Genomic DNA, 57,146 nt, shown 5'->3' on the forward strand with positions numbered 1-57,146 from the left:
CAGTGGGATCTGGAATCGGGACGCTGCAAGACGTCCAAGGGGCACGAATTGCGGTCGAAGAAACTGGAAGCGCCGACCGCGAGCTGACACGAACTCCGGCCGGTGCGGCGCACCGGCCGGAGTTCGCGAGTTCGGTGGACTAGGCCGTCAACTCCCTGGTCAGCTTGGACGACCAGGGACACCAGAAGCAGCCGGGCAGGAACGCGCCGCACGCCTCATCGAGGTGATCCTCCAGATAGGTGATGCTGGAATCGCACACCTCGATGGCCATCGTGAAGAAGGTGACGGTGTCCGGATCCAAATGGAAACTCCAGCCCGGATTGTAGTCCGCGCGGGACTTTCGAATCCGGCCCATCACATGGATCGACATCGTCTCCTCGCCGGAGAGGATGCGGCGCGCCTCCTGAATGCGTTGCTCGTTCTCGAGCCGGATAACGAATTCCTTGCCGGAGTAATCGGTGAATGCGAAGTCCGCCATGATCTTCCCTCACTAACCGTTCGGGTGAAAAAGAACCTGCCTCTCGATGGTAAGTCCGAGGGCGGTAGGTTTTCTCCGGATTCGTTGTGCCACAAGAGATTTTGAGGACCGGACCGTTTGCTTCCGGGGAAACGGCGGGATGGAGATCAGTTAGCGGTCAATCGGTACCCGATGTCCGTTACTACGCGATATCGGCTGTGCCTCAGCTCTTTCGGCCTGCGAAATGAGATCCCGGACGGCCATCGCGCCCCGGGCGACCGGCGCGGCAATCCGACCGTCCGCTCCGATCAGCACGCCGGACGGGGTACCGCGCACGCGATAGCGCAGCGCGGCCTCGTTGCCCTGCTGCACCAGGACCGCGATATCGCCCAATTCCTGTTCCCGGCGCCACTTCTCGTGCTCGGCGAGATCGCCGTTGCCGACCATCGCGATGGTCAGGACCGCGCCGGTGCGCGCGTGCCAGCGCGGGAGTTCGCGGGCGAGCGCGGCGCACATCTCGCAGCCGGGGTGCACGAACACGAGCAGCAGGTGCCGGCCGGGGGCGAGCAGGGTCGCCAGATCGGTGCGGCCGCCGGTGGTGTCGAGGAGTTCGAATTCCGGGGCGACCGCGCCCGTGGGCAGACCCTCCGCGCCCAGGGTGGACAGGGCCTGCTCGTCGAGACGGCGGCGCAGGACACGGTGCTCGGCGTGGAGCCGGAACACCGCGGCCAGCAGTAGCGCGGCGATCGCCGAACCGAGGATGTGGTCCAGCGGTAGGCCCGCGGGGAGCGCCGGGCGGGCGAGAGCGCCCGCGAGGGTGAGCAGGGTCAGGGTGATCAGAACGCCGTTGCGGACGAGGGTGGCCCGGCCGATCGGGGCGGTGCCCGCCGCGCCGAAACAGGAGCACGCGGGATGCTCACCCCGTCCGATCAGGCGGATCATCGCTCCGGTGAAGACGAGCAGCAGGGTCAGCGCGAGGAGCGCCGCACCGAGGGCCGTCCACGGGAACAGCAGGCCGAGCGCCGCCACCGCCTCCGCGCCGGGGAGCGCCCGGGCGACCGCCGGGACCTGCCGGAGCGGGATGCCGAACTCCCCCACCGCCTTCCGCGTGGCGGCCGGATCGGCCAGTTTCCCCACCGCTGCCAGGCCGAAGACCACGGCGAGCGCCAGCCGCAACACCCATATCCCGTATTCGATCAGCATGGTCGCACCATGACACAGGGGGTGGTGCGCTGAAATGGCTATGGGGAGAACCGTTTTCGATGCGATACGGGGCGTTCGCACAGACCGGAGGGTCTGCGAGGGCGCGGAGTCAGGCCGAACCGCGGGCGGCCACCGCCACGGCGGCGAACGTCAGCACGCAGGCGATGACCGCCGCCGGTGCGACACCGGCACCCGTGGGTACGACGACGTCCAGCAGCAGCGACATGGACAGCTGGCCGGCCACGGCGGTGAGGCCGAGCAGCAGGACGCCGATCCAGCGCACCACGACCGCCGCCAGCGCGATGCCCACCACACCGATCACCCCGCCCAGGTACAGCCACGGTTCGGTGGGAAGCCGCTCCGGCCAACCGGTTCGGGCGACCACGGTCGCGGCCACCAGCACCAGCCCGGCGGTGCCGGTCACGAAGTTCGCCAGCGTCGCCGACTGCGGGCCGCCCACGACGGCGACCCGGCCGTTCACCGCCTGCTGCCACGCCACCCCCACGCCGGCGAGCAGTGGCAGCACGATCAGCAGCACGTGCGCGCCGCCCCGGAACCCCTCCGGCACAGCCGGTCCCGACCCGTCACCACCGCCGCGCCCGAGCACCGACAGCCCCACCGCCGCCAGGGCCAGCAGCGCGCCCGCGCCGCGCACCCACGTCACCGGCGTGCGTCCCTTCGGCCCGATTCCCACCCGGTCCACCACCAGACTGCTCACCAACTGCCCCGCCACCACGGCCACCGTGAACGCCGTCACCCCAAGCGCCGCCACCGTGAGCCCCTGACACGCGACGAAGAACGCGCCGCACAATCCCCCGAGCAACTGCCACCGGCGCAAAGCCCCGTCGCGCAACGCCACCCGCACCCGGGTGAGCCCCGCGCGCGAACTCCGGCTCACCGCGAACACCGCGAGCACCAGCACCAGACCGGTCGCGAAACTGACCACGGCGGCCGCGATCCCATCGTGCAGGCGCTCCCCCAGGGCGCCGTTGATCCGCGCCTGGCCCGCCGCCACCGCGCCGATGCACACCCCGAAAACCAGACCGATCCGTCGCATCGTCACAGGTCGATTCTTCGCCATCGGCCTTATGCGCGTTGTTGGCGGCTGGTCCGGTCCTTTCGTGTCCGGAGGGCACTATGTCGCTGACTCCCATCGGGACCCTCATCGAGACGGCGACGAAGTTCGGGGCACCGCACCGAGACGGCCGCCGGTACCGCCGCGCTTCACGAGTACGCCGGGCGTCTTTCCCATGCCGCCGCGTACGACCGCTGCTTCGAGCCGGCCCAGAACCGGGACCTGGAGACGTCCGACAAACCGCACGTCTGCGCCACCGCGGCCTACCACGCCCCGGTGGTGCCGCACGATGACATCGACTTCGTGACCGCCGCTCGGCCGGCCACCGAGCTCCGGCAGCGGAACGTTCACGACGGGCCGCTGGACGCCGGCGAGAGCTGACGTTTCGGGAGCCAGCGGGGGACGAGGAGGGCCACCGCCAAGAGGGGGATGCCCAGCAGGGCCACGACGGTCGAGATGGCGAACAGGGTGGCGGCGAGGCCGACGAAGACGAAGACCAGGAGGGCGAAGACCTCGGTGGCCACGCCCGAGACCGAGGTGACCGTCGCCCGGGCGGGGCCCTCGATCGCGTCCTGCAGGCGGGCCTCGGCGATCACGTCGGCGTTGTAGTTCAGGCCGTAGGCGACGCCGATCAGGGTGAAGCCGGTCGCGGTGAGCAGGTGCAGGTGGTGGGGGTGGGTCGCCGCCAGACCGGACAGGAGGGCACCGGCTATGAAGAAGACGCCGCCCGCCGTGAGCGTGCAGGCCATGGTTCTCGGGCGCATCGACTCGGTGCGGCCGGACAGGAACGCGCCGGCCAGGGCGCCCGCCACCGTCACGCCGACCAGCAGGGACGCCACCGCAGGGGACACGCCGGCCTCGTCGGCCATCAGGGCGAAGTACTCGTCGTAGGCGGTGATGCCGCTCAGCAGGGCGGACAGCAGGACGCCGCGGCGAATCACGCGGACGCGCAACGCCTCTCGGACGCCGGTGCGGAGCATGTGGAGGTAGCGGGACATGCTCGCGGATTCCGGTGCGAAGGACGGTGATTCGGTTGTGGCAACCGGGCTCTCGTCGTCCTCGTCGTCCTCCAGCTCGTCCACCTCGCCGACCGACACGACCTTCGGAGCGCTCGGCATGGCCGTGGCGGCAAGGACGTGGAGGGCGGCGACGGCCACGCTGGACCAGCCGATCAGGGGATAGCCGCCCCAGGTGTAGAGGGGTGCGGCGGCGAGAATGCCCAGGAGGGCGGCGGACTCGGCCGCGGCCCGGGTGTAGCCCATGATCCGGGCGTAGGCGGGCGTCGCGGAGCGGGCGGCGAGATCGTCGTAGAGCAGGGCCTCGAAGGTGCCGGAGCTCAGGGCGCCGGAGGTGCCCCACAGGACGAAGCCCAGGGCGAAGCCGAGGTAGGAGGGGAACAGGGTCCACACGGCGAAACCCGCGGCGAGCAGCACCGCCGACAGGATCAGCAGGGCGCGGCGCGAGACCGTGTCGGCCCAGGCTCCGGAGGGAACCTCCAGCAGGAAGGAGGTGGCGGACCAGATGGCCAGCAGGGTGGAGATCTGGGCGACGCTCAGGCCGTGATCGGCGAAGATCAGGGCGTAGACCGCGTAGAGCGGGATCAGATCCTTGGTGAGCGCGAACAGCACCGAACGCGCGGTGAGGCCACGAACCGAATCGGCGCCGCGGCTACCGCGAAGAAGGCTGGAGAATCAACAGGCGTACACGAGGATGCGCATACCCCAGCTTCACTCGGGGCCGAGACCACCGTCAAGGGGATTATCGATCGGAATCCAGCCGTTGGTATCGACCTCGCGCTCGGTGCGGGCCGCGCCGACCAGGCCGGGACGTTCGTTCAGATCGCTGATCAGCTCGGACACCGGATGCGAATCGCCGTAGTGATAGCCCTGCGCCAGCGCGAAACCGAGTTCGGTCAGCACCGCCGCCTGATACTCGGTTTCCACGCCCTCGGCGATCACCTGCAGATCCAGCGATTTGCTCAACGCGGCGATCACGCCCAGCAGCGGCGGAGCCGGGGAATCGGAGCGGATCGCGGCGACGAACGACTGATCGACCTTCAGAATGTCGCTCGGCAGATTCGCCAACCGGCTCAGCGACGAATAGCCGGAACCGAAATCGTCGATGGCGATGCGCACACCGCGCTCGCGAAGCTTGTGCAGATTCGCCACGGCCGTCTCGGATTCGGCGGCGACATCGCTCTCGGTCACCTCGAGCACCAGCTGATCCGCCGGCCAGCCGGTATCGGCCAGAATCCCCGAAACCCGGTCGGCGTAATCGGATTCGGCCAGTTCCAGGCCGGACACATTCACGTTCAGAGTCAGATCGAGCTGCGCGAAGGTCTCCTGTAGTCGAGCCGCGTCGGCGCACGCGCGGCGCAGCACCAGCTCGTCCAGATCGGAGATGAGGTCGTACTCCTCGGCGACCCGGATCAGGCCCTCGGTGGTCACCTCCGGCTGCGCGTGCGAGGACCAGCGCAACTGCGCCTCCACCCCGACCGCGCGGGTATCGCCGTCCGAGAGCGAGACGATCGGCTGATACTGCACGTCCAGGGTGCCGCGATCGATCGCCTCGCGCAGCTCCACCGCCAGTGGCATCTGCCGCGAGGACTCCAGCACCGTGCGATTGCGCCCCGCCTGCTTGGCGCGGTACAGACCCACATCCGCGCGACTCACCAGCAGCGAACCGGACTCACCCGGCTGCCAAGAGGTGACACCGGCGGAACACCCCGTCGTCACCGCCGCGCGCAGCTGCTCGGTCAGCAGAATCGCGGCCTGCTCGGTCGAATTCGGCAGCAGCAGCGCGAAAGCGTCACCGCCGTAGCGGGCCAGGCGCTGCTCGGGAGCGAGCAGTTTCGCCCAGGTATCGGCCACCCGCTGCAGGACCGCGTCGCCGGCGCGATGACCGAGATGATCGTTGATCTTCTGGAAGCGGTCCAGGTCGACCAGGACCAGCGACAGATGCTGATCGGTGCGCTGGGCGTGCGAGATGGCATTGGCCAATGCGCGATCGAAACCGCGGCGATTGAGCAGACCCGTCAGCACATCGATATCGGCGTCGGACGCCATTCGCGTGAGAATGCCGACCACGATGCCGATTCCGACGGTGATACCCGCCGGAATAAGACCCGACCACCACGGCAGACCGCGCGAAGGCACCACCCACAGACAGCACACCACCGCGAACAGCACATGCGCGCCGAGCCATTTGTACGCGAAGAATATGGCCGCGTCGCACGCCACGAACACATAGAACGCGGCCAGACTGATCGCGCCCACCGTATTCGGAAACCAGTGCACCGCAACGGTCACCAGCACCGTCGCCATCGCGACATAGACGTGATGCACCGCGTGCGGCATACGCGGGCCCCAGATCAGCAGGCTCACGCCGAGCAGCAACGCCACCAGCGCCGCAGCGCCCACCAGCGGTCGATTACCCTCATCGCCCGGTGCCACGGCGGTGATCACCAGACCCAGTACGCCACCCATGACGTAGAACGCCCCGGTGGTCCGCGCCATGACCATTGCCGTTGCCAGCGCCGAAGCCGCCCGCACCCGCGTTCGGGTATCGCCGCGAGACCCGATTCCTCGCACGACGCCCAGCCTAAACGGTCCTTTGATTTTTGCCTCCGCTTCGCTTCGGCCGGTGACCGCTTTCAGCGAATCGGCTTCAAAACCTCGGTGCCGACGAACGGGACCAGGGCCGTGGGGACGCGGACCGAACCGTCGGCCTGCTGATGGTTTTCCAGCAGCGCGACAATCCAGCGGGTGGTCGCCAGTGTGCCGTTCAGGGTCGCGGCGGTCTGCGGTTTGTTGTTCTCGTCGCGATAGCGGACATTCAGGCGGCGGCCCTGGAACGTCGTGCAATTCGAGGTCGAGGTCAGCTCGCGGTAGGTCTGCTGGGTCGGCACCCACGCCTCGCAGTCGAACTTGCGCGCGGCCGAACTGCCCAGATCACCGGCCGCCACATCGATCACCCGGTAGGGCACCTCGATGGCGGCCAGCATCTCCTGCTCCCACGCCAGCAGGCGGCGATGCTCGGCATCGGCCTCGTCCGGGGTGGTGTAGACGAACATCTCGACCTTGTCGAACTGGTGTACGCGAATGATGCCGCGGGTGTCCTTGCCGTAGCTGCCCGCCTCGCGGCGGAAACACGACGACCAGCCCGCGTAGCGCTTGGCGCCACCGCTCAGATCCAGGATCTCGCCCGAGTGGTACCCGGCCAGCGGCACCTCCGAGGTGCCGACCAGGTACAGGTCGTCCTCCTCCAGGTGGTAGACCTCCGCGGCGTGCTGACCCAGGAAGCCCGTGCCCGCCATGACCTCCGGGCGCACCAGCACCGGCGGGATCATCATGGTGAAACCGTTGGCGGTCGCGCGCTGGGCGGCCAGCTGCAACAGGCCGAGCTGCAGCAGCGCGCCGTAACCGGTGAGGAAGTAGAAGCGCGCGCCCGACACCTTCGCGCCGCGTTCCATATCGATCAGGCCGAGCGACTCACCCAGCTCCAGGTGATCCTTGGGCTCGAAATCGAACTCCCGCGGGGTCCCGATGTGATCGAGCACGACGTAATCGTCCTCGCCGCCGGCCGGCGCACCCTCCTGCACCACGTTCGACAGCGCGCGCTGGGCGGCGTCGAGCACGACATCGGCGTCCTTCTCCGCCACCTCGGCGGCCTTGACCTGCGCCGACAGCTCCTGGCCGCGGGCGAGCAGGGCGGGCCGATCCTCCGGAGACGCCTTGCCGACCTTCTTGCCGTGCGCCTTGTGCTCGGCCCGCAGACCGTCGGCGTTCGCCACCGCCGCACGCCGCGCGGTATCGGCCGCGAGCAGGGCATCCACCAGGGCCGGGTCCTCACCACGAGCCCGCTGCGACGCGCGGACCACGTCCGGGTTCTCCCGCAGGAATCGAAGGTCGATCATGCGAAACAGCCTAGTGGGCGGGGGCCACCCCTTTTCCCGTAGGTCCGGCCCCCGCGCGCACGGCCGCCGGATCCCCCGCGCGGGTACGGATTCGGGTCACCGGCGCCCGGCGATCGCACCGGATTCGCGGTTTCGCTGGCCAGTACGCGCCCGTCCGCCCATAGTGGGGGCCATGGACACGCCCGGCAGCGCAGCAGCGCCCGCGATCGTGTCTCGAACACTCCACCCGCCTGTCCGGGCGCAGCCGCGCGCCGCGACCGGCCGTTCCACCCCCGTGCCGTGGCTCGCCGCCGCGCCCGGCGCCATCTCTGCGGTCTCTCCTGAGGAGTCTGAATGCCCCAATACATGCCGAGCTCAGTCGATTTCATCGTCGTCGGCGCCGGGTCGGCCGGAGCGGCCGTCGCCGCACGGCTCAGCGACCGGGCCGGAGTCAGTGTCGCCGTCCTCGAAGCCGGAAGCGAGGACAAGGACAAATTCATTCGGATCCCCGCGGGGTTCTCCAAGCTCTTCCAGGGCCCCAACGACTGGAACTACCGCACCGAACCGCAGCCCGACCTGAGCAACCGGCAGGTGTACTGGCCGCGCGGCAAGATGCTCGGCGGCTCCTCCTCCATGAACGCCATGATGTGGGTGCGCGGATTCGCCGCCGACTACGACGAATGGGCGAGCCACGCCGGACCCGAATGGTCCTTCCAGCAGGTACTTCCGTACTTCCAGCGCATGGAGACCCTGGACGGGGTCGCCGAACCGGGCGCCGAAGGGCCGCTGCACATTTCGGCCCAGCGCAGCCCGCGCGGACTCACCGGCGACTTCCTGCAGGCCGTGACGCAGGCCGGATACTCGGTGGAGGCGGCCAATCTCGATGAGCCGCAAGGCTTCACGCAGACCATGGTCAGCCAGAAGCGCGGCGCGCGCTGGAGCACCGCCGACGCGTACATCCGCCCGGCCCAGCAGCGGCGGCGCGACCTCACCGTCGTCACCGACGCGCACGTCACCCAGATCCTGTTCGAGGGCAACCGCGCGGTCGGCGTCGAATACCGGGTCGGGGACGAGGTCAAGCAGCTGCGCGCCAATCGCGAAGTGGTGCTGTCCGGCGGCGCGATCAATACCCCGCACCTCCTCATGCTCTCGGGCATCGGCGACGCCGATCAGCTGCAGAACCACGGCATCGAGGTGCGCAGGCACACCCCGGAGGTCGGGCAGGGACTCCGCGATCACCTGGCCGCGCCCATCGTCTACCGCACCCGCGGCGGCAGCCTGTTCGGCGCGGACAAGAGCATCCCCGAGCTGGCCAACTACCTGCTGCGCCGGCGCGGACAGCTCACCTCGAACGTCGGCGAGGCGTACGGATTCGTGCGCAGCCGTGACGAACTCCCGCTGCCGGACCTCGAACTGATCTTCGCGCCCGCGCCGTACATCGGCGAGGGCCTGGCCGAACCGGACGGGCACGCCATCACCTTCGCGGCCGTGCTGCTCAAGCCGACCTCGTTCGGCAGCATCACCCTGGCCTCGGCGGACCCGTTCACCGCGCCGCGCATCAACCCGCGCTACTGCACCGAGGCCGACGATCGCGCGGCGCTGCTCGCGGGGCTGCGGATCTGCGCGAACCTGGCGAGCCAGCCCGCGCTGAAGGAACACATCGGGGAGATCATGCAGCCGGGCGTGCCCGCGGACACCCCGATGGAGGAGGTGCTGCGGCGCTGCCTCGAGGATCACGCGCACACGCTGTACCACCCGGTCGGCACCTGCCGCATGAGCACCGGGCCGGACGGGGTGGTCGACCCGCAGCTGCGGGTGCGGGGGTTCGAGGGACTGCGCATCGCGGACACCTCGGTCATGCCGGTCATCACGCGCGGGCACACGCACGCGCCGGCGGTGCTGATCGGTGAGAAGGCCGCAGATCTGATCTACGCGTAGGCGGGTTGCCGCTCGCGGGCGGTTCCACGGGAAACATCGGGCCGGGGGCGACGTCCCCCGGCCCGAGTGGTGTTCGCGGTTTCGGCGGGTCGTGTTCGAGCCGTGCTCGCGTCTCCGGCCCGGCCGTGTTCGTGGCCCGCGAGCACGGCGCGCACGAGCGGCCCGCGGCCGGTGAGCGCGGATGCGGATGCCCGGACCGCACGGCGCCGCGGACCGGATCCGCTCGAATCGGGGGGTGCGAAGTCCGAACGGTAGCGGCGCCGGGCGGCGATCACTGCAATGATGGTTGGCGATGTCAGACGAACAGTTGCCTCCGCCGCCTAAGCGCGCACAGATGCCCCGGGCCAAGAGCTCGGGCACATCGGCGCTGCTCGGACCGCTGAACGCCGTGCGCCGCAGGTTCGACAACGACAGTCCGCTGTCGGCGCCGACCCTGCGCTACGGCCTGCTCGCCGTCGCGGTCGGCGCGGTGGCGGCGGCGCTCATCACCCTGTTCGTCTCCGGGTTCGACTCCAGCCGGGTCGAGGCGCACACCCCCGGCGGGGCACAGCCCACCGGCGCGGTGGCGGGCGCGGCGTTCGGCACCGCCACCCAGGGCGATTGCCTGAGCTGGACCAAACCCAACGCCAGCGACCTGGTGAAGGTCGAGTGCGACAGCAAGCACCTGTTCGAGGTCACGGCCGACGTCGACCTGAGCAAATACCCCGGCAAGGAATTCGGCGACGGGTCGCGCTTCCCCGACTCGCTGCGGTTCTCCGAACTGCGCGACGAGCACTGTGTCAGCGCCGCCCAGAGCTACCTCGGCGGAAAGTTCGATCCGCGCGGCAAATTCGTGGTCGGCCTGATCAACCCGGGCGAGGCCGGCTGGAAGGCGGGCGAGCGCACGCTGCGCTGCGGCCTGCAGGTCGCGGGCAGTTCCGGCACCGCCACCCATCCCATCAGCGGCAGCGTGCGCACCACCAGCCAGTCCAAGGTGTACGACGTGGGCACCTGCATCGGCATCGCCCGCAACCTGCCCACCGATCCCGTCGCCTGCGCGCAGCCGCACGCCTTCGAGATCGTCTCGACCGTGGATCTCGCCCCGCGCTTCACCGCGGGCCCGCCGTCCAAGGACGAGCAGGACAAGTTCATGGAAGAGCAGTGCGCGCGGGACTCCACCGACTACCTCGGCGCGCCCGACGCGTTGCGCAACAAGACGCTCACGCTGTTCTGGGATTTCCTCGACACCCGCAGCTGGCTCGCGGGCAGCCGCGGCCTGAACTGCATGATCGGCAAGGGCGCCGATCAGGAGGGCTTCGCGACCATCACCGGCTCCGCGCGCGGGGACATCCTCGTCGACGGGCAGGCACCGGTGCCGCCGCCGAACAACGGGCGCTCCACCCCGCAGCCGCTGCCCGGCGCCGCGCCGCCGGTCATTCCGCAGCCGCGATGATTCGCAGGCCACCCGCGCGGTGTGAATCCGCGCGCGGGTGGCCCGCGGTCGCCGGGAACCACGCCGAGCACGCGCAGAACGGATAGCAATGGCGGTCTCCATGTCCGACGAGCGCTTCGAGGAGCTCGTCGGCGACGCACTCGACCTGATTCCGGCCGAATTGGCGCAGGCCATCGACAACGTGGTGGTTCTCATAGAACCGCGCAGCGACGAGGACCCGCATCTGCTCGGGCTGTACCACGGCATCGCCCTCACCGAACGGGACTTCAGCCACTACGGGGGCGCATTACCAGACACCATCACCATCTACCGCGAAGCGCTCCTGGAGATGTGCGACAGCGAAGCGGAGGTGGTCGACGAGGTGGCCGTGACGGTGATACACGAGATCGCGCACTACTTCGGGATTGACGACGACCGCCTGCATCAGCTGGGATGGGGCTGACAGCTCCGGGGGAACCGATCAGCTAACCCGCGCGTCCAATCTCATATCCGGGAAGAGACTCGTGAAGGGGGCTCGATCATGGTTGGCCATGTCCTCGTACAACCCGAGGTCGTTCTCGCGGCTGCGCTGGAGCTGGATCTACTCGCGGAGCGACTCGCGGCGCTGTCCGCCACCACCGCGCCGGCCACCCACGTCCTGCCCTCCGGCACCGAGGAAGTGTCCTTCCTGGCGGCCGCGCACTTCAATCAGGCGGCCCTGAGCCACGATCGAGCAACCGCCCAGGCTGTTCTCGAACTACACCACGCCGCCGCCACGCTGCGCAGCCAGCTCGCCCAGTATCTGATCCAGGACGCGGTGCGCGCGGCCGGGATCGCCGCGATTCCGGTGTAGGGGGTTCCGACATGACACTGGGGATCACGGGCGTCTTCTGGCTGCCCCGGATGGCCGAACTCAATTCGCTGTCGCTGAACGCGGGGGCACACGCGGTTCCGATCGTCGCGGCCAGTACCGCGTGGGGCGCGCTGGCCGCCGGATGGGTCGACGCCACCACCACCGTGGCCCGGGTCATGGCCGAGGTCGGGGTCGGGCTGCAGGGTCTGAACGGCATCAACGTGCTGGGGCGGCTCACCGGGTTCACCGTGTGGGCGGAACAGCAGACGGTGATGGCGGGCGTCATGGCCGCCAAGACCGCCGCCAATGCCACCGCGTACACCGTGGCCTCGCTGGTCATGCCGAGCCTGCCCGAGATCGCGCTCGTGGAAGCGGCTCGGGTGGCGGCACATTCGACCGGCGGCGCGCTCAACGGCACCGCCGAGGCGGCCGAGGCGGCCAAGCTCGCCCTGGACATCCGGGCCGCGCTGGTCATGGAGACCTACGAGTTCGCCACGACCACGCTGGTCACGACGCCGGGCGAGTTCTTCGCACCGCCGCCGATCGCCACGGGCGCGGGGTCGGCCGAAGCCGGTGCGGCGGCGAACGCGTTCGGGGACGGGACGAGTCCGGTGCAGGCGGCGCTCGGCGCGGCGGCGGCGTTCGCGAACAATCCCGGTGTGCTGAGCGCGGTTTCGCAGGCCGCGCAGGTCGCGGGGACCGTGGTCACCGGGGTCGCGACCACCGCGGGCACTGTGGCGGAGACGGCGATCACCGCCGTCGGGAACGGGGTGGCGCAGGCCGTGCCCGGTGCGAATCCGGGGATCGCGGCCGGGCTGGGCGCGGCGGCGGTGGCGGCCGGCGGGGCGGCGAGCACCCGCGCGGCGGGGATCGCCGGTGGCGGTGGCGGGGTGAGCATCGGAAACGGCGGCGGCACACTGCGATTGCCCGAGGGCTGGGGTGCGGGCGTCGGTATCGGTGGTGGTGCGGGGCCGGTCGCGCCGGTGGCGCCGGTGGCCGAACCGGTGCCCGGCGCGGGAGCGGGGAACGCGACGGCCGCGCCGGTGCGCCAGGGCCCCGGAGCCCACCCGCTGCTCGGCAATCAGGCCGCGCGGGACGAGGACGAGGCGCACGGCGGCAAGGGATTCGGGCGGTCCGAGCGGCCGTTCTCCGACGGCGACGCGTTGGTGCCCGCGGTGATCGGCGGCGAGCCGGGCGACGCGAGGTGAGTGTGCTCGGCGCGGGGCGGGGGCCGTCGCTGCTGGGGGCGGTGACGCTCTCGCTCGACGACATGCAGTACCTGCTGGAGGCATTGGGGATCGACGAGTTGCCCGTGGTGCTCGACGCCGTGGGCCGCTACGACAACGCCGCCGATCACGACGCGGCCATGGCGGCCGCCGCGGTGTCGCTCGCCGAGCGAGAACTGCTGGACGGCACCGAGATTCATCCCGAGCTGGCCGAACGGCTGCGGGTGCTGCACCGTCCGCACTCGGTGGTTGCGCTGCGCTGGTACGTGGGCGAGCAGGTCAATCGACTGTGCCTGGCCAAGGGCGACGACATCGACGTGGTGGCGCTGCGCGGGCCGCACTCGTACGTCATCGACGCAGCGGGACACGACCTTCCGGGCACGATCATGGCGGCCCTCGGCCCCGCCGACCCGCTGGTGATCGAGGGCATGAACGCCCCCACCGCGGACCTGGCGCCCATCTTCGACGCCGCCGCCACCGATGTCACCGCCACCGCGACCCGGCTCGCCGCCGTCGGCAATCCGCCCCGCGACGCGAAAACCCTTGCCGCGGCCCTGATCCAGGTGCACTCCCACGCCGAGATAGTCGCCGTCGTCTACGCCGACGCCGCCCGCGAGGTCACCGACAACCACGTCGCCGTCTTCGACACCCGGCACGGCCGCCTGCTGGCGACCGCGACCCGCGCCGACGACGGCACGAAATGGACCGCCCTGACCGGCGCGACCCCCGCCCGCTTCCGCACCGCGCTGCAAGATCTGATCAACGCGCTCCCCCTGCGCGCGGATTTTCCGCTGCGCCGGCCCACGGCCTGACGCGTCCGGCCCGGCAGCCGCTCACCGGCATCGGCGCGCCACAGTCGACAGGCTCGACCGGCGCCATACTTCTTTCACTTCGCGGCCCGAGTGTGCACACCGAGCCGGCGCGGCCACGCATTCGCCGTTCTGCGGATTCACCGTCCTCGCGCGCCACGAGACATCGTCCAGAAATCGCGGGCGTCCAATCTCCTGTTGAGCACACGGCGTGAATATCGGTGCTCCACACACACTTTCCCGCACATGTCAGTGGGAGTGGCGTTTCTCGGCTCGAGAAGTCCCCGATCGCACCGGTGGAGAGGGTCCGATGAAACCGCCGATCGGTGTTTCGCTGCGCGGCGGGCGGCTCAGCCCATCGGGTCGTCGCCGGTGGGGGCGGTGTCGCCGGCGAAGGGTGGGAGGTAGCTGCCCCAGCGGGTGCAGTCCCAGCCGCCGGGGACGGGGAGGAGCTCGATCGTCTCGGTGTTGTCCAGGTGGTTGTTCGCGGCGAACTGGCGGGGGACGCCGGTCAGTTCGCGGGAGACCAGGCGCATCGCGGCGCCGTGGCTGACCACGATCAGGTCGGGGGCCTCGGGGTCGGTCAGGTAGGTCTCGCGGAGGCGTTCCAGGGTGGGCACGTACCGGTCCAGGACGTCGCGGCCGGACTCGCCGCCGGGGACCCGGACGCTCAGATCGCCGAAATGCCATGCGTGGTAGACGTCCTGGAACGCCTCGTGCGCCGCGCGGGTGTTCTGACCCTCCAGGTCGCCGAGCTGCACCTCCTGCAGATCCGCGAGCACCTCAAGGGACACGCCCGTGGCGGCCTCGATGTAGCCGCCGGTCTGGCGAGCGCGCAGGGCCTCGGAGGAGAACAACCGCTGCGGCGGGACCAGCAGGCCCGACCCGAACGTCTTCGCCTGTCCCGCACCGCGTTCGGTGAGAGGAAGGCCCGGTAGCCGGGTGTCGAGGATCTTGCCGACATTGCCCTCGGTCTCCCCGTGCCGGACCAGGATCAGTTTGCCGGTCACAGGTCGGCCACCCCCTTCTTCAGATCGGCCAGCCAGGCCGCCGCCGGTTCGTCGGCAGGCGGCGGGGTGCCGGTCGCCGAGGTCGCGGGCCAGGAACCGAGGTAGCGGATCCGAGCCGCGGTGCGGTGCAACGCCTTCAGGGCCTCGGCCACAGCCGCGTCGTCGACGTGCCCGACGCAGTCGAGGTAGAAGCGGTAGGTGCCCATGCCGGTGCGGGTCGGCCGCGATTCGATACGCGTCAGATCGATGCCGCGCGTGGCGAATTCGGCGAACGCGCGCATGAGCGAACCCGGCTCGTTGGCCAGCTCCAGCACGAGCGAGGTGCGATCGCGGCCGGTGCGCGCGGGCGCGGGCCGCGGCGGCGCGACCAGCACGAACCGGGTGACGGCCTGATCGTGGTCGGCGACGCCGGACGCCAGGGTGGCCAGGCCGAGGCGCTCACCCGCGAGCGCGGTCGAGACCGCGGCGTCGGCGTGCCCGGCCGCGACGTCCTCGGCGGCGGCCGCGTTGGAGGCGGAGGTGTAGAGCGTGGCGGCCGGCATCCGGTGCGCCAGCCAGATCCGCACCTGCGCCGCCGCGACGGGGTAGGCGGCGACGGTGCGAACCTCGCCCAGCGACAGGCCCGGCCTGCCGACGATCGTGAAGGCCACGTCCAGTTCGGTTTCGGCGATGATCTGCAGGCGCGGCCCCAGGGCCAGCGCGTCCAGGGTCGGGGCGATGGAACCCTCGACCGAGCTCTCGATGGGCACCACCGCGCCCTCGGCCTCGCCGGCGCGCACCAGTTCGATGGCCGCGCCCTGGCTCGGCGCGGGGACACGCTCGACCGGCCCGCCGAACGTTCCGGTGGACTCCAGTTTGGCGAGGGCCATCTCGGTGAAAGTTCCCGACGGCCCGAAGTAGGCGATGCGCGGCACGACTACGAGATTACTTGTGCCCGCGCGGGGCTCCCACGGTTTGCCTCGACCTGAACGCTTTGCCACGCCCGGGGCGGTTTTCGGCGGGCCGTGGGGGCGGTCGGGATCGGGGATTCTGTGCGCTCAGTCGGCGAGGATCGCGAGGGCGGCGCGCACGCTCTCGGGGTCGGTGGTCTCGACGGCGAGCAGGATGTCGCGCAGCGCCTCGACGGCCGGGCCCTTCAGACCCCGCAGGAACGCGACGTCCGGACGCCGCAGCGCACGGCGGATGTCGTCGCCGCACAGGGCCGCGACGGTGGCGGCGACGATGGCCAGGGCGCGCTCGCCGGAGTCGGTGCGGGCGACGAAACCGCTGTCGCCGTGCGCGATCCGCACCAGGAACTCCGAGACGGCTTCGTCGTCGGCGGCCAGGTCGAGCACCGGCGTGGCGCCGGGAGCGGCGGTGACCGCCCGGACCAGGCCGTCGGTCAGGCCCTGTCCGCCGGGCTTGGCCGGAAAGCTCAATTGCAGGGGGACCGGCTCGGGCGCGGGATGCGAATCGTGGGGCACGGTTTCACGGTAGGCGAGGGCAAGGGTTGCGGAAGATCACACTCTGACTTAGCTTAGGTTTACCTAATTCCATTCCGGAGGTGTTGTATGCCCCGAACGGCCCCGGTCGTCGCCCCCACTACCGCTGAGCGTGTGCACAGCGCCTGCGCGCACGCCGACAGCGCGGTACTGGCGCTGCCCGGCCTCGACCCGGTACCCACCTCCGTCCACCTGCTGCGCCAGTGCGGCGACATCGTGATCGCGGTCCCTACCTACTCGGTCGCCGCCCAGCTCGTCGTCGGCAGCGGCACCACCGGCTCCCCCGCCGTCCTCGAACTCACCGACCACGCCCCGCTGCCGCTGCGCGAACCCGTGCGCGCCCTGGTCTGGCTGCGCGGCTGGGTGCACACCGTCCCCGCCAACGCCCAGCGCGCCCTGGCCTCCGCCGTCGCCGAGGACCACCCGCACCCGTCCCTGCTCGACGTCGGCCACACCGCCAGCCTGCTGCGCCTGGTCGTGGACTCCGCCGTCGTCGCCGACACCACCGGCGCGGATTCGGTTGGCCGCGAAGAACTCCGGCACACCCGGCCCGACCCGTTCGTCGGCATGGAAGCGGCCTGGCTGCAGCACCTGCACGCCGACCACGCCGACGTCATCGACCGGCTCGCCCGGCACCTGCCGCCCGGCCTGCGCCGCGGCGCGCTCGTGCACCCGCTGGCCATCGACCGCTACGGGGTCACCCTGCGCGTGGAGGGCACCGAGTCCGACCACGACATCCGGCTGCCCTTCGCCGCACCCGCCGACGACGTCGAATCGCTCAGCCGCGCGGTGCAGGCCCTGGCCGCCAACCCGTTTCGAGGCGGGCTGCATCGCATCTGAGCGCATAGATTGACCGCATGAGCGCGGCCGCCGACACCCCACCCCGGAAGTACCCGGTCGCCGAGACCGACGCCGAGCGGCGGGCCATCCGCCTCGAGATCGCGGTGGTGCTGGCCGTCACGTTCGGACTGAGCGGGGCCTCCGCCGCGCTCTCCCTGATCGAGAGCGCGCTCTCCCCCGGCGGCGTCGGCGGGCAGACGGTGGCCCTGAACCCCTCGCGCGCCACGCAGTCCACCATCGACCTGCTGTTCCAGCTGCTGAGCGCCACGCGACTGCTGGCCTGGGCGGCGCTCGGGCTCTACCTGTTGTGGCGCAGCGGAATCGGGCCCGCGGCCATCGGACTGGCGCGGCGCCTGCGCTGGCGGGCGGACGTGCTGCCCGGGCTGGCGCTGGCCGCGATCATCGGAATACCCGGGCTCGGACTGTATTTGACCGCGCACGCGCTCGGGGTGAGCGTCACCATCGTGCCGGGCTCGCTGCAGTACTGGTGGCGAGTGCCCATGCTGGTGCTGAACGCCTGGGCCAACTCGGCCGCCGAGGAGATTCTGGTCGTCGCGTTTCTGATCACCCGGCTGCGGGCACTCGGCTGGAGCGAGAATCGGTCACTGATCGCGTCGGCTCTCCTGCGCGGCAGCTATCACCTGTATCAGGGGATCGGCGGCGGCATCGGCAACGTCGTCATGGGTCTGATCTTCGGCCGGTATTGGCAACGGACGAACCGACTCTGGCCGTTGCTGCTGGCCCACGCGCTCATCGATACGGTGGCCTATATCGGGTACGCGTTACTGCGCGATCACGTCTCCTGGCTGCCATGATGTGCACAAGAGATGCACCCGAGATGAACCGTTCGGGCGGTTCGATACGTAGAGTCGTGGGTAATGAACGGCGACGACCCCCAGCAGTTTGCACGGATGCGCCGGGAGCCGCCGCCGGGACGCCCGGCGCAGCCCCCGGCTCGCCCGCAGCGCCCCGGAGCATCCCACGGGCAACCCCCGAGCGCGCACCCACCCGCTGATCGCGACAGGCGCATGCAGCGCGGCGAGCCGACCCCGAAACAGGGGTGGGGCGGGCAGCACGACCCACGGCAGCAGCCGCCGTACGGGCGCCCGCAGCAGCCGCCGCCCCGGAATCAGCCGCCGCGCAATCCGGTTCCACCGCAGCGGAACCCGAACGCGCCGCGCAATCCCGGGCAGGCGCCGGGCGGCCCGGGTCAGCGCGGTGGCGCGGCCGGCCCGCGCGGCGCGGGCCCGGCCGATCGCGTCGCCGCTCCGGGGCAGCGCAACGCCGGTTCCGGACAACGGGATCCGCGCGCGGCACAGCCCCAGCAGACCCGGCGCTACGAGCAGGCCGAGGAAGCGGCCCCCGCGCAGCGGCGACCCGCGCGCGCGAGTTCGCACGCGCCGACCCAGCGCCCCGAGCCGTACCGGGACGACGATCGGGGCACTCCCCCGCCGCCCGCGCGCCCGACCCGGCGGCGCGGCGGCGGCGCGAGCGCGCCCCCGCCCCGGCGCAAACGACACTGGGGCCGTTGGATTCTGGCGTTGCTGCTGGTGATCCTGCTGCTGCCGATCGGCGTCGGGTTCTACGTCGAGAACCACTTGGCCCGCATCGACGCGCTCACCAACTACACCGGGCGACCCACCAACACGCCCGGGACGAACTGGCTGCTGGTGGGTTCGGACAGTCGTTCCGGTCTGACGACGGAACAGGAATCCGAACTCGCGACCGGCGGTGAGGTCGGCTCCGAGCGGACCGACACGATCATCCTGGTGCACGTGCCGGAATCCGGTGAGCCGACGCTGGTCAGCCTGCCGCGCGACTCGTACGTCACCATTCCGGGCTACGGCAAGGACAAGCTCAACTCCGCGTTCTCCTTCGGCGGGCCGACGCTGCTGGTCGAGACGGTGGAGGGGGCGACCGGGATCCGCATCGACCACTACGCGCAGATCGGTTTCGGCGGCTTCGCCGACATCGTGGACGCCGTCGGCGGGATCGAGATGTGCCTGGACGACGCCATCGAGGATCCGCTGGCGGGGCTGAGCCTGCCCGCCGGCTGTCAGACGCTGAACGGCGCCGAGGCGCTGGGCTTCGTGCGCACCCGCGCCACGCCGCGCGCGGACCTGGATCGCATGCTGAATCAGCGCAAGTTCCTCAGCGCGCTGCTGAAGAAGGCGGCCAGCCCGGGCACGCTGATCAACCCGTTCCGGTCGTGGCCGCTGATACAGGGCTTGACGAAGGCATTGAAGGTCGACACGAGCGATCACGTATGGAATTTGGCGTCTTTGGGCCGCGCGCTGGCGGGCGAGCCGGTCGCGACGACGGTGCCGATCAGTGGGTTCGACGACACCGACGTGGGCAACGTGCTGCTCTGGGATAAGGCCCGGGCCAGCAGGTTCTTCGAAGCCATCGCCCAGGACGAGCCCATTCCGGCGGACCTCATCACGACCGTCGGCAATTAGCGAAATTAGGCAATACTTGCCTCATTTAGGCTGTGCTCAATAAGGCTGCACTTGGATGACACGCGCTCTGACCAGGGCTAATGTCGTCGCCATGTCGAGCCAAATCCAAACCAAGCGCAGCAAGTTCCACGGTTTGCTGCACGACCAGATCCGCAACGAATTCAATGCCGAACACCAGTACATCGCGATCGCGGTGTGGTTCGACAATGCGGATCTGCCCGTGCTGGCCAAGCACTTCTACAAGCAGGCCATCGAAGAGCGCAATCACGCGATGATGATCGTGCGCTACCTGCTCGATCGCGACATGACCGTCGACTTCGCCAGCGTCGACGCCGCCAAGTCGCAGTTCGAGAACGCGCGCGAGCCGATCGCGCTGGCGCTGGCGCAGGAGAAGACGGTCACCGACCAGATCATCCAGCTCGCCAGCACCGCCCGGGAAGAAGGCGATTACCTGGGCGAACAGTTCATGCAGTGGTTCCTCAAGGAGCAGGTCGAGGAAGTCGCGCATATGAATACGCTGCTCACGGTCGCCGACCGGGCCAGCGCCAATATGTTCGACCTCGAGAATTTCGTCGCGCGCGAACTGAGCTCGCCGCCGGATGCCTCCGGTGCGCCGTCGGCCGCGGGCGGCTCCATTTAGTTCTCGAATAGGAAAGGCCCGGTCCCTTGCGCTGGACCGGGCCTTTTCTGTTGCACTACAGCAGCATTCCTACTTCGCAGACAGGCTGCTGAAAAGGCCCTTGAGCAGACCGAGAATTGCGTCCATGGTGTTCTCCTCATCAGGTTTGCCCCGAGTTTCCGGGGTGGCTCCCCGGTGTTCGGGGGCGAAGAGAACGTAACTCGAGTTCAGCGACCGAAATAGTGTTTTTTCAAAAATTCTTCCGGTAAAAATTTCGGGCCGTTCACCGGTGGTCGCAACCGACCGGCAAACGGCCCGGAGATCGCCCGCTCAGCGCCCGGATGGGGGCGCGGACGCGGGGCTGATCAGCGCAGCGTCACCTGGCGCGAGCGCAGGCCGTCGCGGGAGCGGCGCTCATCCGAGGTGAGGGGTTCGGTGTTGGCGAGCGCCGCGGACAGGCGGGCGCCGAACGCGCGGGCGCCGGCTTCCCACTCGGTGGCGTGCTTCTCGGGATCCAGGTCGAACACCGGCACCAGCAGGCCGTGCGTGCGGAACGAGCCCGCGAAGCGGGAATCCTCGCCCAGATGCAGTTCGCCGGCCGCGTGCAGCCGCGCCAGCGCCAGCATGAGCTGATCCTCGTCCTCGGGCCGCACCCAGCGCAGATGCGCCTTCTCGCCCGCGTCGACCCACCAGGCCGCGCCGATCGCGTCCGCGCCCAGGTTCAGGCGCGCCGACGGCATGATGGCCTGATTGGCCTGCTCGATGGTCGCGGCCACCTGCTGGTCCGGGGTGACGCCCTCGGGCACCCACCAGTTGAAGTCCTGGTGCACCGTGAGGTCCAGTGCGGCACCGGGATCCAGAACGTCGGCCAGTGTCGGCGCGCCGTCCACGCTCGCGGCGGCCAGCGACTCGCCCGGCTCCGCGGACTGGGTCCACAGGATCGCGGTGGCCAGATCGCTCGCCGGGTTGTCCGACTGGAACTGCACCTGCGTGCCGACGAAACCGATCGGCTCGTCGCCCGCCCGCACCAGTGCGGCAACCGCACCCGGCAGCACGGTCGCGAGGGTGACCTCGCGCTCGGCCGCGACGCCCGGCGACAGCTTCAGCGTGGCGGTAGCCGACGGCACGAATTCCCGTAGCGCGACCAGGTCGCACTCCGCGGCCAGCCCCGCGAACGGCCGCGTGACGACCTGCGAAGCCTGCTCCTGCTCGGCCCGGCGCGCGGCCAGCTTCTGCGCCCGGTTGCTGTCCGGCTTGGGACTGTTGCGCTTGCTCTTACCCATGACGCGGAACAGTAGCAGGGCGACGTTTGTTTCCTTGCTTTGACCTGCCTGTTTGCCGCGCGGAACGAGCTTGCCCGTGGTTCGCGGGACGGCCGGCGGCGGACCGGCGGAACCCGGCTCGCGACCCACCGGGCATTCCGGGCGTGCACGCGGTCTGCCGCCGGACCGGGTCGGGCAGGTCAGGTGCGGACGGTCGGCTCTTCGTCGATCGCGGTGCGGGCGGCTGCGCGGCGACGGAGCAGGAGCAGGACCGCGCCCGCGGCCAGCGGGAGCAGGGTGCCGGTGGCGAGCATCGCGGGTGTCGCCAGATCAGGGGCGAGGGTCCCGAGCAGGGTGGTCGCGCCGAAGTAGAGGAACAGCAGGCCCGAGCAGACGGCGATCGTGCGTTCGGGGACGTGCTTGCCCACGGTGACGCCGACGAGGATGGCCAGGCCGCCCGCGGCCACCATGCCCAGGACCGAGCCGATCCAGACCGCGACCCAGCCGTTGTTGGTGGCCAGGGCCACGGTCGCGAACATCGTGCGGTCGCCCAGCTCGGCCAGTAGGAACGCGGACAGGACCACGAAGAAGGCCGAGCGGGAGGACGAGTGCGGGGTGTCGGGCGTCTCGTCGCCGTCGTCCGCGCCGGGCAGGGTCTCGCGCAGCGTCCACAGGCCGACGGCTATCAGAATCGCCGCCGCGAACAGGGAGATGAGGTCGGTCGGCAGGGCCGCGCCGAGGAAGTGGCCGACGCCGACAGCGATCAGGTTCACCAGCACGCTGGCCACGGTGATCGCGCTCAGCACCACCCACCAGCGGTAGCGCAGGGCAAAGGTCAGGGCCATCAGCTGTGATTTGTCGCCGAGTTCGGCGAGGAACAGCACGCCGAATGTCAGCAAAATCGTGGTGATCACATCAGCTCCCAGGGTTTCCGGCCTGTCGGCTGAAGATGCGGGGGCGCTTCAGCCGACGCCGCACCGTGTTTCGGTTTGGTTCTCGTCGGCCGAAGGTCTCGCCCACCGGTCGCCGTTCGAGGCGCTGACGGTTCACGCAGCCGGACCCGCGGGGGATCAGTATGTCGACTACGCGATTGGGGGCTACTCCCCTTCGCTGTCGGAGACTTTACCCCGACAGACCCGATGGAGGCAAACATCTATCGCTGAAATCGCAATGCGCGCAATAAGTTTGGGAACACTGCCGAGTGGTTTCGGGTACCCTCACGCGGCCAGCAGCATGGCCAGAACCGCGGTGTCGGGATCACTGATCGGGTCGACCCCGACCCGGCTCACCATGGAGGTGACCGTGCCGTCGGTGTCGGTTTCCACCCACGCCGCGCGATGTTCCAATCCCAGATGCGGCAGGCCCGGAAGCAGCAGGCAGCCCGAGGCGGCGCCGGTGCATTCGGGCAGCGACGGGCGGGTTTCGCGCGGTGGGTGCAGCATGATCAGCGCGGGCGGCACATGCTGGGCAAACCGCCCCGGCAGCAGCGCTTCTTGCCCGAGCACGGTGCCCTCGGCGATGACCAGCCCGACCATGCCCGGGTCCGGATCCTCGGGAAGTTCCTCGCGGGCCCCGAACACGGTGGTGGTCGGCAGCAGTCCGGGCAGGCTGGCCACCCGCACCGCCAGGACCAGCACCTGGGCCCATTCCTTGGTCGAATCCGGCCATCGGCCCGAAATCACGAATCCGCGTAGCGACCCACGCGACTGAAACGGCAACACGCCGATCTGTTCGCTCATCACGCCCTCCCGAAGTGCGGAAATGCGGGGGCGGCCCTGCCCGTCCTGGTTGTGGATTCAGAGAATGCCCCGAAATCGGACTGGCACACAAGTACCAAAGAGTGCTAGCAGACGGGCAGGTCGGCGAACATCGCGCCGGTCAGGGACCGGAAAAAGCAGAAGACCCGCGAACCGGGGTCGGTTCGCGGGTCGCTGCGCCGGGCGCGTCGCGGAATTCGCTCCCGCTACGCGTTGCGACGGGCTGCTCAGCCGAAGATCAGGCCCTTGCCCTGGTTGACGGCGCGACCGAAGCGGTCCTGCACCTCTTCCCAGTTCACGACGTTCCAGAACGCCTTGACGTAGTCGGCCTTGACGTTCTTGTACTGCAGGTAGAAGGCGTGCTCCCACATGTCCAGGCCGAGCAGCGGGATGATGCCGAGCGGCACGTTGCCCTGCTGGTCGGTCAGCTGGAAGGTCAGCAGCTTGCCGGCCAGGGTGTCGTAGCCCAGCCAGGCCCAGCCCGAGCCCTGCAGGCCATTGGCGGCGGCGGAGAACTGCGCGACGAACTTGTCGAACGAGCCGAACTGGTCGTCGATCGCAGCGCCCAGGTCGCCGACCGGCTTGTCGCCGCCGTCCTTGGACAGGCTCTTCCACCAGATGGAGTGGTTGACGTGGCCGCCCAGGTGGAAGGCCAGGTTCTTCTCGTTCAGGAAGATGGCCGCGTGGTCACCGGACTCACGGGCGGCTTCCAGCTTCTCGACGGCGGCGTTGGCGCCCGCGACGTAGGCCGCGTGGTGCTTGGTGTGGTGGATCTCGTTGATCTGCCCGGAGATGAACGGCTCCAGGGCGCTGTAGTCGTAATCCAGTTCTGGCAGCGTGTACTCGGCCACGATGTCCCTTCCTCAATGCTCAGTGTCGGAGCTGTGTGCCCTCGGCCCATGCCGCGGCGCACCCAACCATCATTCGTACACCCGCTCCCGTGCAACCGGGCCGCGTGCCCCCACATTCCAGCGGTTACCCGGTTTTCCCAACCTATGGACACAGGCTGATCCCAACTCGGGCGGGAGCGAGGGGAGAGAACGCAGACAAGGGCCGCCCGGTGCCTGATCCGGTGCGGCCCGTTCGAGGTGCGAGGTCGGAAGTTACAGCGGCGGAACGATATTCGGCCGCATGGTGCGGGGGTCGCCCGCGGCGTGGGCCTGCCACCAGCGCACTCCGCCGGCGACGAACTCGTCCAGCGGAATCTCCCGGCCCGCCTTGTCCTGCACGGCGATGCCGTCGAACCACACCCGCATGTCGAGTTCGCGGGGGTCGATGCCCTCCTCCTGGGAGAACTCGAGCATGTGCGCGGCGGGCCGGTCGGACAGGACGGTGTCGAAGCTGAGCAGTTTGCGCCACTGTGTCCAGGCGGCGTCGTCGAGGTCGAAGAATTCCCAGCCGTGCAGCGAGCCGCCGCCGAAGCTGCTGACCGCGTCGTGCAGTCCGTCCAGCGCGAGCGGGAGCACCACCGGGTCCAGGTCGTCCCAGCGCTGCCTGCGCAGGGAGGCCGCGACCCGGGTGACCCCGGACAGGGTCAGGAAGACGTCGCAGCCCGCCGGCGGCGGGCCGTCGGCGGGCAGGGTCAGCACGTCGAGCTCCAGGCGTAGCTCGGCCGCCGCCGTGTCGACCTCCACTCCGAGGCAGGTCGCCTCGGAGAGAGCGGTGTTGAGTCCGGAAATGTCCACGCCGTCGAGTAGCCCCCTGCTCACAGTCATAGCGTCAGGCTACCGATCTTGCGTTGGCCGTCAGAGGATTTCCGATTATTGGTAGTGTTGTCGGTTTTTTCGGGGACCGACCGGCCCGCATCCTGTGGGTAACCGCTGTTATCCACAGCCCGGCTGTGGATCAGCCTGTGGATTATGTGGATAACTACAGGCGGGATATGCACAGACCCACCGCAACGGGGTGGGCGACGGGCTTCCACCGATGGGAACCGACCGGCGGTTTCGTGGCGTTCGGCGAGTTCCGTGCACACGGAATGTGAATGCGGCAGGCCGGTTCGAGGGGAGAGAACTCCCCGGCTCCCCGGCACCCGTGGCAGGATCGAAACCGTGACCAGTTCCCACGTCCCCTCGGTACCGATCGATGCCGTGCCAGCGGAATTCGACGCCGCCGAGCCGTGGGCCGACGCCGCCCCGCCCCCGGCCCTGCTGCTGGACGTGCGCGAGGACGACGAATGGAGTCTGGGCCACGCACCCGGCGCCATCCACATCCCCATGGTCGACGTGCCCGCCCGGCTGGACGAACTGGACTACGACTCCGAGATCTACGTGATCTGCCGGCAGGGCGGTCGCTCGATCCAGGTTGTGCAGTATCTGACGCATGTCGGTTTCGATGCCACGAATGTCACCGGCGGCATGGTTGCCTGGCAGCAGACGGGACGACCGCTCACCGGAGACGGTGACGAGGCGAAGGTCTACTAGGCGCAGAATGATGGAGCGATGACAGGGGGAAATGTGGGCCAACCGCGATCCGCGGTCGTGCAGCCGTGCGCCCGCTGTGGCGCGCGCTGGGCCGTGCAGGGCAAACCGCTGCACTGGTGCCCGCGCTGCCACGGTGTGCTGCTCTCACCCGCCCCGGTCGACGCCCCGCCCGAACGGCGCAACTACCGCTGGGTCGCCCGCCCGCCGGGCCGCCGGACCCCGCCCACCGGCGCACCGCGCCGCACCGCGGCGAGTCTCGAAACCCCGCGCTACACCCAGGTTCCGCGCTGGGGTCTGCAGGATCGGCCGCCGCAGGCCGCGGCGGAACCGGTGCACCGGATCGACCGGCTGGTCGCGCGCCTGCCCCGCCTGCTGATCGCCACCGCGGTGGTCTTCGGCGTCGCCGCGCTGGCCGAACTGGGCCGGTACGCGATTCTGCTGCGCAATCGCCGCCGGCTCATCGAGCCGTGGCTGCTGTGGACATCCGACGCCGCAGTGATCGTCGCGGCGGTGGCGGCGATGGTGGTGGCGCTCGTCACGGCCGTGGCGGTCGTCGGCTGGCTGTGGCGCACTCGGACGAAACTGTATGCCGCTGCGGGACGCGAGGATTCGCGCTCGCTGCCGGAACTGCTCGCGGGTTGCCTGGTGCCCGGGGCGAATCTGGTGTGGCCGGGCGTCTTCCTGACCGAGATGGTCCGGCTCGGCGCCACCGGGGACGACACGCCGCGCCTGCTGCGCACCGTGCGAATCTGGTGGGGCGCTTGGGTTCTCAACGGCCTGCTGGTGGTGATCGCGATCCTGTACCGCTTCGCCGATTCGCTGCAGGTGCGCGCCGACGGGGTCCTGATCACCATGTGGACGAACGTGTGCGCGGCCGGGATGGCCGTGCTGACGCTGTGGCTGGTGCGCGGTTTCGCGGGGCGGGATCTGCGCGGGCGCGAGCTCACCACGCACCGCTGGCTGATCGCGACCACACCCGCCACGCCGGTCATCGAACCGGTGCAGCCGGGCGTGCCGGGTTCCGCCGGGCGGGCGCCCGCGACCGCCGTCGGCAATGATGGGGCAGTCGCCGCGGACGAGGCGACCGGCCCGGAGTCCACGGGGGCGCCGGACGCCGAGCATGAGGAGGTATTGGCGAAGTGAGCCGGGCCAGTCGCGCGCCGTTCGTGGTCGCGCACCGGGGGGCGTCGGCGGCGCGACCCGAACACACCCTCGCCGCATACGAACTCGCCCTGCAGGAGGGCGCCGACGGCGTCGAATGCGATGTGCGGCTGACCAAGGACGGTCAGCTGGTCTGCGTGCACGACCGGACCGTGGATCGCACCTCCGACGGTGTCGGCGCGGTGTCGGAGATGACCCTCGAGGAGCTCGAGGCCCTGAATTTCGGTACCGCCGAGGAGCCGTCCCCGGTGCTGACCCTGGCCCAGCTGATCGAGCTGGTGCTGGACTGGAAGAGCCGGCCGACCAAGCTCTTCATCGAGACCAAGCATCCGGTGCGCTTCGGCGCGCAGGTGGAGACGACGCTGCTGAACGAGTTGCAGCGCTACGGCATCGCCGCGCCGGCCTCGGCCGATCACTCCCGCGCGGTGGTGATCTCCTTCGCCGCGACCGCGGTCTGGCGCATCCGCCGGGCCGCGCCGCTGCTGCCGACGGTGCTGCTGGGCGAGTCGTCGCTCTACCTCTCCGGCGGCGCCGCGACCACGGTGGGCGCGACCGCGATCGGGCCGTCGGTGCGGACCCTGCGCGAACATCCCGATCTGGTGGACAAGGCCGCCGCGGCGGGCCGCGCCACCTACGTGTGGACCGTCGACGAACCGGAGGACGTGCGGCTGTGCGCCGATCTCGGCGTCAGCTGGGTGGCCACGAACCTGCCGGGCCGCACCAAGACGGTGCTCTCGGACGCCTGAGCGAGCGCGCTCGCCCCGTCAGGGGGCGCTCACTCCGCCGGGGATGTTCCGTCCGTAAGCGGGATCGTGCCGAACAGCCCGCCGCTGCGGCGGACCAGATCCATCAGGGGCTCACGGAGATTGCGCAGGCCCTCCAGATCGCCGACGGCGATGCGGTTGGTGACCATCGCGCTCAGCGCGGCCACCAGGGTCTGGCAGGCGAAATGCTGCTGCTCGGTGTCGGCGTCGAGTATGTCGGCGACGATCGCGACGAAGGTCTCCTGGAGCTGGGTGCGGCGGGCGATGGCCTCGGGACCGACGGCGTAGACCTCGACCAGGAACAGGCGGGCGTACGCGGGTTCGGCGGAGAGGGCGTCGAGGTAGGCGCCGAGGACGCGTTCCATGCGGGCGGTCTCGGTCTCGCCCTCGATCTCGAGGCCGGTGACGGCGAGCATGCCGGTGAGCATGAGTTCCACCGCGCGCTCGTAGGCGGCCTCGAAACAGTCCTCCTTGGAACGGAACTGCTCGTAGAAGGTTTCGCGGGACACGCCCGCGCGTTTGATGACCGCGGCGACCGGGGTGCCGACGTAGCCGTTCTCCGCCATCGCCTCGGCCATGGCCAGCAGGATCCGGTCGCGCTGGGCGGCGACCACGATCTCCCGGGGCAGACCGTGGCGGCCGCGGGGCAGCTGGCGGGCGGTGACAGCCGATTCGGGCATGCGGTGAACTCCGTTGGGCCGGGACGGGTCAGGCGAACTTCCCCATTCTGCTCGGTCGGGCGGGCTGTTCGGTGGTGAAACCGACCTGTTCGGTGCGAGCTATGTCGAGACCGGACGCGACGCCGTGGCGCAGAGCGTAGTCGATCACCCGCTGGCCGATGCCGCGGAACTCGAGCACCACGCGCACCCAGGAGGGTGAGACCACGCGGCGGGTGCGCCGGGCCAGCGCGCGTTCCACCGCGTCGATGGCCGGGCCGAGCGGTGCGATGCCCGAGACGGTGGAGCGGCCCAGAATGCTGTGCGCGGCATGGGTTCCGAAGCCGCGACTGGTCATGTCGGTGTCGAGTTCGGCGAAGTAGGCGAGGCCGACCTTCGCGCCGGTGTGCCGCAGTTCGATGCGCAGGGTGTTGCCCAGCGCCTCGACCGCGGCCTTGGAGGCGCTGTACGCCCCGGCGAGGGGTAGGTGGACCGCGGCGGCGAGCGAGGTGACGATCAGGACGTAGCCGTCGCGGTGCGCGAGATGCGGGCCCGCGGCGCGCAGGGTGTAGTAGAGGCCGAGCACGTTGACGGTGAGGGTCTGTTCGAGCACCTCGGGATCGCCGCCGAGCAGGGCCATCTGGCGGGCGATGCCGGCGTTGGCGACCACCGCGTCGAGGCCGCCGAGTTCGGCGGTGAGGGAGTTGATCGCGCGCTCGACCTGTGCGGGATCGCCGACGTCGCAGTAGCGCCAGGGGGCGTCGCCGCACTCGGCGGCGACCTCGGCCAGCAGCGCCTCCTCGATGCCGAGCAGGGCCACCCGGGCGCCGTGGGCGTGCAGCTGGCGGGCCAGGGCCGCGCCGATGCCGCGGGCTCCCCCGGTGATCAGGATGCGCTGACCTGCCACGCGCGGGGCCCGGCGGCGGAAACCACGATGCTGACGTGGGGCTGGGCCGACGTTCATGAGGTGACGATAGCACTCGGCGAACAGTCGTGTTCGCAAACTGGAGGGACGGCGCGAACCCGTACATACCCGGCCCCCCTCGAGGCGGCCACACCGCCCCACTATGGTGCCTATTGACGGAAGGCCAGTGAGAGGGCCGTCCACGTTCGAGAGGACCACCCCGTGGAGATTTCGGGATCTGCCGCCATTGTCACCGGAGGCGCTTCCGGCCTGGGCGCGGCCACCGCCAAGCGCCTCGCCGACGCCGGCGCCACCGTGTTCGGCCTGGACCTGGCCCAGTCGATCGAGCGCGCGGGCGACAGCGTCCCGGCCGGGATCACCCTGATCCCGACCGACGTCACCTCCGGTGACGAGGTCGCCGCCGCGGTCGCACAGGTCGTGGAATCCGGTGTGCCGCTGCGCATCGTGGTCAACTGCGCCGGCGTGGGCTGGGCGGGACGCATCCTGTCCAAGAACGGCCCGCACGATCTGGAACTGTTCCGCACGGTCATCACTGTGAACCTGCTGGGCACCTTCAACGTCATGCGCCTGGCCGCGGACGCGATCTCCAAGACCGAGCCGGTCGACGAGTACGGCTCGCGCGGCGTGGTCATCAACACCGCCTCGGTCGCGGCGTTCGAGGGCCAGATCGGGCAGATCGCCTACTCCGCCTCCAAGGGCGGCGTCGCCGGCATGACCATCCCGGCCGCGCGCGACCTGGCGCAGTTCGGCATCCGCGTCAACACCATCGCCCCCGGCATCATCGACACCCCGATGCTCGCCGGCGTGACCGAGGAGTACCGCAAGGGCCTCGAGGCGGGCGTTCCGTTCCCGTCGCGCCTGGGCCGGCCGGACGAGTACGCGCAGCTGGCGCAGTACATCACCGAGCACGATTACCTGAACGGCGAGACCATCCGCATGGATGGCGCGCTGCGCATGGCACCCCGCTAACGCGAGGTTCCAGGGGCTCCGCCCCAGACCCCACAGGGGAAAAGAGGGCGCTGACGCTAGGTCTCAGGGGCTTCGCCCCCGAACCCCCTGAAGGACAGAGCTTTCGGCTCGAAACGAACAAGGCCCGCACCGTATTTCGGTGCGGGCCTTGTTATTTCACGAAATCGGCCGACGCGGAGGCTTCAGCGCCTGACCGGAAATCTCAGTGTGCGCGAACGGCCGCGGCCTGCGGGCCCTTCTTGCCTTCGGTGATCTCGAAGCTCACGGCCTGGCCCTCTTCGAGCTGGCGGTAGCCGTTGCCTTCGATCTCGGAGTAGTGAACGAACACATCGGGGCCGTCCTCGCGGGCGATGAAGCCGTAGCCCTTCTCCGCGTTGAACCACTTGACGGTGCCCTGAACCATAACTTTCTCCTGCTGGATGTTGCATCGGCCGCCGCGGTCACGGTGACCGGGTCGAAATCAGAAGGCGACTTGCAGCTTGCCTGGCAAGAGAAGCGCCCGCACGATGTTCAGCGCGAGCATGTGAGACACGAACACGAAAAACTTACGACCAAGACGTACAACGTACGCCGGGGGCGCGGGTTCCCGGAATCGGAAAAACATTGCGAGGGTCACATTTCGGGCCGTGCGGCAATGACCGTTTTCCGCCGGAAACGACCGTGCTCCCCGCTGCCGGAACAGCGGGGAGCACGGGGTTTTTCAGCGAACACGCAGGTCGGAGCGGTCCGGCCGCGCGTTCCGCGGGGTCAGAGGGTGCGGGCCAGGCGATCGGCGAGCACCCGGGCGAACTGCGCCGGATCCTTGAGCTCGCCACCCTCGGCCAGCACCGCGGTGCCGTACAGCAGCTCCGCGGTCTCGGCCAGTTCGGCGGGCTTGTCCGCGTCGTCCTTGACCTTGGCGTACGCGTCACGCAGGCCCGTGACCAGCGGATGCGACGGGTTCAGCTCGAGAATGCGCTTGGTCTCGGGCAGTTCCTGACCCGAGGCGCGGTACATGCGCTCGAGCATCGGGGTGAAGTCGAAGACGTCGCCGACGATGCAGGCGGGCGAGGTGGTCAGGCGAGCGGTCAAGCGGACTTGCTTCACGCTGGAGTCCAGGGTTTCCCCCAACCAGCCGAGCAGGTCGCCGAAATCCTTCTCCTGCTGCTCGCGCAGCGCCTCGGACTCCTTCTTCTCGTCCTCGGTCTCCAGGTCCACCTCGCCCTTGGCGATGGACACGAACGGCTGACCGGCGAACTCCGGGGTCTGGGTCGCCCACATCTCGTCGACCGGATCGGTCAGCACGAGCACCTCGAGGCCCTTGGCCTTGAACGCCTCCATGTGCGGGGAGTTCTCGACCTGCTCGCGCGTTTCGCCGGTCATGTAGTAGATGGCGGTCTGGGACTCGGGCATCCGCTCGACGTACTGCGTGAGGGTGGTGAGCTCCTCCGCGCTGTGCGTGGACGCGAAAGACGAGACCTTCAGGATGGTTTCGCGGTTGTCGGTGTCCGACAGCAGGCCCTCCTTGAGAACCCGGCCGAACTCGCGCCAGAAGGTCAGGTACTTCTCCTGGTCCTCGGCGGACTGCAGCGACTGCACCGTGGACAGGACCTTCTTCACCAGGCGCTTGCGAATCGCCCGAATCTGCCTGTCCTGCTGCAGGATTTCGCGCGAGACGTTGAGCGAGAGGTCCTGCGCGTCCACCACGCCCTTGACGAAGCGCAGGTACTCCGGCATCAGCTCTTCGCAGTTGTCCATGATGAACACGCGGCGCACGTACAGCTGCACGCCGCGCTTGTGCTCGCGCTGGAACAGGTCGAACGGGGCGTGCGAGGGCAGGAACAGCAGGGCCTGGTACTCGAACGTGCCCTCCGCCTTCATCGGAATGATCTCCAGCGGATCGTCCCAGGCGTGCGCGACGTGCTTGTAGAACTCCCGGTACTCCTCCTCGGAGACCTCGCTCCTGGAGCGGGTCCACAGGGCCTTCTGGGAGTTCAGGGTCTGCGTCTCGGTGATGGTCTTCTCGACGGCGTCTTCGCCCTCGCCGTCCATGATGGTCCGCTCCACATCCATGCGGACCGGCCAGGCGATGAAATCGGAGTACTTCTTGACGATTTCGCGGAGCTTCCACTCCTGCGTGTAATCGAAGAGGTGGTCCTCGTCGTCGGAGGGCTTGAGGTGCAGGGTGACGGTGGTGCCCTGCGGGGCGTCGCCGAGCTCCTCGATCGTGTAGGTGGAGCTGCCCGCAGCCGATTCCCAACGGGTGCCGGTGGTTTCGCCGGCCTTGCGGGTGGTGAGCGCGACCTTGTCGGCCACCATGAAGGTCGAATAGAAGCCGATGCCGAACTGGCCGATGAGTTCTTCGGCGGCGGCGGTGTCGGTCTTGCTCTCCAGCAACTGCTTGCGCATCGCGGCGGTGCCGGACTTGGCGAGGGTGCCGATGAGATCCACCACCTCGGCGCGACTCATGCCGATGCCGTTGTCGCGGACGGTGAGCACACGCTCGTCGCGGTCCACCGAGAGCTCGATATGCAGGTCGGAGATGTCCGCCGACAGGTCCTTGTCGTGGAACGTCTCCATGCGCAGCTTGTCCAGCGCGTCCGAGGCATTCGAGATCAGTTCCCGCAGGAACGTGTCCTTGTTCGAATACACCGAGTGGATCATCAGCTCCAGGAGCTGGTGGGTCTCGGCCTGAAACTCCAGGTGTTCGACGTGTTCGGTCACTCCGCGATACTACGACGGCCGAAATCGGAGATGGCCGGAACCTCGGCATCGGCCCGATCGGTCATCCAGTCGCGCAGCACCTGGGTGGCGAGCACGTCGTCCTCGTTGTACTCCAGGATGCGGGTGCGCTGGGACAGATCCGGTTCGCCGCCCTCGTAGGCGACGGCCAGGCGGTACCAGCTCATGGACGCCTCGCCGCCCGCCTCCGGATCGCGCCAGGAGAACCCGGCCACGGGGGCGATCTTCTTCAGGCCCTTGCCGTTCGGGCAGATGAACTGCTCGGAGACGGCCTGGAACATGTCGACCCACTGCGGGCTGTCGACGAAGCGCTGGATCTCCCGCTCGGTGGGTATGCCGGGCATGCCCGCGAAGCGACGGGCGGACTCGTAGAGCCACTTGTCCTCGGCGGTGCGCGAATAGCAGTAGGCGGCAAAGGTTTTGCCGTCGGCGGCGGCCTGCGCGCGGATCTCCATCAGCCAGGTCCAGAACTCGGCGAAGGAACGGCCCTCGTCGCGGGTCGGCAGCGGATCCCAGGTGACGAAGCCGCGGTAGACGCCGTCCAGCAGCGTGCCCCACAGGTAGGCGCCGTGCTCCTGGTACGACTCGAGGTCGACGTCCACCTCGACGTCGGCGCGGGTGACCTGGACCCGGTCCACCCGGCGGACCAGGGGCGCGCCGGTCGCCCAGGCGCGGGCGGTGACGATGGTCTCGGTGAAGGGCTCGTACTGCCAGTCGTCCGGGTCGTCGCCCTCCCAGGCGGCGAGGTCGTCGATGGTCTCCACGCCGTGCCTGCGCAGCACCTCGGCGCGAGATCCGGGCGCCACCAGGCTGATATCGCGCTGGGCCACCAGCCACTGCTCGCAGCTCTGCCCGCCCTCTTCGGGGGCGCGGGACCACCACGGGCACTGGCGGCATTCGGGAACCTTGGACGGGATCGTGGGGAGCTCGCCGCGCACCACCGCGATGCGGTCGGCGTAGCGCCGGTCGTACTCGTCCAGGATCGGGCCCAGATCGTGCAGCAGGACGCGATCGAAGTGGTAGCCGATGGCGCCGCCGACCAGGGCGGGGCTGGCGTAGCCGTGGCGCTGCAGCATGCGGTACAGGTGCGCCAGGCGCTGCTGATCGCGCGGCTGCGGGCGATTGCGGACGTGCTTGTCCGGCTTGGGATTCCACGCGTACAGCTCGGTGGTGAGCGGGTGGAAGTCGGCCGGGTCGGGCTGGCGCGGGTCGGTGACCTTGTGGTTGACCACGATGATCGGGACGTAGCCGCCGCGGTCCGGATCCCGGCGCAGGATCTCGCAGCCACCGCGGCGGCCGGTGTCGAACTCCTGCGGCAGCAGCCCGCCCCAGATCCGTTCGATCCCGGCCTCCATGGCGGCCATGGTCTCGGCCGCGCGCTGGGCGGCGGTCTGCTCCGGCGCGATCACGAGCCAGCGGTCCGGGTCGGCGGCGACCAGGGTGTCCCGCACCAGGATTCGGTGCGCGGCCGCGGCCTCCCGCCGCTGCTGCACGCCGGCATCCTCACTGACACCGGTCAGCACCCGCGGATGGGTGGAGTCCAGTAGCAGCCGGTGCCGGCAGCCGATCAGCGCCCGCGCGTCCAAGAACGCGGCGCGCTCGCCATGGTCACCGATGCCCGAATACACGACTAGCAGTATGGCTTGATGTCCCGACACACCCACCCTCGCGGGTGCCGCCGCGCCGCCGCTGTTCGGGGGCGGGCCCCCGAACCCCCGAAGAGGAGAACCTGGGAGCAAGCCCCCGGACCCCCGAAAGAAAGAGGTCCGGGGACCCTGTCCCCGAACCCCTGAGGAGAAGGAAGTCGGACCGGGTCGCGAGGAGGAAAACCGCCCGCCCGAGGAAGGAACCAGTCCCACCCTGCCCCGCGAGAGAAGTCCGACCGAGAAGTGCGGCGGAAGCCCGCGCAGGCGCCCTGGCCGAAGGTGGTGTGAGCGGGGCGGTTCGGGGTGGGGGGCGGCCGTTTTCCGCCACGAGGTGGCACGCGCTCGCGGGGGGTCGGCGGGACGCACTAGGGTGGGCGGAAACTGTGTTTCATGGGCGGACAGGCATTTCCCCCGGCCCTGTGCTGCCATGGCGAACCAGCATGACGGAGGCCATCTATGGGGTTGTTCACCAAGCGGAAGAAGAAGGTCAGCCGGCGGGCCGAAGCCAAGGCGCTGAAGCACAAGGCCGGGATGGAGGCCAAGCTCGGTGCGCGCAACGAGCGCAAGCGCAACCGGAACGAGGCGCGGACGCAGGCCAAGGTCGCCAAGGCCGAGATCGCCAAGCTGCAGGCCGAGGAGAAGGCCGCGCTCAAGGTGGCCGCCCGGGCCGACCGCGAGCTGTTCAGCGCCGCGCAGGTGCGCAAATACCTGGGTGTGGCGCGCATCCTGGTGCCGGTCCTGGCGCCGCTCGCCTACCGGGCCGCGACGCTCGTGCGCGGGCAGCTCGACACCCGCCGGGCCGCGCAGCTCGGGATCGGGGTGAACCAGCTCGGTGAGTTCTCCGGGCCGGGCGCGCGACTGCAGGCGCGCGTGGCCAACGTGGAGTCGACCGTGGCCGAGATCGAGCGGAAGAACCCGCAGGACAGCAAGAAGTTCGTGGCCGACGTGCGCGACCGGCTGGAGAGTCTGTCCGCCGCGATCCGCACCTCGGACCAGATGCCGGTGCAGCGCCGCCGCGCGGTGCACGCCTCCATCTCCAACGAGCTCTCGGGCATCGAGACCGACGTGCTCGCCCGGCTCGGCGTGAACTGAGCCGGTGCCCGCGCCCCGCCGACGCCACCACCACCGGGGTCATCGCCCCGGCGGTGACGGCTACGCCGGGATCGGCGCGCGCGGAGATCGAAAACAGCGGGTGGACCGCCGGTTCCGGCGCACCGGCGCACCGGCGGTCACCTACGCGGCGGCCGTACGAAGTACCGAGGTAGCGGGCGCCCACCAGGTGAACCCCGCCCGCGGTGTCGTCGCGGGCGGCACGGTGGCCGTGCTGGCGGTCGCCGCGCACGGTATCGCGGGCGGCGGCGTACCCGGATCGGCCGGGCTCACCCTGCTGATCGCGGCCGCCGCGGCGATCGGGGCGCTGGCGGCGACGCTGCGCTCCCCCGGTGCGCTGGTGGCGCTCATGGCGCTCGGCCAGCCGGTGGGTCACGTGGCGTTGAGCGGGCTCGTGCACGACGGGCACGCTTCGCCCGCAAGGGAATTGGTGGGCGACGGCGCGATGGCGGGTGCGCACGCGCTCGCGACCGTTGTGTTCGCGGCACTGCTGCTGCTCGCGGAGCGGCTGTACGGGTTCGTCGCCCGGGCGGTCCGCGCCGCACTGTCCCGGCCGCACCCGGCGCCGGTGGCGACGGGCGGGCGCTGGGCGCGCACGGCCGCGGCGATCCGGCCGGCGCGCGGGTTCGGCGCGGGTGCGCCGCGCGCGCCACCGATTACGGCGTGAATCTCTCCCACACCCCGTAATCCCTTTGTCAGAGAAGGCTTATCACCCATGCACACCTCGCTTTCGCGTGCGCTCGGCACCGTGACGGTCGCCGCCGCGGGCCTGACCCTGCTCGCCGCGGGCCCGGCGTCCGCCCACGTCACCGTCGACGCGCCCGGCGCCGCACAGGGCGGATACACGGTCGCCACCTTCAAGGTGCCCACCGAATCCGACACCGCGTCCACCACGAAACTCACGGTGGCCGTACCGAATCTGAAGAGCGTCCGCACCGAGCCGCTGGCGGGCTGGTCGGAGCAGATCGACCGCAACGACAAGGGCGAGGCGGTCTCGGTCACCTGGGCCGTCGAACCCGGCAACACGGGCGTCGGCCCCGGCCAGTTCCAGCGCTTCGTCATCTCGCTGGGCCCGCTGCCCGCGACCGAGACGCTGAGCTTCGCCGCCACCCAGACCTACAGCGACGGCAAGGTCGTGAAGTGGGATCAGCAGGAGAACTCGGACGGCAGCGAGCCCGAGCATCCCGCTCCCGCCGTGCAGCTGGCCGCGAGCTCCGGCGACGGCCACGACGCCGCCGACAGCCCCGCCGCGCCGAAAGCCACCGACGACACCGCCCGCTGGCTCGGCGGCATCGGCCTGGCCCTGGGCGCGCTCGGCGCCGCCCTGGGTCTGGGCAGCGTGATCCGGGGGCGCAAGGCATGAGCCGCAAGATCATCGCCGGCGTCCTGACCGGCCTGCTGCTGACCGGATTCGCGCTGCTGGGCGCGGGCACCGCGAACGCCCATTCGGCCGCCATCGGCTCGACCCCGGAGAACGGCGCGCAGATCGACACCTCGCCCGCCCGGGTCAGCGTCACCTTCAACGAGGAACTGCAGCCCAGCTACCCGTCCATGACGGTGACCGGCCCGGACGGCAACCTCTGGTCCAAGGGTGAGCCCAAGGTCGAGGGCGCCACGGTGAGCATCGAGGTCGGCGAACTGGGACCGGCCGGCGTGTACACCATCGCCTACCGCGTCACCTCCGCCGACGGGCACGCGGTGAAGGACAAGCGCACCTTCACCCTGACCAAGGCGGGCAACGGCACGCCGGGCGCGAAGGCCGGCGCGGGAGGCTCCTCGAACGGGGACGACGGCGGCGTTCCGCTGTGGGTGTTCATCGTCGGCGCGGTGGTGCTGTTCGGCGGCGGCCTGGCCTTCGCCCTGCTGGGTGGCCGGAGCAAGCGGCGTTCGTGAACCGGTTCGACCCCGTATCGAGCACCGCCGGGGGCCCGCGATGAACAGAACCCCCGGCGGCAGCCGCGCACGCTGGGCGCTGCTGCTGATGGTCCCGCTCGGCCTCGCCGGGGCGGGTGCGGCCTGGCTGCTGGCCGCGAACGATCCCGTGCAGCCCGAGGCCCCCGTGCGGGCGCTGGCGGACTGCGCGGGGGCGACCGTGCTCGGAGCGGCCGCGCTGCCACGGCTTTCCGATCGCCTGTCGCCGCCGTGGCGGCTGCTCGCGGTCGCGGCCGCGGTGTGGGCGGCCATGGAGTTCGCGATGCTGGCGATGGAGTCCGCCGAGGTGATGGGCGTGCCGGTCACCGCGCTGGGCGCGGGCCGGTTCGGCGAGTACCTGACCACGGTGAGCGGCGGGCAGATCGGCATCGCCATTCTGCTGGGCTGCGGCGCCGTCGCGGCCTACAGCGCCTTCGGTTTTCGCAGCCCGGATCGCGCGACCGCGGATCTGGTGCTGGTATTCACCGCGGTGACGCTGGCGCTGCGGCCGATCACCGGGCACATGTCGCAGCAGGCGTTCGGCTCGGTGCTCGGCGCGGTGCACGCGCTCGCGGCCTCGGCGTGGCTCGGGGTGTTGCTGGCGCTGGCGCTGACCGTGCGCACGCGCGGGGAATGGGCGAAGCTGCTGCCGCTGTATTCGCGCTGGGCGCTGCCGCTGGCTGTGACGGTGGCGCTGACCGGGCTGGTGAACGGCCTGGTGCGGCTCGGCGGCGTGGCGGAGCTGGCGACCACGGGGTACGGGCGGATCCTGCTGGCCAAGACCGTGTTGCTGATCGTGTTGCTGGCGCTGGGCTGGTGGTGGCGGCGGACCTGGGTGCCGGTGGCGGCCGATCATCGGATGGACGCGGAATCCTCGCTGTGCCGTGCGATTTCCGAGGTGTTGCTGATGGCGGTAGTGTTCGGTGTGGCGGCCACGCTGGCGGTGACCGCGTGAGCACCGCCCATTTCGGGTGAATGTGTCCCTCACCTCATCATCTGCGGACAGAATTAGAACACGTTACTGTCGATTGCATGACCGAAGTGAAGATCGTCGCGGAGTGCGCCGCCTCGGCCGAGTCCGCCTATTCCTATGTCAACGACTACCGGAATCTGCCCCGATTCATCAATGAGATCAGCGCCTTCACCCCGCTGACCGACCAGGTCGAGGGCGTCGGGGCCACCTTCGACGGCACCATCGCGCTGGGCCCGGTCACCCTGCATTCGACCATCGAAATCGTGCGCCACGAACCCGGATTCGCCATCGGCGTGAAATCCATCAAGGGTTTCGAGATCGAATCCACCTTCCTGTTCCAGGCCAACGGCGATCAGTCCTGCACCATCGACGCCATCGTCGATTACCGGGTGCCCGGCGGCATCGCGGGCAAATTGCTCGGCAAGACCATCGAGCCGTTCGTGAAGCTCGCGGTGAAGAGCTCCACCAAGAATCTGGTGACCCAGGTCGCCGAATTCCACGCCGCTCGCACCTCCGCCTGACCACCCGGGGTCGTCAGAGCCGCCGGCCCCGCCCCGGAACGCCCGACTTGTCCGCACCGCGCCCGCCCGGGGATGCTGGGCACATGTCCGAACGCCGCACCCCGACGCCGAGCCAGTGCCTCGGCTACATCTGCGGCCGCACCCTTCCGCCCGCCATGGCGCCGTGGGTGCTGCGCGATCTGACCGGACCCGGCGCCACCCGCCGCTACCTGTTCCGCGTCCTGGTACCCGTCATCCCCTTCCTGTGCCTGTTCCTGCTGGTCCCCGGACCGCCCTGGATGGGCCCGGCCATGATGGCGCTGCTGTACCTGCCGCTCATCTATTTCACCGTCGCCCTGCTGTACGTCTACCGGCGCAACCGGCTCATCCGGCACGGACTCGATCCGGCGCTCGCGGACTCCGATCGCCGCCGCCGCGAATCCGCCGACCGGCGCGCGTATGAACAGCGGCACGGGCGCGGCTGACGACTTCCTGTGCTTCCGGTCTCGATCCGTACCCGGTGAGCGCACCGAGGAATACGCTCGGGGGGAGAGAGTTTCACCGCTTCGGGTTCGTTGGAGAACCATATGCAACCTCATTGGACGGACCCGCGAATCCTGGCGGGCGACGCTGATCGGGAACGCGCGATCGAGACGCTGAAGAAGTGCTTTCAGGACGGTCGCATCAACGCCCAGGAACTCTCCGACCGAATAGGGCTGGCGCTCAACGCCAGGACCTTCGGCGATCTGCACACGGTGCTGCAGCACCTGCCCGTGCCGCGCCCGGTCCCGGCACCCGTATACGTCAATCCCGTGTCGTTCCAGCCGTATCCGTCGGTGTCGCGGGCGGCGCGCTGGAACGGTATGGGACTCACCGCGTTCCTGCTCGGGGTGTTCGGTTTCCTGTGCGGCATCACCGCCATTCCGGCGATCGCGCTCGGCGCGGCGGCGCTGAGCGTGGACACCCAGCGCGAGGACAAGGGATTCGCCGTCGCCGGCATCGCCGTCGGCGCGTTCTGGATCATTCTGATCGTGCTGATGTTCCTGAACTGACCGCGCGTTCGAAGGCCCGCAGATCCGCCTCCAATTGGCGGAAGAGCCAGTAGTCGCCGAGGAACCCGAGCACGCCCGCCAGGCACAGCCACTTGATGGGGCCGATCACCAGCGACACCTCGTGCGGGGTCAGGAACAGCAGACTCGTGACCACGCCGATCAGCGGAATCGCGCCCGCCACCGCGAGATAGCGGGTGCAGCGCCTGCCCAGCGACCGCAGCGCGTCCTGATCCGCGGCCGTCTCCCCGTGGGTCAGCAGGCGCGGATAGAAACAGCGGACCACGAAGAACGTCACCAGGAAGAACGGGTACGCCACCGCGATCACGCCCGAAACCAGCAGGGTCGCGGTGAGATTCACCAGCGGGCCGGCGGGCAGGCCGGTGAACGCGACCAGCGCGACCGCGGCCACGATCGCCGAGATCACCCACCACAGGAACGCGATCACCGCGACCCGGTCGCCGTTGACCAGGGTGTCGCGGCGCGCGGCGGCCAGCTCGTCCGGATCGTAGACCCGGCCCCGGCGCAGCCCGCGCCAGACGAGAAAGGCCCGGCGGCACAGGTAATTCGTGACCACGACCGCCGCCGGGGTGGTGCACAGCGCCAGGCCCGCGCCGACCGCCTGCATGGTCGACCGCTCGTCCGCGGTGAACCAGAGGTTCCAGAGCGGGCCGTTGTGCAGATTCGCGTACAGCATGCCGAGGAAGCAGCCGAGGAAACTGGCCGCGGTGACCAGCAGGAGCAGCGACCACGGACCGACCTTGGCGCGCAGGCTGTTTCGCGGCGGATCCACCAGATCGCGGGCGCGGTGATCCAGGCACAGATCCAGCTGCTGGGCCAGGGCCGCGCCGGTGCGCCAGCGATCCGCGCGCTGCGGGGCGAGGCATTTCAGCAGGACGCGGCGCAGGGTCGGCGGGCAGTCCGGGGGCAGCTCGGCCAGGCGGCTCGGTTCGAGCTCCCGCAGGCGCAGGCTCAGCATGCGCTCGAGCGAGGACTCCGAATCGCCGGCGCGCGTCTCGTCGTCGAAAGGCCGTTCCCCGGTGAGCAACTCCCACAGCACCACCCCGAGCGCGAAGATGTCGCTGCGGCCGTCCAGCTCCTCGGCGCTGTCCGGCAGCTGCGGGTGGCAGGCGGCCAGCTGCTCGGGCGACATGTACGCCAGCGAGCCGCCGAAGTACGCCAGCGGACTGGCGCCGGCGACGTGCAGGCTGAAACTGATGTTGAAATCCGCGAGCTTGGGCACGCCGTCGGCGGTGAGCAGGACGTTCGCGGGCTTGATGTCGCGGTGCAGCACGCCGTTGTCCGCCGCGTAGTCCAGCGCGCGGGCCAGGCGACTGCCCAGCCAGGCCACCGTCTCGGGCCAGGACATCGCGGCGATCGCGGACCGGGTGAGCGACTCGCTCGGGGACAGCCCGCCCTTGTCCCGCATGGCCGTATCGACCGCGTCCAGCAGCAGGCGGCCGTCACGCTCGGCGACCGGGCGCTCGCGCGCCAGGCTCAGCACCTTCGACAGCGTGCCGCCGGGCAGATACTGCATGTACATCAGCTTCAGTTCGCGTTCGACCATGAGCCGCTGGTCGAAGACGCGCACGATGTTCTCGTGATCGAGCTGGGCCAGCGTCTCGGACTCGGTGCCGTGATTCTGCGACACCTTCACCGCGACCAGGCGCTGCATGGAACGCTGCCGGGCCAGGAACACCCGCGCGAAGGCGCCCGCGCCCAGCTCGACCAGCAGATCGAAATCGTCGACCCGGTCGCCGACCTCGATACCGTCCAGGGCCTGCTGGGCGAGCGGGCGGGCGATCCAGGTGCTGCGGTAGTCGCGCTCGCCCCAGGCGATCTCGGTGCCCGCGGCCTCGGTCGGGAACCCGCTGTGGTCGACCGGACGGCCCGAGCGGCGCAGCGCGTGGAACTCCTCGTACGCCAGATCCGGCGGTAGCGGGCCGTACCGCAGTTCGTCGTACTCGGCGCGGTAGTCGGCCAGCCGCTTGGGGAAGTCGTAGCGGATCCAGCGGTACTCGAGGTCCACCTTGATGAGTTCGATCAGGCACAAGCGCCGGAATTCGGGCGCGTCGGGCAGGTACTCCCCCAGCTCCGGCGGCGTGCCGCGCGCCTCCCAGGCCGCGGCGAAACGCGCGGCCACCGCCGCGAGCAGGGAACGGGCCGCGCCCACGGCATCGGATTCGATTGCCGCGTCGAGCCGTTCGCCCTCCATACGCACCATGGCTACCGGTCCTCCCTCCGGTGGGCCCACTGTGTCAAGTATGCGCTCGCCACAGGTTCGCGGAAAGTCGAATATCCGCCGCTCACTGACACCGCACCGCACGACGCGCACTACAGTCCCGACCATGAGTGAGCAGTTTCCGGACCGCATCTGGGGTTCGCGCACCCACCCGCTGTCCCGTGCCGCGAGCAGATTCGCCGCGACCCGCCTCGGCTCCCGGGTGATCCGCGCCCTGACGCCGCTGGATCGAAAGGTGCTGGAGCGCACCGCGGGCCGCTACACCGTGCTCGGGCCGATCGGCGCGCCCGTCATGCTGCTCACCTGCGTGGGCCGCACCTCCGGCGAGCCGCGCACCACGCCGCTGCTGTACGTGCACGACGGCGACGTGATCTACGTGATCGGCAGCAATTTCGGGCAGGAACGGCATCCGGCCTGGACCGGGAACCTGCTGGCGCGCCCGGACGCCGAGATCACCCTCGCCGGTCAGCGGATCGCGGTGACCGCCACCCCCGTCGTGGACGAAGCCCGCAAACAGGAGATCTTCGCGCGATTCGTGGAGACGACCGAGGCGTATACCGCATACCGCAACCGCACCGCGCGCGAATTGCGTATTTTCGCCCTGACAAGATAGGCACCGTGACCGAATCAGCGAAAGCAGTCGCCACTGCCGACCTGGCCGATGAGATCGGCCCCGAGATCCGCAGCTGCGATACCCAGTTCATCCAGTTCGGTGGCCGCGAGAGCTTCGCGGGCCGCATCGTGACCATCCGCTGCTTCCAGGACAACCTCCTGGTCAAGCAGACCCTCGGCGAGCCCGGCGAGGGCCGCGTCCTGGTCGTGGACGGCGGCGCGAGCGTGCACACCGCACTGGTCGGCGACATCATCGCCGGGCGGGGCGTGGACAACGGCTGGTCCGGCGTCGTCGTGAACGGCGCGGTCCGGGACTCGGCGATCCTGCGCACCCTCGACATCGGGGTCAAGGCGCTGGGCACCAACCCGCGCAAGAGCACCCAGACCGGCTCCGGCGAGAAGGATGTCGAGGTCGAGTTCGGCGGCATCACCTTCACCCCCGGCGACATGCTCTACAGCGACTCCGACGGGGTCGTCGTCCGCGCCGAGGACTGAGAGCTTCGGGGCGCCGAGCCCCCGGAACACCGGCGGGACGGCGGGTTTCGGGGGCCGGGCTCCGGCCCATGGGCGGTCCGGGCGGACACGCCCGGGATTCAGTGAGCGGTGACCCGGGCCTGATGGCCGGCGAGCTGAACCACGTCGCCGTCGCGGAGCTGGCGGCCGCGGCGGAGTTCGACCTCGTCGTTGACGCGAACCAGGCCCTCGGCGATGACCGTCTTGGCCTCCGCGCCGGAGTCGATGAGGTTCGCCAGCTTCAGGAATTGGCCGAGACGGATGACATCGTCCTCGATCGGCACGTCGACTGGATCCGGCATGGGATACATCCTCACCCGTGCGCCGCGGCAAGACCAAATACGGACCCGGCAACCTGCCGGTAAGCTGTCTCACCCCGACACGAAGCGGGTGCTGAGTGCACATGGGCGAAAACACGAGACACACTGGTGCGGTGACTTCGACGCAGGACCGGCAGCACCACGACACCGACCACAGAACCACCGGCCGGTCGCCGGAGGTACCGCATCGCGGGCACGGCCGCCTGGGCGAGGTTCCGCACGTCGCCGGGCTGATTCTGGGCGTTTTCGCCGGGTTCTGCGCACTCTGGAGCGTTTCGCCCGCCCTGCGGTATCTGACCTCGGGGCTGCGGCACTACGTCGACACCTACTACTTCGACGCGCCCGACACCTCCCTGGTCTGGGCCGTGTTCGTCGGCCTGCTCGCGGGCGCGACGGCCAGCCGTAAGCGGATCGCCTGGTGGCTACTGGTCGGCTACATGGCCATTTTCGCGCTCGCCAACGGTCTCGGCTTCGCCGCCGAGCGCGACTACAACGATCTCGTCGCACTGTTCGTGCACCTGGGCGTGATCGGCGTGCTCATCGCCGCCTGGCCCGAGTTCTACACCCGCGTGCAGCGCGGCGCGGTGCTGCGCGCGCTCGGATTCCTCGCGGCCGGCCTCACGCTCGGCTGCCTCGTCGGCTGGGGTCTGGTGGAACTGTTCCCCGGCACCCTGCAGTCGGGCTGGCAGCGGCCGCTCTGGGCGGTCTCCCGGGTCACCGGAGCCATCCTGGTGAGCAACGAGGACTTCGACGGCAAACCGAACCATCTGGTCAATCTGCTGCTCGGCCTCTTCGGCGCGGTCGCGCTGCTCATCGCCGTCGCGGTGCTGTTCCGCTCCCAGCGCGCCACGAACGCGCTCACCGGCACCGACGAATCCGCGCTGCGCGGCCTGCTCGAACGCTCCGACGTGGAGGACTCGCTCGGCTACTTCGCGACCCGCCGCGACAAGGCCGTGGTGTTCGCGCCCAGCGGCAAGGCCGCGGTCACCTACCGGGTCGAACTCGGGGTCTGCCTGGCCTCGGGCGACCCCATCGGCACCAAGGAAGCCTGGCCGCACGCCATCGACGCCTGGCTGCAGCTCGCCGACCAGTACGGCTGGGCCCCGGCCGTCATGGGCGCGAGTGAGATCGGCGCGACGGCGTACCGCCGCGCCGGACTGTCCGCGCTGCGCCTGGGCGACGAGGCGATCCTGGAGACCCGGACGTTCTCGCTCGCCGGGCCGGAGATGAAACAGGTCCGCCAGGCGGTCAACCGGCTCGTGAAACAGGGCATCGACGTGCGGGTGCGCCGGCATCGCGAGATCTCGCCCGAGGAGATGCGCGAGGTCATGCGCCGCGCCGAAGCCTGGCGCGACACCGAGACCGAACGCGGCTTCTCCATGGCCCTGGACCGGCTCGGCGATCCGCTCGACGGGGACTGCCTGCTGGTCGAGGCGGTCGACCGCAACGATCGCGTCCTCGGCATGCTGTCGCTGGTGCCGTGGGGGCGCACCGGCGTCTCGCTCGATCTCATGCGCCGCGACCGCCAGAGTCCCAACGGCGTCATGGAACTCATGATCTCCAAGCTGGCGCTCGGCTCCGAGCAGTACGGCATCACCCGAATCTCGTTGAACTTCGCGGTCTTCCGCGCAGTCTTCGAGGAGGGCAGCCGGATCGGCGCGGGCCCGGTGCTGCGGCTGTGGCGCAGCATCCTGATGTTCTTCTCGCGCTGGTACCAGCTCGAGGCGCTCTACCGGTCCAACGTGAAATACCAGCCGGATTGGGTGCCGCGCTTCTCGCTCTTCGAGGAACGCCGCCAACTACCCCGGGTCGCGCTGGCCAGCGCACTGGCCGAGGGCTTCCTGCCGCGCATCGGCCGGGAATCGAACACCTCCGCGCACACCGGCGTTCGCTCCTCGGTCCCGGCCACCATGACCGGACTGCACGCCGACGGCAGCCTCCCCGATCTGCCGCCCGAGGAACTGGACGAGACCGGCCCCCGCCGCCCCGAGCAGGTGCGGGTGCGCATGGACAAGCTCGCGAAACTGAACGACGCGGGCATCGACGCGTACCCGGTGGCCTATCCCCCGACCCACACCGTCGCCGGCGCGCGGCAGTCCCCGCAGGGCACCACGGTGCGAGTGTGCGGGCGGCTCCTGCGAATTCGCGACTACGGCGGGGTCACCTTCGCCCTGGTGCGGGACTGGTCCGGGGAGATCCAGCTCGTCATCGACCGCGGGCGGGTCGGCGCCGAGCGCAGCGCGGCCTTCGACCGCTACTTCGACCTCGGCGATCTCATCGAGGTGAGCGGTCAGATCGGGCGCAGCCGCAACGGCGAACTCTCCCTGCTCGCGGCCGACTGGCGGATGATCGGCAAGTGCCTGCATCCGCTGCCCGACAAGTGGAAGGGCCTGGCCGATCCCGAGGCGCGGGTGCGCCAGCGCTACGTCGACATGGCCATCAACACCGACATCCGCGAGGTGATGACCAAGCGCAGCGCGGTGGTGCGCTCGATGCGGGACACGTTGCACGGCTGGGGATTCCTGGAAGTGGAGACCCCGGTGCTGCAGCAGGTGCACGGCGGCGCCAACGCCACGCCCTTCACCACCCACATCAACGCCTACGACCTGGATCTGTACCTGCGCATCGCCCCCGAGCTGTATCTCAAGCGCCTGTGCGTCGGCGGCATGGAGAAGGTCTTCGAACTGGGCCGGGTGTTCCGCAACGAGGGCGTGGACTTCAGCCACAATCCCGAGTTCACGGTGCTGGAAGCCTATGAGGCGCACAGCGATTACGAGCGCATGATGCACGTGTGCCGCCAGCTCATCCAGGCCGCGGCCACCGCCGCCAACGGGCGGATGGTGGCGCTGCGGCCCGGTCCGGACGGCGACCTCACCGAGGTCGACATCTCCGGCGAATGGCCGGTCAAGACCGTGCACGGGGCGGTGTCGGAGAAACTCGGCGAGACCATCGCACCCGACACCGACGCCGAACGGTTGCGCGTGCTCTGCGACAAGCACGGCATCGCCTGGCAATTGGGCTGGGACGTCGGGCAATTGGTGCTGGAACTCTACGAGCACCTGGTGGAATCGCAGACGCAGGAGCCGACCTTCTACATCGACTTCCCCACCTCGGTCTCGCCCCTCACCCGCTCGCACCGGCACATCGCGGGCGTCACCGAGCGCTGGGACCTGGTGGCCTGGGGCGTCGAATTGGGCACCGCCTACAGCGAATTGACCGATCCGGTGGAACAGCGCCGCCGGCTCACCGAGCAGTCCATGCTCGCCGCGGGCGGCGACCCCGAGGCCATGGAGCTCGACGAGGACTTCCTGCAGGCCCTGGAACACGCGATGCCGCCCACCGGCGGACTGGGTGTCGGCGTCGACCGTGTCGTCATGCTGCTCACCGGCCGCAGCATTCGCGAGACGCTGCCGTTCCCGCTGGTCAAACCCCGGACAGGCTAGGCGATTCGGGGCGAGATCACGATCGTTGTAAACGTTTCGGCGTCCCCGACATATTCACAGTGGACTCCTCGAACCGGAGTGGCCAGCTAACCTTGATTGGCCCCGGGGAGGGGGTGACCGACCGATGAGATGGGGTTTCCCGATGCACTACCTCGACCTGATGACCCAGGCCAGCCTGCTCGACCACCACGTCTGGGCCAGCCCGGACACCTGGAACTCCGCGCTGGAACTGGCGGCCAAGAAAAAGAAGAAGACCAGCGGCGGACTGATCTTCGGCCTCATCTGCTGTGTCGGCCTCGTCGTCGCCATCGCCGCCGTCGTCTACTTCCTCACCCAGAAAAAGAAGAAGGGCCAGTAACCACCCGGGTCGCCCGGGCAGCCCTACGGCCCGGACGGCCCGGCCCCCGCGACGCCGCGTCCCGGCGGGGTGCGGCAGAGTGATCCCCGTGCAGTTGATCCTCGTTCGCCACGCCCAGCCGCTTCGCGTCCAGGGGCTGTCCGGCCCGGCGGACCCCGATCTCACCGAGGTCGGGGTCGAGCAGGCGGCGCGGGTGCCCGCGGCGCTGGCCCAGCACCGTATCGCCCGCGTGGTGAGCAGCCCGCAGCAACGGGCCCGCTCCACCGCCCGGCCCACCGCCGAGAAGGCCGGGCTGGCGATCGACATCCTCGACGGTCTCGCCGAATACGATCGCGACCTGCCCGCCTACATCCCCATCGAGGATGCCCAGCAGGAATTCCGCGAGGTGTACGACCGCATCAAGGCCGGGTACCTGCCCGAGCAGATCGACGGCGACGCCTTCGTCGCCCGGGTGCGCGCGGCCGTGGCGAGCATCGTCGACGCCGCCGGCCACACCGAGACGGTGGTCGTCTTCGCGCACGGCGGCGTCATCAACGTGCTGCTGCAGGACGTGCTCGGGCTCGACCGCCCGCTCACCTTCCCGATCGACTACTGCTCGATCACCCGAATCCTGTACTCGCGCACCGGCAGCCGCACGGTGTCGACGGTGAACGAGAACGGTCACGTCTGGGACCTGTTGCCGCGCAGTCTCGCTCGCGGCTGACCGTCCCGGCCCCGGCAACGGCGAAGGCCGCTTCCCCACGGCGGGGAAGCGGCCTTCGTTCGTGATCGAGCGCGGGCGCCCTGGAGAAGCGTTGTCGCGCGGGCTCTTACGCGGCCTTGGCCAGCCAGCCGTGCATCCAGGTGAGCGCGGTCTGGCCGCCGCCCACGCCGTAGCTGCCGTAGCTGGTGTGCCGTCCGGTGCGGAAGAACTGCTCGAACTGCTTGACGCGGGCCTCGTTCGCGCCCTCGCTGAGCTGGGCCTGCAGGGTGGGGATGCCGCCCTGTGCCATCAGGTCGTTGATGATCGCGCCGACCTCGAGCTGGTAGCGCCAGATGTTGGCGGGGTTGGGATTCGAGGTCTGGGCCAGGAATCCGGCGAAGCGGCTGATGAAGTCGCTCTCCTCGGTGGAGCAGTAGAGATCGCCGGCGGCGCAGACGGTGCGCACGCGGTCCGCGATCCAGCCGAAGCCGCCCACGCGGGCGCCACCGGCGCCGGCGCCGGGCACCGGCTGACCGACCTGGATGTCGGTCGGCGAACGGCGCGGGTCCGAGATCAGGGCGACGGCCCCGATCCGCTCGGGCCGCACCACGCCGAGCCCGCTGCCGATCTCGGCGGCGAGATCGCCCGCGGCGTCGGCGCCCTGGCTGTAGCCGGTGATCGAGATCTTGGTGTCGGCGCAGCGGTTGGCCATGTTCTGCACCAGCGCGCGGGCCTTGTCGGTCGCTTCCTTCTTGGAGGCGCCGTAGACGTCGCCCTCCCACGGGAAGGCGGTCGCGGCGTAGGTCACGTAGTCCACGTCGCCGGGTAGCCCGTTGGTCACCGCCGACAGCATGCCCGGACCGGGCTCCTTGTCATGCCCGGTTTCCCAGGTACCGGGGATGGCCACGGTGTACATGACCGGGCACCCCGGATCGGCCGTAACGGAACCGCTGCCCACCACGATTCCGGCCATGAGCACACTCGCCGCCGCACCCGCGGCCGCGATGATTCTTTTGACCCGCATTCTGCTCCAGTTCACGCCTGCCCGGGACTGCCGATTCCGTCCCGATTCCCGATCATGGTGAAGTCGCCGGATGTCCATCCGGTGCATATGGGGTTAACCGCAGTTACGCCCCCGTATGAGATGTGCGAACCCGACCGCATGACCGAGATCAACAACACACGCGAATAACAATAAGGGGGCCTTACGAGGGACGCCATGCGTGTTTCGTAAGTTGTCCGATTTCACCCGTATGCCAGGCCGTAACTGGAATGTGATTCGTGTCACAGCAATGACCGGGCGAAGTGATCGAACAGCAATTCGGCCCGGCCCGATCGGCCCCCGATAACGAGAAAGCGCCCGCGGACACGAAGTCCGCGGGCGCTTTCCGACTACTGCGGATTACCGCTTATCGCTGGGCGACATCGGTCGGCCGGACCGGGGTCGGCAGCGCCGTCTCGCCCTCGAGGAACTTGTCCACCGCGGACGCGCAGGAGCGGCCCTCGGCGATGGCCCACACGATCAGCGACTGGCCGCGGCCCATGTCACCGGCGACGAACACGCCGGGCACGGTGGTGGCCCACTCGCTGTCGCGCATCACGTTGCCGCGCTGGTCGTAGCCGACGCCCAGGCCCTCGAGCAGACCGTGCTTCTGCGGTCCGACGAAGCCCATGGACAGCAGCACCAGATCGGCCTCGAGGGTGAAGTCGGTGCCCTCGACCTTCTCGAAGCGGCCGTTCACCATCGACACCTCGTGCGCCTGCAGGCCGGTGACCTTGCCGTCCGCGCCGATGAAACGCTCGGTGTTGACCGAGAAGACGCGCTCGCCGCCCTCCTCGTGCGCCGAGGCGACCCGGTACATGAGCGGGTAGGTCGGCCACGGGGTGGACCCGGCGCGCTCCTCCGGCGGACGCGGCATGATCTCGAACTGGTGGACCGACTCCGCGCCCTGACGGTGCGAGGTGCCCAGGCAGTCCGCGCCGGTGTCGCCGCCGCCGATGATGATGACCTTCTTGCCGCGCGCGTTGATGCGCGGCAGGCCGTCCTCGTCGGTGATGTCGTCGCCCAGCTGCACGCGGTTGGCCAGCGGCAGGAACTCCATGGCCTGGTGGATGCCGTCCAGGTCGCGGCCCGGAACCGGCAGGTCACGCGCGATGGTCGCGCCACCGGCCAGCACCACCGCGTCGAACTGCTCGCGCAGCTGATCGGCGGTGATGTCCACGCCCACGTTCACACCGGTCTTGAAGACGGTGCCCTCGGCCTCCATCTGCGCCAGCCGGCGATCGATGAAGCGCTTCTCCATCTTGAATTCCGGGATGCCGTAGCGCATCAGGCCGCCGATGCGGTCGTCGCGCTCGAACACGGTCACGGTGTGACCGGCCCGGGTCAGCTGCTGCGCGGCGGCCAGACCGGCGGGGCCGGAACCGACCACGGCGACCTTCTTGCCGGTCAGACGGGTCGGGTACACCGGGGTGACCCAGCCCTCGTCGAAACCGTTCTCGATGATCTCGACCTCGACCTGCTTGATCGTCACCGGATCCTGGTTGATGCCCAGGACGCAGGACGCCTCGCACGGCGCGGGGCAGAGCCGGCCGGTGAACTCCGGGAAGTTGTTCGTGGCGTGCAGCCGGTCGAACGATTCCTTCCAGGAGCCCTTGTAGACCAGGTCGTTCCATTCGGGAATCAGGTTCCCGAGCGGACAACCGTTGTGGCAGAACGGGATACCGCAGTCCATGCAGCGGCTGGCCTGGCGCTGGAGAGTCTCGTGGGAGAACTTCTCCTCCTCGTAGACCTCTTTCCAGTCCAGCAGGCGCAGCGGCACCGGACGGCGCTTCGGCAGTTCCCTACTCGTGTGCTTCAGGAAGCCCTGTGCGTCACCCATTTACGACTCCGTACTTCGCGCCGACTCCGGCGCACCCAACAAGATCGGTGCGTGTCATGTCAGCCACGAGCGGCCTCCATGATCGCGGTGTCGACGTCCCGTCCGGCCTTCTCGGCCTCGGAGATCGCGAGCAGGACCTTCTTGTAGTCCCGCGGCATGACCTTCACGAAGTGGCCCACCTGCTGCGCCCAGTCGCTCAGGATCGCCTCCGCCACGGCGGAATCGGTCTCGTCACGATGCTGGGTGATGGTGTCGCGCAACCACGTGGTCTCCTCCGCCGAGAGCTGCTCCAGATCCACCAGTTCGGTGTTCAGGTTGGCCTCGAAGGTGCCGTTCGGGTTGTAGATGTACGCGATGCCGCCGGACATGCCCGCGCCGAAGTTACGGCCGGTCTCGCCCAGGATGACCACCTTGCCACCGGTCATGTACTCGCAGGCGTGATCGCCCACGCCCTCGACCACCGCGGTCGCGCCGGAGTTGCGGACGCTGAAGCGCTCGCCGGCCACACCGCGGATGAAGGCCTGGCCGCTGGTGGCGCCGAACAGGATCACGTTGCCCGCGATGATGTTCCGCTCCGCGACGTACGCCTCGGGCGCGGACAGCGACGGGCGCACGATGATGCGGCCGCCCGACAGGCCCTTGCCCACGTAGTCGTTCGTGTCGCCGACCACCCGCAGGGTGATACCGGCCGGGACGAACGCACCGAACGAGTTACCGGCGGAACCGGTGAACGTGATGTCGATGGTGTCGTCCGGCAGGCCGACGCCGCCGTACAGCTTGGTCACCTCGTGGCCGAGCATGGTGCCGACGGTCCGGTTCACGTTGGTGATCTTGGTGTCGAACTTGACCGGCTTGCCGCGCTCGAGCGCGTCGGACGCCTGCGCGATGAGCTGGATGTCCAGGGCCTTGTCCAGCCCGTGGTCCTGGCCCTTGGTGTTGCGGCGGTCCTGCTGCATGAACGCCGTCTCGACATCGTCGAGGATGGGCGACAGATCCAGCTTGGCGGCCTTCCAGTGCGCCTTCGCCTCGGCGGTGTCGAGCAGATCGACCCGGCCCACGGCCTCGTCGATGCTGCGCAGACCCAGCGACGCCAGCAGCTCGCGGACCTCTTCGGCGATGTACATCATGAAGTTCACGACGTACTCGGCCTTACCGGTGAAGCGCTCGCGCAGCACCGGGTTCTGGGTCGCGACACCGACCGGGCAGGTGTCGAGGTGGCACACGCGCATCATGATGCAGCCCGAGACGACCAGCGGAGCGGTCGCGAAACCGAACTCCTCGGCGCCCAGCAGCGCGGCGATCATGACGTCGCGGCCGGTCTTCATCTGACCGTCGACCTGCACGACGATGCGGTCGCGCAGACCGTTCAGCAGCAGCGTCTGCTGGGTCTCGGCCAGGCCGAGCTCCCAGGGACCACCCGCGTGCTTGAGCGAGGTCAGCGGCGAGGCGCCGGTGCCGCCGTCGTGACCCGAGATCAGGACCACGTCGGCGTGCGCCTTGGACACACCCGCGGCGACGGTGCCGACGCCGGGCTCCGCGACAAGTTTCACGTGAATCCGCGCCTGCGGGTTCGCGTTCTTCAGGTCGTGGATCAGCTGCGCCAGATCCTCGATCGAGTAGATGTCGTGGTGCGGCGGCGGGGAGATCAGACCCACGCCCGGCGTGGAGTGCCGGACCTCGGCGACCCACGGGTACACCTTGTGCGCGGGCAGCTGGCCGCCCTCGCCCGGCTTGGCGCCCTGGGCCATCTTGATCTGGATGTCGGTGCAGTTGGTCAGGTAGTGCGCGGTCACGCCGAAACGTCCCGAGGCCACCTGCTTGATCGCGGACCGCCGCCAGTCGCCGTTCTCCTCCGGCTCGAAGCGCGCCGGGTGCTCGCCGCCCTCACCGGAGTTGGAGCGGCCACCGAGACGGTTCATGGCGATGGCGAGGGTCTCGTGCGCCTCGGCCGAGATGGAGCCGTAGCTCATCGCGCCGGTCGAGAAACGCTTGACGATCTCGCTCGCGGGCTCGACTTCCTCGATCGGAATCGGGTTGCGGCCCTTGGACTTGAACTTGAACAGGCCGCGCAGGGACGCCAGGCGCTCGGACTGATCGTCGACGAGCTTGGTGTACTCCTTGAAGACCTTGTACTGGCCCGAGCGGGTGGCGTGCTGGAGCTTGAACACCGTGTCCGGGTTGAACAGGTGGTACTCGCCCTCGCGCCGCCACTGGTACTCGCCGCCGACCTCGAGCTCGCGGTGCGCGCGCTCGTTGCGGTTCTCCAGGAAAGCGACCTTGTGGCGCTCGGCGACCTCGCGGGCGATGTCGTCGAGACCGATGCCGTTCAGCGGCGAACGCAGACCGGTGAAGTACTCGTCCACCAGCTCCTGGGCCAGGCCGATGACCTGGAACAGCTGCGCGCCCCGGTAGGAGGCGATGGTGGAGATGCCCATCTTGGACATCACCTTGAGCACACCCTTGCCGGCGGCCTTGTTGTAGTTGTAGACGGCCTTCTTGAAGTCCTCGGCGATATCGCCGGTGCTTCCGGGCATCTGCAGCGCGCCGCGCTCGAGCATGTCCTCGATGGACTCGAACGCCATGTACGGGTTGATCGCCGCCGCGCCGAAACCGACGAGCAGGGCCATGTGGTGCACCTCGCGGGCGTCACCGGCCTCCACGACCAGGCCGACCTGGGTGCGGGTGCGCTCCTGCACCAGGTGGTGGTGCACGGCCGCGGTGAGCAGCAGCGACGGGATCGGCGCCAGCTTCTCGTTGGATTCGCGGTCGGACAGGATGATGATGCGCGCGCCGCCGTCGATGGCGGTGGAGACCTGGGTCTGCACGGCCTTCAGGGCCTTGCGCAGTCCCTCGCCGCCCTCGGCGAACGGGTACAGGCCGTGCACCACGACCGAACGCAGGTCGGGACGCGAGCCGTCGTCGTTGATGTGGACGAGCTTGGCCAGCTCGTCGTTGTCCAGAATCGGCTGGGTCAGGGTGATCTGACGACAGCTGTCCTGGCTGGGGTGCAGCAGATCCGACTCCGGGCCGACCATGCTGCGCAGCGAGGTGACGACCTCTTCGCGGATGGCGTCCAGCGGCGGGTTGGTGACCTGCGCGAACAGCTGGGAGAAGTAGTCGAACAGCAGGCGCGGACGCGCCGACAGCACCGCGATCGGGGTGTCGGTGCCCATCGAGCCGAGCGCCTCGCCGCCGGTCTGCGCCATGGGCGAGATCAGGATGTTCAGCTCTTCGGTGGTGTACCCGAAGATCTGCTGGCGAATGAGCACGCGGTCGTGCGACATGTGCACGTGCGGGCGTTCCTGCAGGTCCGACAGCTTGGTCGGGCCGTTGTCCAGCCACTCCTGGTACGGGTGCTCACCGGCGAGTTCGGACTTGACCTCGTCGTCGCTGATGATCCGGCCCTGGCTGGTGTCGACCAGGAACATGCGGCCGGGCTGCAGGCGGGTCTTCTGGACCACGGTGGCCGGATCGATGTCCAGCACGCCGACCTCGGAGGCCATGACGACCAGGCCGTCCTCGGTCACCCAGATGCGGCCGGGGCGCAGACCGTTGCGGTCCAGCACCGCACCGACGACCGTGCCGTCGGTGAAGCACACCGAGGCCGGGCCGTCCCACGGCTCCATGAGGAACGAGTGGTAGCGGTAGAAGGCGCGCTGGGCCGGGTCCATGGACTCGTGCCGTTCCCACGCCTCGGGGATCATCATGAGCACCGCGTGCGGCAGGCTGCGCCCGCCCAGGTGCAGGAGTTCGAGCACCTCGTCGAAGCGAGCGGTGTCGGACGCGCCGGGGGTGCAGACCGGGAAGATCTTCTCCAGGCGGTTGTTGCCCTCGCTGTCGTTGCCGAACGCGTTCGACTTCAGCAGCGCCTCGCGGGCCCGCATCCAGTTCTCGTTACCGGAGACGGTGTTGATCTCGCCGTTGTGGGCGACGCGCCGGAAGGGGTGCGCCAGCGGCCACGACGGGAAGGTGTTGGTGGAGAAGCGCGAGTGCACGATGCCCAGCGCGGACTCGACGCGGTCGTCCTGCAGATCCAGGTAGAACGCGCGCAGCTGCGGGGTCGTGAACATGCCCTTGTAGACGAAGGTCTGCCCGGACAGGCTCGGGAAGTACACCGACTCCTTGCCCAGACCGCCCGCGCCCGCGCCGGCCTTGCCGAGCTCGTGCTCGATGCGCTTGCGCACGACGTAGGCGCGACGCTCGAGGTCCATGCCCGAGAGCTGCTCGGCGCCGTCCTTGGGGGAGGCGATGAAGATCTGCCGGAAGGTCGGCATGGCGTCACGGGAGAGCGCGCCGAGCGACGACTCGTCGATCGGGACCTCGCGCCAGCCCAGGACCTCGAGGCCCTCTTCGCGGACGATCCGCTCCACGCCGTACCCGGCCCGGCCCGCTTCGCGGCGGGCCTGCGGGAGGAAGGCGATACCGGTGGCGTACGAGCCCTCGGCCGGCAGGTCGAAGTCGACGACCGCGCGGAAGAACTTGTCCGGAAGCTGGATCAGGATGCCCGCGCCGTCGCCCGAGTTGGGCTCGGCGCCGGCGGCGCCACGGTGCTCCAGGTTCAGCAGGGCGGTAATAGCCTTGTCGACGATGTCGCGGCTACGACGGCCGTGCATGTCGACGACGAATGCGACGCCGCAGGCGTCGTGTTCATTCGCCGGGTCATAGAGCCCGCGGGGTCCGTGCCCATAGCCGGCACCGCCGGTGGGGGACCTGTGGCCGGGAAGTTGCGTCATGCCTCTGCCTTCACAAAAAACAGGCCTTCGAAGAATTGCGGCCTTCGTCGAACGCCTCCGTCGGACTGCGCCCGGACGTGTCTGGAGACCAGCGGCGCTGATGGTCGTCCCGTGCAGTCAACTCTCCAGTTGTTTTCACCCGTTTCGAGTTCTCGTCGGGTGCTCGGCGGTAACCGAACGCTTACGTGCTCGCCACCAACCGCGCCGTTCTCGCCCATTACGCTGAGCGCCGGTGGGCCTCTGACGGTTATTGAGCGATATGCCGAACTTGTCGTGTTCGGCGTAAGAGCAAACGATAAGTCCAGACCTGCGACCCAACCAACTTAGGTTGCACTAATACCAACCTCTAGCTGGGCTTCTGCATCGATCCTCCACTACCTGCGCGTTGTCCAGTGTAAAGCAGGAGTGCAGGATGACCCGAGTTGACTTGCCCACTGGATGTCGCGCGCGCGAGAACTCGGGCGGCTGGTTCCGGCGCAGCCCCGGAACACCTCCCACCTGCATCGAAACTGATTTCCCCACAGGGGCATCCGGCAAACCGGGCGAAGGGCGGCTAACTTTCCGGAGACGTCGAGTCGGCGTCGCGGCGGTCCGGGCGACATGCTCTCGCAACGTTCCGACCGTACGGAATCTTTATCGAATGTACGCTTCAGCACATGGCTGGCAAACAGTGAACGGCCGTCGAGTCACTGATTTCGCGACCGTTTCGCCCGGTACCAGCGTGATCAACACCACGTCACACGCTGGAAACACGCCGATGTGAGGCTGGCCACATCCCAGCCGCCACAGTCGGTGGAACGGGCACGGGCCTGTCACGCTGAGACAAGACCGTGACCTTTCACCGATGAGCGACGCTCGAGAGAACCCGAATAAGCCTGGGACTTAGAGGATGTGAGCCCCGTGACCGCTCTGCTCACCTGGCTCGGGGGCGCGCACGCGGGCCTGTCCGACCGCCACGAACGCACCGGCTATTCGGTGACCGGAACCGTGGTGGCGCTGTTCGCGGTCACCGCGGGTGTGGTCATCGCGCTCGCCGGCGCCGCCGCGCACTGGCATCCCATCGCCGTCGCCGGCGCGGCCCTGCTCTCGACCCTGTTGGTGGGGGCGGTATCTCGCGCCCTGGCCACCGCCGCCACGCCCGAGCGCGAGGAGAACCAGCGCGGCGGTTCGGTCTTCGCGAGCCCGGCCGGAGCGCAGTTCGCCGCGCGGATCGCGGTGGCCGCGCTGGCCGGCGTGGTGGTCGCCGAACTGGCGGGCAC

53 protein-coding genes (2 of these 53 only partly in view) are annotated in these 57,146 nt (G+C 69.5%); 29 read left to right on the top strand and 24 right to left on the bottom strand.

The genetic code is table 11. The features are described from left to right. On the top strand, window positions 1–87 hold the final stretch of the coding sequence (locus ACWIGI_RS03335) for a Rieske 2Fe-2S domain-containing protein (RefSeq protein ID WP_454200729.1). The gene continues 1,473 nt to the left of window position 1, outside the view; the window shows 87 of its 1,560 coding nt (coding positions 1,474–1,560); its start codon lies off the left edge, out of view; it ends in the stop codon at window positions 85–87. A 52-nt stretch (window positions 88–139) separates the two neighbouring features. Here the strand turns inward: ACWIGI_RS03335 and ACWIGI_RS03340 are convergent, their stop codons facing one another. The 6 genes from ACWIGI_RS03340 to serS all read right to left on the bottom strand — a co-directional run bounded on the left by ACWIGI_RS03340 (window position 140) and on the right by serS (window position 7,650). Next, window positions 140–478 carry a BP74-related protein gene (locus tag ACWIGI_RS03340; protein WP_454200730.1) on the bottom strand — a complete coding sequence of 113 codons (339 nt, stop codon included), beginning with the start codon at window positions 476–478 and terminating at the stop codon, window positions 140–142. Window positions 479–628: 150 nt separating this feature from the next. Next, window positions 629–1,660, bottom strand: coding sequence for a MauE/DoxX family redox-associated membrane protein (locus tag ACWIGI_RS03345; RefSeq protein ID WP_454200731.1), 1,032 nt, complete (start codon window positions 1,658–1,660; stop codon window positions 629–631). 109 nt (window positions 1,661–1,769) lie between these two features. Next, a complete protein-coding gene (locus ACWIGI_RS03350; protein ID WP_454201015.1) occupies window positions 1,770–2,717 on the bottom strand; it encodes a DMT family transporter in 948 nt (315 codons plus the stop codon). A 365-nt stretch (window positions 2,718–3,082) separates the two neighbouring features. Then, window positions 3,083–4,363 carry an MFS transporter gene (locus tag ACWIGI_RS03355; RefSeq protein ID WP_454200732.1) on the bottom strand — a complete coding sequence of 427 codons (1,281 nt, stop codon included), beginning with the start codon at window positions 4,361–4,363 and terminating at the stop codon, window positions 3,083–3,085. Between the two features lie 99 nt (window positions 4,364–4,462). Further along, window positions 4,463–6,250, bottom strand: a complete 1,788-nt coding sequence (locus ACWIGI_RS03360) for an EAL domain-containing protein (RefSeq protein WP_454200733.1) — start codon at window positions 6,248–6,250, stop codon at window positions 4,463–4,465. A 137-nt stretch (window positions 6,251–6,387) separates the two neighbouring features. Continuing rightward, the gene (serS, locus tag ACWIGI_RS03365) at window positions 6,388–7,650 is read right to left on the bottom strand and encodes a serine--tRNA ligase (RefSeq protein ID WP_454200734.1); all 1,263 of its coding nucleotides are present in this window, start codon (window positions 7,648–7,650) and stop codon (window positions 6,388–6,390) included. 333 nt (window positions 7,651–7,983) lie between these two features. Between serS and ACWIGI_RS03370 the strand changes: the two genes are divergently transcribed. From ACWIGI_RS03370 to ACWIGI_RS03395, 6 genes are all read left to right on the top strand, one after another. Next, on the top strand, window positions 7,984–9,567 hold the full coding sequence (locus ACWIGI_RS03370; RefSeq protein ID WP_454200735.1) for a GMC family oxidoreductase: 1,584 nt from the start codon (window positions 7,984–7,986) through the stop codon (window positions 9,565–9,567). Between the two features lie 292 nt (window positions 9,568–9,859). Next, a complete protein-coding gene (locus ACWIGI_RS03375) occupies window positions 9,860–10,999 on the top strand; it encodes a septum formation family protein (RefSeq protein ID WP_454200736.1) in 1,140 nt (379 codons plus the stop codon). 88 nt (window positions 11,000–11,087) lie between these two features. Next, window positions 11,088–11,441, top strand: coding sequence for a metallopeptidase family protein (locus ACWIGI_RS03380; RefSeq protein WP_454200737.1), 354 nt, complete (start codon window positions 11,088–11,090; stop codon window positions 11,439–11,441). A gap of 78 nt (window positions 11,442–11,519) precedes the next feature. Next, complete coding sequence (locus tag ACWIGI_RS03385; protein WP_454200738.1) at window positions 11,520–11,831, top strand: PE family protein; 312 nt, start codon at window positions 11,520–11,522, stop codon at window positions 11,829–11,831. Between the two features lie 11 nt (window positions 11,832–11,842). Beyond that, window positions 11,843–13,039, top strand: a complete 1,197-nt coding sequence (locus tag ACWIGI_RS03390) for a PPE domain-containing protein (RefSeq protein ID WP_454200739.1) — start codon at window positions 11,843–11,845, stop codon at window positions 13,037–13,039. Beyond that, a complete protein-coding gene (locus ACWIGI_RS03395; RefSeq protein WP_454200740.1) occupies window positions 13,036–13,869 on the top strand; it encodes an ESX secretion-associated protein EspG in 834 nt (277 codons plus the stop codon). Before ACWIGI_RS03390 ends, ACWIGI_RS03395 begins: the two co-directional genes overlap by 4 nt. 347 nt (window positions 13,870–14,216) lie before the next feature. Here the strand turns inward: ACWIGI_RS03395 and ACWIGI_RS03400 are convergent, their stop codons facing one another. The 3 genes from ACWIGI_RS03400 to ACWIGI_RS03410 all read right to left on the bottom strand — a co-directional run bounded on the left by ACWIGI_RS03400 (window position 14,217) and on the right by ACWIGI_RS03410 (window position 16,339). Further along, complete coding sequence (locus ACWIGI_RS03400) at window positions 14,217–14,876, bottom strand: histidine phosphatase family protein (protein WP_454200741.1); 660 nt, start codon at window positions 14,874–14,876, stop codon at window positions 14,217–14,219. Then, on the bottom strand, window positions 14,873–15,790 hold the full coding sequence (gene pheA, locus ACWIGI_RS03405; RefSeq protein ID WP_454200742.1) for a prephenate dehydratase: 918 nt from the start codon (window positions 15,788–15,790) through the stop codon (window positions 14,873–14,875). The genes ACWIGI_RS03400 and pheA overlap by 4 nt, the downstream gene beginning before the upstream one ends. Before the next feature lie 123 nt (window positions 15,791–15,913). Next, the gene (locus ACWIGI_RS03410; protein ID WP_454200743.1) at window positions 15,914–16,339 is read right to left on the bottom strand and encodes a hypothetical protein; all 426 of its coding nucleotides are present in this window, start codon (window positions 16,337–16,339) and stop codon (window positions 15,914–15,916) included. Window positions 16,340–16,426: 87 nt separating this feature from the next. Here ACWIGI_RS03410 and ACWIGI_RS03415 point away from each other — a divergent pair, with 87 nt between their 5' ends. From ACWIGI_RS03415 to ACWIGI_RS03430, 4 genes are all read left to right on the top strand, one after another. Further along, window positions 16,427–17,197, top strand: a complete 771-nt coding sequence (locus tag ACWIGI_RS03415; RefSeq protein WP_454200744.1) for a DUF2470 domain-containing protein — start codon at window positions 16,427–16,429, stop codon at window positions 17,195–17,197. 17 nt (window positions 17,198–17,214) lie between these two features. After that, window positions 17,215–18,012, top strand: coding sequence for a CPBP family intramembrane glutamic endopeptidase (locus tag ACWIGI_RS03420; RefSeq protein WP_454200745.1), 798 nt, complete (start codon window positions 17,215–17,217; stop codon window positions 18,010–18,012). 213 nt (window positions 18,013–18,225) lie between these two features. Continuing rightward, on the top strand, window positions 18,226–19,656 hold the full coding sequence (locus ACWIGI_RS03425) for an LCP family glycopolymer transferase (protein WP_454200746.1): 1,431 nt from the start codon (window positions 18,226–18,228) through the stop codon (window positions 19,654–19,656). A gap of 91 nt (window positions 19,657–19,747) precedes the next feature. Continuing rightward, window positions 19,748–20,296, top strand: a complete 549-nt coding sequence (locus ACWIGI_RS03430) for a ferritin (protein WP_454201016.1) — start codon at window positions 19,748–19,750, stop codon at window positions 20,294–20,296. Between the two features lie 344 nt (window positions 20,297–20,640). Here the strand turns inward: ACWIGI_RS03430 and ACWIGI_RS03435 are convergent, their stop codons facing one another. From ACWIGI_RS03435 to ACWIGI_RS03455, 5 genes are all read right to left on the bottom strand, one after another. Beyond that, complete coding sequence (locus tag ACWIGI_RS03435; protein WP_454200747.1) at window positions 20,641–21,558, bottom strand: DUF5926 family protein; 918 nt, start codon at window positions 21,556–21,558, stop codon at window positions 20,641–20,643. 179 nt (window positions 21,559–21,737) lie between these two features. Next, window positions 21,738–22,451, bottom strand: coding sequence for a TMEM165/GDT1 family protein (locus tag ACWIGI_RS03440; RefSeq protein ID WP_454200748.1), 714 nt, complete (start codon window positions 22,449–22,451; stop codon window positions 21,738–21,740). A gap of 303 nt (window positions 22,452–22,754) precedes the next feature. Next, on the bottom strand, window positions 22,755–23,276 hold the full coding sequence (locus ACWIGI_RS03445; RefSeq protein WP_454200749.1) for a peptidase: 522 nt from the start codon (window positions 23,274–23,276) through the stop codon (window positions 22,755–22,757). A 245-nt stretch (window positions 23,277–23,521) separates the two neighbouring features. Further along, a complete protein-coding gene (locus tag ACWIGI_RS03450; protein WP_354988159.1) occupies window positions 23,522–24,145 on the bottom strand; it encodes a superoxide dismutase in 624 nt (207 codons plus the stop codon). A 252-nt stretch (window positions 24,146–24,397) separates the two neighbouring features. Then, complete coding sequence (locus ACWIGI_RS03455; RefSeq protein WP_454200750.1) at window positions 24,398–25,009, bottom strand: hypothetical protein; 612 nt, start codon at window positions 25,007–25,009, stop codon at window positions 24,398–24,400. Window positions 25,010–25,345: 336 nt separating this feature from the next. On the opposite strand from ACWIGI_RS03455, the gene ACWIGI_RS03460 reads away from it, so the two are divergent. The 3 genes from ACWIGI_RS03460 to ACWIGI_RS03470 are packed head-to-tail and all read left to right on the top strand — an operon-like array spanning window position 25,346 to window position 27,624. Next, window positions 25,346–25,717, top strand: coding sequence for a rhodanese-like domain-containing protein (locus ACWIGI_RS03460; RefSeq protein WP_454200751.1), 372 nt, complete (start codon window positions 25,346–25,348; stop codon window positions 25,715–25,717). Window positions 25,718–25,735: 18 nt separating this feature from the next. Then, the gene (locus ACWIGI_RS03465; RefSeq protein WP_454200752.1) at window positions 25,736–26,860 is read left to right on the top strand and encodes a DUF4328 domain-containing protein; all 1,125 of its coding nucleotides are present in this window, start codon (window positions 25,736–25,738) and stop codon (window positions 26,858–26,860) included. Further along, on the top strand, window positions 26,857–27,624 hold the full coding sequence (locus tag ACWIGI_RS03470; RefSeq protein WP_454200753.1) for a glycerophosphodiester phosphodiesterase: 768 nt from the start codon (window positions 26,857–26,859) through the stop codon (window positions 27,622–27,624). The genes ACWIGI_RS03465 and ACWIGI_RS03470 overlap by 4 nt, the downstream gene beginning before the upstream one ends. Before the next feature lie 29 nt (window positions 27,625–27,653). Here ACWIGI_RS03470 and ACWIGI_RS03475 read toward each other — a convergent pair whose 3' ends face one another. Together ACWIGI_RS03475 and ACWIGI_RS03480 are read right to left on the bottom strand one after the other, a co-directional pair. Further along, window positions 27,654–28,322: a TetR/AcrR family transcriptional regulator gene (locus ACWIGI_RS03475; RefSeq protein ID WP_454200754.1), complete on the bottom strand. Its 669-nt coding sequence runs from the start codon at window positions 28,320–28,322 to the stop codon at window positions 27,654–27,656. Window positions 28,323–28,350: 28 nt separating this feature from the next. Then, on the bottom strand, window positions 28,351–29,262 hold the full coding sequence (locus ACWIGI_RS03480) for an SDR family NAD(P)-dependent oxidoreductase (RefSeq protein WP_454200755.1): 912 nt from the start codon (window positions 29,260–29,262) through the stop codon (window positions 28,351–28,353). 162 nt (window positions 29,263–29,424) lie between these two features. Between ACWIGI_RS03480 and ACWIGI_RS03485 the strand changes: the two genes are divergently transcribed. After that, entirely contained in the window at window positions 29,425–30,192 is a 768-nt protein-coding gene (locus tag ACWIGI_RS03485; RefSeq protein ID WP_454200756.1) for an SDR family NAD(P)-dependent oxidoreductase, read from the top strand. A 202-nt stretch (window positions 30,193–30,394) separates the two neighbouring features. On the opposite strand, the gene ACWIGI_RS03490 is transcribed toward ACWIGI_RS03485, so the two are convergent. The 3 genes from ACWIGI_RS03490 to ACWIGI_RS03500 all read right to left on the bottom strand — a co-directional run bounded on the left by ACWIGI_RS03490 (window position 30,395) and on the right by ACWIGI_RS03500 (window position 34,541). After that, on the bottom strand, window positions 30,395–30,595 hold the full coding sequence (locus tag ACWIGI_RS03490) for a cold-shock protein (protein ID WP_326312678.1): 201 nt from the start codon (window positions 30,593–30,595) through the stop codon (window positions 30,395–30,397). Between the two features lie 344 nt (window positions 30,596–30,939). After that, window positions 30,940–32,895 (bottom strand): molecular chaperone HtpG, encoded by a 1,956-nt coding sequence (htpG, locus tag ACWIGI_RS03495; protein WP_454200757.1) that lies wholly within the window; start codon window positions 32,893–32,895, stop codon window positions 30,940–30,942. Continuing rightward, window positions 32,892–34,541: a TM0106 family RecB-like putative nuclease gene (locus ACWIGI_RS03500; protein ID WP_454200758.1), complete on the bottom strand. Its 1,650-nt coding sequence runs from the start codon at window positions 34,539–34,541 to the stop codon at window positions 32,892–32,894. Before ACWIGI_RS03500 ends, htpG begins: the two co-directional genes overlap by 4 nt. Window positions 34,542–35,015: 474 nt before the next feature. On the opposite strand from ACWIGI_RS03500, the gene ACWIGI_RS03505 reads away from it, so the two are divergent. From ACWIGI_RS03505 to ACWIGI_RS03540, 8 genes are all read left to right on the top strand, one after another. Continuing rightward, complete coding sequence (locus tag ACWIGI_RS03505) at window positions 35,016–35,651, top strand: DUF6474 family protein (RefSeq protein ID WP_454200759.1); 636 nt, start codon at window positions 35,016–35,018, stop codon at window positions 35,649–35,651. Window positions 35,652–35,655: 4 nt separating this feature from the next. Continuing rightward, on the top strand, window positions 35,656–36,336 hold the full coding sequence (locus ACWIGI_RS03510; RefSeq protein ID WP_454200760.1) for a hypothetical protein: 681 nt from the start codon (window positions 35,656–35,658) through the stop codon (window positions 36,334–36,336). Window positions 36,337–36,384: 48 nt separating this feature from the next. Then, complete coding sequence (locus ACWIGI_RS03515) at window positions 36,385–37,032, top strand: YcnI family copper-binding membrane protein (RefSeq protein WP_454200761.1); 648 nt, start codon at window positions 36,385–36,387, stop codon at window positions 37,030–37,032. After that, complete coding sequence (locus ACWIGI_RS03520) at window positions 37,029–37,562, top strand: copper resistance CopC family protein (RefSeq protein ID WP_454200762.1); 534 nt, start codon at window positions 37,029–37,031, stop codon at window positions 37,560–37,562. The genes ACWIGI_RS03515 and ACWIGI_RS03520 overlap by 4 nt, the downstream gene beginning before the upstream one ends. 40 nt (window positions 37,563–37,602) lie before the next feature. After that, window positions 37,603–38,535: a copper resistance D family protein gene (locus tag ACWIGI_RS03525; RefSeq protein WP_454200763.1), complete on the top strand. Its 933-nt coding sequence runs from the start codon at window positions 37,603–37,605 to the stop codon at window positions 38,533–38,535. Between the two features lie 77 nt (window positions 38,536–38,612). Next, the gene (locus tag ACWIGI_RS03530; RefSeq protein WP_454200764.1) at window positions 38,613–39,074 is read left to right on the top strand and encodes an SRPBCC family protein; all 462 of its coding nucleotides are present in this window, start codon (window positions 38,613–38,615) and stop codon (window positions 39,072–39,074) included. 83 nt (window positions 39,075–39,157) lie between these two features. Next, window positions 39,158–39,538: a DUF5313 family protein gene (locus ACWIGI_RS03535; RefSeq protein WP_454200765.1), complete on the top strand. Its 381-nt coding sequence runs from the start codon at window positions 39,158–39,160 to the stop codon at window positions 39,536–39,538. 102 nt (window positions 39,539–39,640) lie between these two features. Further along, window positions 39,641–40,105 (top strand): DUF1707 and DUF4190 domain-containing protein, encoded by a 465-nt coding sequence (locus ACWIGI_RS03540; protein WP_454200766.1) that lies wholly within the window; start codon window positions 39,641–39,643, stop codon window positions 40,103–40,105. Here the strand turns inward: ACWIGI_RS03540 and ACWIGI_RS03545 are convergent. Continuing rightward, on the bottom strand, window positions 40,074–42,317 hold the full coding sequence (locus ACWIGI_RS03545; protein WP_454201017.1) for a serine/threonine-protein kinase: 2,244 nt from the start codon (window positions 42,315–42,317) through the stop codon (window positions 40,074–40,076). The two genes, ACWIGI_RS03540 and ACWIGI_RS03545, sit on opposite strands and share 32 nt — an antisense overlap. 133 nt (window positions 42,318–42,450) lie before the next feature. Between ACWIGI_RS03545 and ACWIGI_RS03550 the strand changes: the two genes are divergently transcribed. Together ACWIGI_RS03550 and rraA are read left to right on the top strand one after the other, a co-directional pair. Beyond that, window positions 42,451–42,957: a nitroreductase/quinone reductase family protein gene (locus ACWIGI_RS03550; RefSeq protein ID WP_454200767.1), complete on the top strand. Its 507-nt coding sequence runs from the start codon at window positions 42,451–42,453 to the stop codon at window positions 42,955–42,957. Between the two features lie 5 nt (window positions 42,958–42,962). Further along, complete coding sequence (gene rraA, locus ACWIGI_RS03555; RefSeq protein ID WP_454200768.1) at window positions 42,963–43,451, top strand: ribonuclease E activity regulator RraA; 489 nt, start codon at window positions 42,963–42,965, stop codon at window positions 43,449–43,451. A gap of 98 nt (window positions 43,452–43,549) precedes the next feature. On the opposite strand, the gene ACWIGI_RS03560 is transcribed toward rraA, so the two are convergent. Then, complete coding sequence (locus tag ACWIGI_RS03560; RefSeq protein ID WP_454200769.1) at window positions 43,550–43,771, bottom strand: RNA-binding S4 domain-containing protein; 222 nt, start codon at window positions 43,769–43,771, stop codon at window positions 43,550–43,552. Between the two features lie 101 nt (window positions 43,772–43,872). On the opposite strand from ACWIGI_RS03560, the gene lysX reads away from it, so the two are divergent. The 3 genes from lysX to ACWIGI_RS03575 all read left to right on the top strand — a co-directional run bounded on the left by lysX (window position 43,873) and on the right by ACWIGI_RS03575 (window position 48,293). Then, a complete protein-coding gene (gene lysX, locus ACWIGI_RS03565) occupies window positions 43,873–47,232 on the top strand; it encodes a bifunctional lysylphosphatidylglycerol synthetase/lysine--tRNA ligase LysX (RefSeq protein WP_454200770.1) in 3,360 nt (1,119 codons plus the stop codon). 124 nt (window positions 47,233–47,356) lie between these two features. Beyond that, entirely contained in the window at window positions 47,357–47,590 is a 234-nt protein-coding gene (locus ACWIGI_RS03570) for a hypothetical protein (protein WP_454200771.1), read from the top strand. Between the two features lie 88 nt (window positions 47,591–47,678). Beyond that, a complete protein-coding gene (locus ACWIGI_RS03575; protein WP_454200772.1) occupies window positions 47,679–48,293 on the top strand; it encodes a histidine phosphatase family protein in 615 nt (204 codons plus the stop codon). A gap of 106 nt (window positions 48,294–48,399) precedes the next feature. On the opposite strand, the gene ACWIGI_RS03580 is transcribed toward ACWIGI_RS03575, so the two are convergent. From ACWIGI_RS03580 to gltB, 3 genes are all read right to left on the bottom strand, one after another. Then, window positions 48,400–49,296 carry a cutinase family protein gene (locus tag ACWIGI_RS03580; protein ID WP_454200773.1) on the bottom strand — a complete coding sequence of 299 codons (897 nt, stop codon included), beginning with the start codon at window positions 49,294–49,296 and terminating at the stop codon, window positions 48,400–48,402. A 385-nt stretch (window positions 49,297–49,681) separates the two neighbouring features. Continuing rightward, the gene (locus ACWIGI_RS03585; RefSeq protein ID WP_454200774.1) at window positions 49,682–51,154 is read right to left on the bottom strand and encodes a glutamate synthase subunit beta; all 1,473 of its coding nucleotides are present in this window, start codon (window positions 51,152–51,154) and stop codon (window positions 49,682–49,684) included. A gap of 59 nt (window positions 51,155–51,213) precedes the next feature. After that, window positions 51,214–55,887 carry a glutamate synthase large subunit gene (gltB, locus tag ACWIGI_RS03590; RefSeq protein ID WP_454200775.1) on the bottom strand — a complete coding sequence of 1,558 codons (4,674 nt, stop codon included), beginning with the start codon at window positions 55,885–55,887 and terminating at the stop codon, window positions 51,214–51,216. Window positions 55,888–56,787: 900 nt separating this feature from the next. Between gltB and ACWIGI_RS03595 the strand changes: the two genes are divergently transcribed. Beyond that, window positions 56,788–57,146, top strand: partial view of a DUF4407 domain-containing protein gene (locus ACWIGI_RS03595; protein WP_454200776.1) — the 5' portion only. 1,555 nt of this gene lie beyond the right edge of the window; the window shows 359 of its 1,914 coding nt (coding positions 1–359); the start codon lies at window positions 56,788–56,790; its stop codon lies beyond the right edge, outside the window.

Source organism: Nocardia sp. NPDC055321, assembly GCF_053645575.1.

Coding starts and splice junctions, on each gene's coding strand:
- ACWIGI_RS03340 (WP_454200730.1), bottom strand. CDS start 478: ATGGCGGACTTCGCATTCACCGATTACTCCGGCAAGGAATTCGTTATC.
- ACWIGI_RS03345 (WP_454200731.1), bottom strand. CDS start 1,660: ATGCTGATCGAATACGGGATATGGGTGTTGCGGCTGGCGCTCGCCGTG.
- ACWIGI_RS03350 (WP_454201015.1), bottom strand. CDS start 2,717: ATGCGACGGATCGGTCTGGTTTTCGGGGTGTGCATCGGCGCGGTGGCG.
- ACWIGI_RS03360 (WP_454200733.1), bottom strand. CDS start 6,250: ATGGCGCGGACCACCGGGGCGTTCTACGTCATGGGTGGCGTACTGGGT.
- serS (WP_454200734.1), bottom strand. CDS start 7,650: ATGATCGACCTTCGATTCCTGCGGGAGAACCCGGACGTGGTCCGCGCG.
- ACWIGI_RS03370 (WP_454200735.1), top strand. CDS start 7,984: ATGCCCCAATACATGCCGAGCTCAGTCGATTTCATCGTCGTCGGCGCC.
- ACWIGI_RS03375 (WP_454200736.1), top strand. CDS start 9,860: ATGTCAGACGAACAGTTGCCTCCGCCGCCTAAGCGCGCACAGATGCCC.
- ACWIGI_RS03380 (WP_454200737.1), top strand. CDS start 11,088: ATGGCGGTCTCCATGTCCGACGAGCGCTTCGAGGAGCTCGTCGGCGAC.
- ACWIGI_RS03385 (WP_454200738.1), top strand. CDS start 11,520: ATGGTTGGCCATGTCCTCGTACAACCCGAGGTCGTTCTCGCGGCTGCG.
- ACWIGI_RS03390 (WP_454200739.1), top strand. CDS start 11,843: ATGACACTGGGGATCACGGGCGTCTTCTGGCTGCCCCGGATGGCCGAA.
- ACWIGI_RS03415 (WP_454200744.1), top strand. CDS start 16,427: ATGCCCCGAACGGCCCCGGTCGTCGCCCCCACTACCGCTGAGCGTGTG.
- ACWIGI_RS03420 (WP_454200745.1), top strand. CDS start 17,215: ATGAGCGCGGCCGCCGACACCCCACCCCGGAAGTACCCGGTCGCCGAG.
- ACWIGI_RS03425 (WP_454200746.1), top strand. CDS start 18,226: ATGCAGCGCGGCGAGCCGACCCCGAAACAGGGGTGGGGCGGGCAGCAC.
- ACWIGI_RS03430 (WP_454201016.1), top strand. CDS start 19,748: ATGTCGAGCCAAATCCAAACCAAGCGCAGCAAGTTCCACGGTTTGCTG.
- ACWIGI_RS03435 (WP_454200747.1), bottom strand. CDS start 21,558: ATGGGTAAGAGCAAGCGCAACAGTCCCAAGCCGGACAGCAACCGGGCG.
- ACWIGI_RS03445 (WP_454200749.1), bottom strand. CDS start 23,276: ATGAGCGAACAGATCGGCGTGTTGCCGTTTCAGTCGCGTGGGTCGCTA.
- ACWIGI_RS03455 (WP_454200750.1), bottom strand. CDS start 25,009: ATGACTGTGAGCAGGGGGCTACTCGACGGCGTGGACATTTCCGGACTC.
- ACWIGI_RS03465 (WP_454200752.1), top strand. CDS start 25,736: ATGACAGGGGGAAATGTGGGCCAACCGCGATCCGCGGTCGTGCAGCCG.
- ACWIGI_RS03475 (WP_454200754.1), bottom strand. CDS start 28,322: ATGCCCGAATCGGCTGTCACCGCCCGCCAGCTGCCCCGCGGCCGCCAC.
- ACWIGI_RS03480 (WP_454200755.1), bottom strand. CDS start 29,262: ATGAACGTCGGCCCAGCCCCACGTCAGCATCGTGGTTTCCGCCGCCGG.
- ACWIGI_RS03490 (WP_326312678.1), bottom strand. CDS start 30,595: ATGGTTCAGGGCACCGTCAAGTGGTTCAACGCGGAGAAGGGCTACGGC.
- ACWIGI_RS03505 (WP_454200759.1), top strand. CDS start 35,016: ATGGGGTTGTTCACCAAGCGGAAGAAGAAGGTCAGCCGGCGGGCCGAA.
- ACWIGI_RS03515 (WP_454200761.1), top strand. CDS start 36,385: ATGCACACCTCGCTTTCGCGTGCGCTCGGCACCGTGACGGTCGCCGCC.
- ACWIGI_RS03520 (WP_454200762.1), top strand. CDS start 37,029: ATGAGCCGCAAGATCATCGCCGGCGTCCTGACCGGCCTGCTGCTGACC.
- ACWIGI_RS03525 (WP_454200763.1), top strand. CDS start 37,603: ATGAACAGAACCCCCGGCGGCAGCCGCGCACGCTGGGCGCTGCTGCTG.
- ACWIGI_RS03530 (WP_454200764.1), top strand. CDS start 38,613: ATGACCGAAGTGAAGATCGTCGCGGAGTGCGCCGCCTCGGCCGAGTCC.
- ACWIGI_RS03535 (WP_454200765.1), top strand. CDS start 39,158: ATGTCCGAACGCCGCACCCCGACGCCGAGCCAGTGCCTCGGCTACATC.
- ACWIGI_RS03540 (WP_454200766.1), top strand. CDS start 39,641: ATGCAACCTCATTGGACGGACCCGCGAATCCTGGCGGGCGACGCTGAT.
- ACWIGI_RS03545 (WP_454201017.1), bottom strand. CDS start 42,317: ATGGAGGGCGAACGGCTCGACGCGGCAATCGAATCCGATGCCGTGGGC.
- ACWIGI_RS03550 (WP_454200767.1), top strand. CDS start 42,451: ATGAGTGAGCAGTTTCCGGACCGCATCTGGGGTTCGCGCACCCACCCG.
- ACWIGI_RS03560 (WP_454200769.1), bottom strand. CDS start 43,771: ATGCCGGATCCAGTCGACGTGCCGATCGAGGACGATGTCATCCGTCTC.
- lysX (WP_454200770.1), top strand. CDS start 43,873: ATGGGCGAAAACACGAGACACACTGGTGCGGTGACTTCGACGCAGGAC.
- ACWIGI_RS03570 (WP_454200771.1), top strand. CDS start 47,357: ATGAGATGGGGTTTCCCGATGCACTACCTCGACCTGATGACCCAGGCC.
- ACWIGI_RS03580 (WP_454200773.1), bottom strand. CDS start 49,296: ATGCGGGTCAAAAGAATCATCGCGGCCGCGGGTGCGGCGGCGAGTGTG.
- ACWIGI_RS03585 (WP_454200774.1), bottom strand. CDS start 51,154: ATGGGTGACGCACAGGGCTTCCTGAAGCACACGAGTAGGGAACTGCCG.
- gltB (WP_454200775.1), bottom strand. CDS start 55,887: ATGACGCAACTTCCCGGCCACAGGTCCCCCACCGGCGGTGCCGGCTAT.